The organism is Pseudomonas sp. P867 (assembly GCF_019891455.1).
Classification (GTDB): Bacteria; Pseudomonadota; Gammaproteobacteria; order Pseudomonadales; family Pseudomonadaceae; genus Aquipseudomonas; species Aquipseudomonas synxantha_A.
The window spans coordinates 115,344-173,014 of the sequence record NZ_JAFLXB010000011.1 but is presented as its reverse complement, the minus strand read 5'-3'; the positions used below and the strand labels follow the sequence as shown (position 1 = coordinate 173,014).

Genomic DNA, 57,671 nt, shown 5'->3' with positions numbered 1-57,671 from the left:
GCGCTCTTCCGGCAACGACATCTCCCGCTGGGTCTCTGATCACTGCGGGAGGAGCGTTGGATGACCATTTTCTAAAAAGAAATTCTTCGTGTCCTGATCAGATTTTCCCGCAAGTAGTAAGCCCTCGCGGAACCGGTTTCTACCAAGCCGGTAAGCAGTCCTAGAAAAGCGTTGTACATGCTGCGCGTCAACGCTGCTCTGTTCTCAATCTGTAAGTAACGAGCCATGGACATTTCGAGATAGAAAGCCGTATTTAGCTGTCGGGAAATAATCGCATTATCGGCTGAAAACTTCTCCGCCAAGATGAAAATACCATCCTCAAAAAACAGTTCATGGAAGTTGTACATCAATGAACTGAGCGCCTCGAAAACGTGACTGTTATGCCCCGAGGTCCGTACAAAGTCTAAAAGATCGCAGGCGCCAACCTGAAGGCACGCAGTCTCGCTGGGGTGGCGTTGCCAATGGCTGTCGGAATAAAGCATGCCCCGAAGCAAAGTATTCAAATCATGCTGGTGGCCAGCGTAGGGATCATTGACCTCTGTCGCCGCAATGGCGTGTATCCCAGGTGCAAGTACCCTCCACAACGTCCAAATCGCATCGAAATCGCTCTTCTTCTCCATGGCAATATCAAAGGCTAATTTGACCAGGTAAGTAAAGGTGGGAGCTTTCGAGCACCCGGCACGCAAAACCTCGCGCACCGGCTCGAAATTTCTATGTTTTGAATGCACCACATGCTCTGCCAAGCAGTCCTGAATTTGTTTCTTTATCTCGTAGTGTATTTTTTCCTGGCTACCTTGCCGCGACTCCCGGTATTGATCCTCGTAAACAAAACCGACGATTTTCTTAAGTAGCCGAATGTGGTCTTCTTCCTGATTGTTGTAAGGAATGAGCAACATGGGCAGATGAATTAGCCACGGAGCATGGCTTTCGAGCGAGCAGTCTTCGACACTCAACGGGAAATGCCCTGCCAATATTTCATCCCTGAATCGAGCAATCGTCTCGCTCCAATCCTCACGCGACTGAGCGGGAACATCGCCGCCGTAATGATTATGCCTGCTAGTTTTCGCCGTTTCCATCCTGAAGCGAGCATGCTCCACTGCCCCAGCCAGACAGCGGGAGGCAAAGTCATAGTTGCTTGGCCAAAGGTAGGTCCTTACCCCTTTCGCGGCGGACGCACATACATGCAAATTGGCATGAGTCAATGCGGTGACGATTACATATTCCAAAACTTCCACGTCTTCAGCATGCAAATCAAACTCGAATATTTTGGCCAGCACGAATGCGCACGCCGCCGCACCATACTGATCCGTCGCATCAACAGCAGAGTGATCTTCTAGATTGTCTGCATGCATGCAGACTGTGTCGAGGATGATCTCAAAGCACCATTCTTTGTCTTCGGCTGACAGTTCGGCCCCAGCGTCTCGAATGCAAACAGCTGCCGTGGTCGTGATAGCGCCGACGGCCATACTTTGAAAACCTAGAACCTTCCCTGTCTCAAGCGCAGTAAAGAGCCCTCGCGCCTCCGCTACAGCATCCTGGTAGGTGGCATAACGCGCGGTGTCGGGGCTGAGGTCGTCGAACGCCTTTCTGGACCATACGTACAATCGCTGAACCACCGAATCGTACGAATGCTTGTCATTGAACTCACGTTGAACCTGCAGAAGGTCCTCAGGCAATGCAGCACTTGATTGTAGAATTAGTCGATTGTTCTTCCGGTCTTCTACCGCTTCCCAAGTGCGAGTATCCACACGGTGGATCATGAACCGTAAATTAGTGTCCTTGCTAACTTCCGCCTCGGCGATGAAAGCGTCGACTATCAGCACAGCCTCGCCCCGTAAGCTCTCATGGAATTGAAACTTGACCAGTAACTCTTCCAGCGTCTCTGCGCGCCATGGCCGAAGAGCAGCCTCTCTGCGCTCCTCCGCGTAAAATTTCGCCATCACGTCGCGATGCATCATGGTTCCAAACCAATTCATCTCGGCGCCGCCCATCTCCTGGACCTTACGCTGCAAATCCAGGCTATAAAGCCGGAAATTTCTTAAGAGGGGTAGCGCCGAGGCCCCCACCTTACTAGAACAGGCAACCGCAACAGAGGCTAGAACGGAAGTCGGCATTACCGAATTGCTCGACCGTAGTAGGTAGTCATACAGCCAAACAATTTCACGCTCTTCCGTGCAGGCGTTAACCCACGCAAATAGCCAGTTCTCCAAAGCCATCATCGCGCATTGCAGTACGCCCGGTAACGTGGAATGCCCCCTGTAGCCTTTCCAGAGATGCGGGGAAGCATACTGAAGCACGCGATGCCCATCAGCCAGTTGCAGTTCAACTTGCTCGACCTCCATCTCTTGGGTAAAGCCGAAGTCCGGTTTCAGTTCAGATCGGGGCCCAAACTCTGACTCAGCATGCTTTTGTGCAGTGACGTTGGACAAGTTGATGATGAAATCCAAGCCCTTTCTAGGGTGATGCATCAACAGATATTTGAATGGGCCCTTGCCACCGCTGGCAGGTGAGAAACCCCGCTCGACATCTAGGCCATAGGACTCCTCGACATCCAGTCGATGACGCGACATGGGCCATGCGGGGTCACACTCAGGCTCTTCCCTCATCCATTCATGCAGTGCCAAGCGGATGATGAGATCTGGGCTACGCATGCATAGCATCGGCGTAGCATCCCCCAGCAGCGCCAACTGAATCAGCTCGTCCACGTAGCTCGGTCGCTCTGAGCGCTTCTTGGACCGGAATACGTCGCGCTCGACCATGGCAATAAAGTCTTGCTCGACCGCTGCCGAGACTTTCAATAAAACTTTAAGAATTTTCTTCCTGAGTGAGTCACGCCGATAGTCATCCTTGATGCGTTCAAGCAGAAACAGCGCTAGCAGCCCGACGCATTGGGAGCCTTCGGGAAGCTCTTCCCAGATATTTATTTGTTCGCACCAAGTGCTCAGCACTTCAGCGGCCTGGATACACGTCGGCTCGGCCAGCTGTTGCCTGGCGGCGTAGGTAAAATCAACCAAGGCATTCCACCCATCCCCATAGGGCCTTAAGAGCAATGCTTTGGCCAGTCCAGTCTTTTCATCGATGCCAAGCGGGACATTGTCTCCTTCAGCGGGGCAGTGACAGGTGATCCGTAATATGAAGAAGAAGCGGATCAGCATGTCTTCTTTGTTTTGTAGTAGCAGAGGCTTGAGTGAGACTAAAAAGTCTTGGGGGTTCGGACATTGCAGGGCGGCCGCAATCGCCTCATCTTTCCAATAATTTTCGATGCCCTTATCTGTGAGTATCGTTTCGAGAAAGCCGTTCAGCCCTCCGCGAGACTTCAATTTGTGGTGCAGCCACAGCCTAAACCCGCGGTTGATTGCGGGTTCATTGCCGATGGCGGCCAGAAAATTTGCTGGTTGCCCTCCGCTGTCAATGTATTCGCCCTCAATGAACTCCTCCAGCGCCCAGTCCTCCAAAACGTCGTGGCTGGGGCTGATCAGCGAAGTACGCGGGTCTCGGTAAATCAGATGGTCTTCTTCCAGCTTGGCAATAACTTCTGCATCGAAATCAACGTCCCTCACCCCGAAGACCATCCGTTTGGCGCGCAGCTTAGCCACGGCAATGAACGTGGCTTTGCGTCTGCCTGGCATGCCTGCCTTGCGTTCTGTGTTTTTCGCAATCACCGAGTCCCAGACAATGGTCCGAAACTCTGCTTCTGTATCTTGCAGATTAAAATGCGCGCCGTTACCAATCGCTCTCACCGCCAAGTCGATGAAAAACGGAATTTTCAGAATGTCGAAGAGCAATTCATTTGAAATCAGGGCGTTTAGCTCTGGGGTTTGTTCACTGAGCTGGCCTATCTGATCTTTCGAAAAGCCTTCAATGTTGATACTGCTGAAAGCAATGCCGCTTGGCTGCAGATAGTTGAAAGTCAGTTGCTGATACGCATAATCGCGGCCGGTGGCAATAATGGTCCAGCCCTGTTGCCCCTTGATGAAGTTGAGTAAATCAATAAATGCGGATTGATGATGGAGTTCGAGGATTTTCTCCACCGACTCGATCACCAAAACCTTGCTACTCAACAACGCTAACTGCCCGGAAATCTGACTCAGGGTTGAACGCATACCGAACGCAGTGAAAACGTCATTTAGGTGGGACTTATCGAGATCTTCTGCGCGAAGATAAAATACGGCCGTGTCTTGAAGTCTGTCGGACACGAAATCTTTGACGACACCTGATTTGCCGGCGCCCCTCCCCCCTGTCACGAAAAGGAAGCCACCTGGATGATAAGCACCGGCGATAGCAGCCAACTGCTCATCCCGATGAATATGCGTCCCGTTGATCGAGTTTGATATTCCGGAAACGATACGTTCGCCTCGATCGCGCAACCTTTCAATGTCGATATCAAGTTCAAGTGCAACAGGTCTGACGAATAACGCCGCTAGCTCTGGCTGTGCATTATCAAGGGTAAGCGTACCCCCGTTCTGGTTAAATTCCTGCACCGTCGTGATGACTTTCGCCAGGACCAGATGGGGAGACTGGCTCGAATGACACTGGATCAACGCCCCCAGCAAGCTCGCCACCACAGACGCTTTGGCGTCAACGTCATAGGAGAGCAAGTAAAAGATCTTTAGAAAGCTCCACAGCTGATGATCACTGAGTTCCTGACCGCCGTTGGCTGATTGCAATTGGCTTTTGAAGATGCGTAACCGTTCGAGCTTGGCCTTGCTGGTGAAGCCTTTGGCCTGAGATTTACGGATGAATTCATCCGCGTTAGAGGAGTACCGAGCCCACTCAAGTACGGGCAATGTATGGTTTACATCGAGTTTGGGGAGTGGCCCTGTGATCAACGCAATCGCATCGTATTGCGGATCGAAGGTATCACTGGTGAAATCCGCCCAAGCCCCCTTTACCACTTGCGCAAACATTGAATCTTCAGCGTCACTGATCGTAATTTCGTGCTTAACCTGCGCGTAAAGCCTGCTCACACGGCTGTGCGCGTCTCCGGCGACGACGACAAAGTCATCGGTCTGGACTCCTTCGTATTTGTTCTGGAACTTGATTTGCTGCGCTTTTGCACTGGGCGGTAGGCAAGGCAAAGGCGAGCCTGCCAGCAACACCACTGCAAATGCAGCTTGCACACGAGTTTCGAAGTTAACCCCACCACCACCAGTTGAAAAGGGGTTGCTTTGAGCTTTTAGATCATCATTCATGTCGCATTTTCCTAGTGCAACTGGTGGTTTCGGTGGCCAGCCTACACTCTCGGTTTTTCATTTCCACCCGTTCAATGACTTACCACCGGTGGTTCGTAATCGCATTTTTCTCGGGTGAAGTCGGTGGGCACGCTCACTGATGCCTCAAAGAAGGTCCCAAAGTCAAAATCCTCCAGGCCATAAGGCGCTACAAGCACAGATTCCTGCGTACTGCCCAGAAACACCACCGGGCGCGCCGGGTCGACGTTTGCGCACTCATGCGAATGATTAAAATCCAGCGCATGCGCCATCAGATACACCTTCTCCGGTAATCGGCTGTCGTTCAATTGCCCTCCAGACCAACTCAGCCCAAAGAACAGGATCACCCCGGAAACCCCGATGAACAACAATGAGTACAGCGGTACTGCCGAAAAAGGATTGCTACCGACATGTTTGTCTTTAAGCCAGGCCAGCACGGACAAAAAATGCGCAGCGGCGGCCATCCCGGCCACCACCAAGGCAAAAGGTACCAAAAGCTTGAACAACACCAGTCCGGTGGTCATGACCAAGGTAATTGGGAATGCCGTCGCATCGACGTGAAAGACCCCATTGACGAAGCCTGCCGCCTTTCCCCGAGCATAAAAGATGGTCCCTGATAAGATCAGCGAAAGCAGAAATTTGGTGACCGAGAATCGCCACAACGACCTGACCAAGGTCGAGCGCTCCAGCGAGACACCGACGAAAATCATACTCAACGCCACCGCCCACAACCGCAACGCCAATGTATGCTGACTGAACCACTCAATGTCACTGCTTGCAGATCGCATGATCGCAAGGATGATGCCGGCACAGCCGATGACCCCCAAGGACCACCTGACATCGAAGGCCTCGTCCTCTTGGCGCCTCTCCTGAGTGTTCAGGTACTCGGTCAAACGAGTGCTGATGCTGCGCACGAGGTACTTCAGCGACTTGTCATCATCTTTCCTGTAAAAATCCAGCTCACTCCCTTTCAGCTCTTGGTGTATGCCTTCAACGCTTCGCTCAATTTCCTTGGTCATTCGCTGATCCATTCACATACCTAAATACAAACATCGCGATTCGGAAGTCTTCAACTCCCTGCCGCCTCCCCCACGCTCTCGGGCTAAATCACAGGTCCAACGACTGCTCCGATTAATCGTAATCGGATTTTTCTCCCCGCTCATGCCTTCCCAGCGCCTCTGCAACCAAATCGATGGCCTGTAGTGGTTTGCCGCTGAGCGAAGCTCGATCGACCTTATCCATCCACCCTTTACATGCCTCGATACCGAATAGATCTTCAAGGCTACCGGTTCGAACAAAATAGTGTTCAGACACTGAGTTCTCAGAGTACCCCGTGCTTTTGCTCACAACCGCCTCGGCGAATTGAATGAATCGCGCGACGGACGTTACGTGTTTCTGGGTCCACTCGCGCCCAGCGCCTTCAGCAAAACGATTCAATCGGTAAATGTAAGAAACGAAGTTCCAATGCGCGATAAAGGCGTCCGGGTCCTGCGACGCATAGGCGAGCAAATTCACCACGAACATTTGTCTTAGGTTTTCATAGCCGGCCTCATCCAGATCAGTAGCCTCTGAATCGCTACGCGCCGACGCTTCTGACATTAGCAGGCGCTCGACAACGACAAAACCTTTGGCCCGTTCGAACGCGCTCAGCAACAATTCACTTCGGACCCGCAGTTCCTCATGGCGCTGCAGAAAGAACAACAGCAGGCGGAAGACCCGCACGGCCCCAGGGAAGGAGAACATTGACAGCTCCTCGCCATCGACGACTTCCCCGGCATTCAGCAGAGTTACGATCACGGCGTCGGAATTCTCGAGGGGAAACTCGTCTACACGAGATTCGAGCCTATCTATAATGGCGTTTTGCTGATCCTTAGTGTGCCGCCGCAACTCGTCACAGAACCCGGCATTGTCAGGCAACAGAAGCATCAGGGCATGAATCAGCGAATTCGGTATGTCGTCGAGGGGCAGCGCCAACTCGAAGTAGCGATTGAATATTTCAGCGCGGCATACGCGAGACTCACGCAACCAGCGTGCGTGTGTACCGCCAGCGTATGCCCTGTTCCTGTAAACCCAATCCAGCGTTGGAAACAGCTGCTGGATGATCTGATCGACCGCAATCCGGTGATCCTGCGGCGCCAATGCCACGATACCGTCAATCAGCGCTCTTATTTGGGACTTGGCGGCTTGATCGTCACCTCGGCGTGAGCCGCCACTGGTGAGCACTTCCTTGTTACGCGGCAGCGCTTCATAGCTAGCCGGGGCGAAAGTTCGCAAACACTCGAGCGCGAACAGGTCTACTGCGTTGACTTCCGCGACATCCGCACCACGCATCAGTCTGCAGTGAAAAGCCAAGGTCGAGGTATAGCGGTAGACATCACGCAAGCTGCGAAAAAACGGTCGCATGCCTTTGCGATACATTCCGCGCCAGTAATCGCTATCAAAGTGCTCGCTCAGTTGTGGTTCGCTGGCCAGAATTGCATCCAGTCTTTTGAACAACACTGACTCCAAGCGTTCATTGGACATCGCGGGAACACTGAAGGGGACCTGGATAATCTTTTCCAGATATTCGCCCCCCTTGAAGCCCGCACGTTCCAGGCCCTGCTCGACGATGTCCCGCTGAAACAGCAGCAAAAACACCACGTTCGGGAAGTCCATATTACCCTTAACCAGCTGGAACAATGCCTTTATTTGTTCCGACGAAAGCCGATCTATGTCATCCATCACGATTAACAGCGGATGCTCGCGCTTGGCCAGCAGCGCCCTGATTTCACGTCGGATTTCGCTCAACGTAAGCTCAGCCTCCTTGGCCGACTTATCCAGGCTTTCAGCCCGGTCGACCAAGAACTTGCCAGCCTTTTTTAGCACAGCAGGAAGTGCCGCCAGGGCGGAGACACCGCTGAGCGAGGTCATCAGTATTTGCACGGTGGGATTCGTCGTCCAAGTGCCAAGGTAGGACGTTACCAGTGCCGAACCGAGAAATAGCGGTAGGTAGCGGGTCATTCCGTCAACCAATTCCGCGCTGGCATTGATCCTGCGCCCATACTGGCGCAGGACCTTGGCCAGTTTCTTGCCGTCCTTGCTTTTGTCCTTTCGCCGAATGGCGCGCGAGACCTCATCGAAAAACGACGCGCTCAGTTTCTCCTGGCCAGTCCACTCCCAAGGGTTGTACTCGATGACTTCAAGCTGTGGCGTGGCGATTAACTCCTGAATGGCCAGATTCTTGATCGAACTCTTGCCGCTGCCCCAAAGCCCCGTCAGGGCAATCACCAGGCTCTCTTGGTTTTTCCAACCGACAATCGCCGCCGCGAGGTTTTTAGCAAAAGCTGATCGCCCCAGCAGATCCTGCTCGGCAGCCTTGATCGGTCGGTCATTAGCGAAACCCAATTCATCCATCTTACATTCCTTGCGTTGTGTCATTCCCAACCGTTTAAGCTAGAGCGCCGTATGCTGAATATGTAGCCTTGCGTGCTTATTTCGCTGGCTTGGGCACGGGCTGTTTCCTCGCGCGTGTCTTGCGCTCGCTGACCGGTGATGAGCGCAGTTGCACTAACTGCTGCTCCAGCGTATCGCCACGCGCCTGCTGTGCTGCGGCGTTCTGCAGGGCTTGACCCAGCGCGGCCTGCGCACCTTCAATCCTTTGCTGCAACTGCTCCAGTTGGTTGCCTGCTTCCTTCACTTGGGCGGTCATGCGCTTGCTCTCTTCCCGGGCACGATCGACTTCACGATGCGCACGATCCTCGACCCCGCGCAGGTAGTTCTCCTGCGCGACGCGTTCCTGCTCGACCTTGAGTCGCAACTCCAGCAGCTCCTGCTGCAAGGTCTGGCTGTGCTGCCGCGCGTCACCGCAGTCCCGCAGCAGGCTGTCGCGCTGCTGTTGCAGGTCTTGAATCTGCGTCGAACGCTGTTCCAGAAGCAGCTCCAGGTCCGTCAAACGAATCTCGCTGACTTGCTGTGCTGCCTGGGCGGCCATCGCATGTTGCCGGACGAGCGCGGCGTCCTGACGAGCCTGGTCCTCGACGGAGGCGACTCGTTCGCGTTCGGCGGCCAAAACCTGACGTTGTTCGGACAACGACTGCTCAGCCACGCCCTGTGCCAAATGGATCGCCTGTTGCCACACGGCAACAAAGGCTTGTGACACTTCACCGGGCAATGTCGGCAGTCGCGTTTCGCCATTCAGACGTTCGGCCAAACGCGCCCACCAGATATCCAGTAGCCCGCCGACTCGCGCCGGGCTACCTCGACCCAGTTCCAGGCGTACACGTTCGACCGTCGGCCGCTCACCGCGGGCCAACACTGCGTCCGCGGCGGCAAAAACGTCGTTTTCCGGTACCCCTACTGCCATGGTTCACCTCGGGCTATATTAGGTCTGATAATAGAATGTTATCCGACCTTATTTTTTAAAATATGGATTAATAATACGTTGAGCGTATTAAATATTACAGATCAGTTATCGCTGGTCGACGAAACGCCGCTGAACCCGAACTTTCTGGCACTAAACGCCCAGGAGGCGGCAGCTGCCTTTATTGCCGCCGGCACCGCAGCCAATACCGTGCGCAGCTACCGAAGCGCTCTCACCTATTGGTCGGCGTGGTTGCAACTGCGCTACGGACACGTGCTTGGCGATGCGCCCTTGCCTGTCGCCGTGGCGGTCCAATTTGTGGTTGATCACCTTGCGCGCCCGACAGCCAACGGCGAATGGGCGCATCTATTGCCGGCGTCCATCGACGCTGCACTCATCACTGCAAAGGTCAAAGCCAAGCCCGGCGCGCTGGCCTACAACACCGTCAGCCATCGTCTGGCGGTGCTCGGTAAATGGCATCGACTGAATAGTTGGGATAGCCCCACCGAAGCTCCAGCGCTTAAGAGCTTGCTACGTGAGGCACGCAAGGCACAGTCACGTCAGGGGCTATCGGTGCGCAAGAAGACCGCCATCGTGCTCGAGCCTCTACAAGCGCTGCTGGCCACCTGCACCGACGGTCTTCGCGGTCAGCGTGACCGCGCCCTCCTCCTGCTAGCCTGGAGCGGCGGTGGCCGACGGCGTTCCGAAGTGGTGAATTTAAAAATTAGCGATGTACGCCAGCTGGATACCGACACCTGGCTGTATACGCTGGGGACAACCAAAACCGATACCGGCGGGATTCGGCGAGAAAAACCACTCCGCGGACCTGCGGCCGAAGCGCTAACAGCTTGGCTAGAGGCTGCGCCCGCGGCGTCAGGTCCGTTGTTTCGGCGGATGTACAAAGGTGACAAGGTCGGGCCAAGCGGCTTATCGGCCGACCAGGTAGCGCGGATTGTTAAGCGTCGTGCAAAGCTGGCGGGCTTGGAAGGGGATTGGGCAGCGCACAGTTTGCGCTCAGGGTTCGTGACCGAGGCCGGCCGTCAGGGAGTGCCGCTGGGTGAAGTGATGGCGATGACTGAACACCGTAGTGTGAGTACGGTAATGGGCTACTTTCAAGCAGGCGCTCTACTGAACAGCCGCGCCTCCTCACTAATACCTCCATCCAAAGCTTCAAAAGAGAGCGAATTAGCCAATCCTCAAGAATGTTGAAGTGGCGACCACGATATCAGCACACAAACGTAAGCGGGGCATGTACTCATTAAATAATATCAAGGGCCGATATTAGGCTCCGCAAAGGGAAATATTAACAGCCTCAGCCATTTGAATTCAGATAACTCACCTCAAGACATCATAGCCCTAAGGGTACCGTACACAATGATCAACATTGCTGACCGTGCAAAATGCTGAACATATAACTTTATATTAGCACGATTGCTAAAACACCTAATCTTGATCAGATGAGCCAAACCAGACCTCTTCAGATGATAGACAAGAAGAATAATGCTGGTAATGAAGTACTCTATAAGAAATGTATGATTGTGGTTCTATAAGCGCAACAAGCCACAGTGATTTTCGTGGATGCTGTATTTGCTCCAGCACGCAGGCATCCGGTATAGATGATGGGCGATCAATCATACGTGCGATCGTCTCTATAGATTCCACAACCCAGTCGCAGAATTGGTGCGTGCAAAACCATGCCGTGACACTTAATGGTACTGCATACGCATCAGCTCTATTAACGCAGTCGCGAAGCCATCGATTGATTACTGAGATCAAGTGTTCCCTTTCCCTTCTGCCCACCCGCCCGTACGACTGACTGTAGATTCCATACCAGTGTCGTAATAGCATGCGATAGGCCTGTTCACGGTGCCATTGGATGCCGCCCAGAACACTCACAGACCTCCCTAAATGCCAGCGCTTACGCAGGTTGCGTAAAATTGATTTGAGGCATTGAACCATGGTGGTGGCGATTTCACAGTGCGAGCTCACGGCATCAACCGCGCATTGATTGCGGAGTGACCTAACTCGCGCGCCCCTAACCTGAACGTAGCCAGCGCAGACGCTCCAATTCCTATCACTCCAATCGCGCCCATACAAAGGTAAGGTCGCCATAGCACGCCATTGATTGAAATCCCCTCCGCTGGAGCCACAGACGACATAGCCAGGGCACTCCTCATTCGCACCGATGCTTAATGGCCGCACGGCAGTTTTATCTCCGCTCGCCCACGCAATGCGATTAGAACGCGCTAGCGAATGCAGATCGAAGAAAACAACGTTTCCATGTCGGATACCTAGCGGTTCACCGCAGTGAGCGCATCGAAATGGATGACTCAATAGTTTACTATGCCAGTTGTATTCAACAGTCGCCCCACAACAAGTACAGTTAGTTCGAAGCTGAATAAAATGAAATGGACACCTGCCAATCAGTTCATTCTGAAATACAGTGTAATGCCTGTGTGCGCTGACGCAGATGGAGCAGTATCGAAAATACATACAGGAAACAGGCACCCTCAAACCAGGACGCCATGTTAAAAACATTTCATTCAGTTGCAAATTACTTACACGAGTTAAACACTTAACCTGCTCTTTATCGAAAAACCCGACGTTACTTAACCCTCCAGGCAAACCCCATCCAGCCAGCGTTTTGGCTTTAAATAAATCCATCAACTTTTGCTTCGACAACGTGTTCACTATGGCAAATCGTGCCAGGACTGCATAGATAGACTCATATCGGTCGACGACGCCACCTGACGAATAATTTAACTCCGCCAAACGATTTGAAAATTCGATATTCGTCGACCGCTGATGACCACTAGCGCACATAATCCCGCCTCGACGGACTGGAAAGAGTTTCCAGGTACACTGAAAAACCTACTTCTCCGATCAAAAAATCAACAAACTCTTTATCGATTTTGAAATCGGGTGCATCTTTAAAGCAATACTCTTCGCACATAACCTCAACCAAGAGAGTCAGATGCTTCATTGGAATCCAGTGCTCTAACAGCTTGCCATTGGAGTCAATCGCGCTGACAAATGAATTCCATATCACTTCGGTCGCCTCAACAAGGCGAAAGCCAGCAAAGTAAGCCTGCGGAAAGAAAAAGCGAGTAAATGGCCACGCGGGGTCAGACTCTATGATGCCGTCATACCCACCGAGCACCACCTTGAGTTCATCAGGATCTCGAATACCATGAAATTCGATGGCTTCTCTCATCAGGCGATCAATAATTACGCCATTTCCCCGGTCAATGTAATTTTTTCTGAATGCAACGAGTGTACTCTGACCGACCATCACTGAGATCAAGCGAACATTGTGCCGTTCTAATTTATCATATATTTCACAAACCCAATTCAGCTGTAGATCAGTCCATTTTTGGGGCTCATCTATAAACAAAAGAAAAATGCGCTTTGTGTTGCACTCCCCCATCGAGATCATTATGTCCACCGCGCGCCTTTTACACTCGCCTGAAGACCCACCTGTACTAACCCCTAGCTCCTTGCATAGATCTGAATAAAAATCCCGCTCCGAAATATATAATTTCGTTTCTCCATCTAGCGTCGCAGAAAATAGACCTTTATATTTAGTTTGAGCAACATTCCGCAAATACTGAATTGCTGAAGATTTACCTATACGCCAGTTTCCCCACATGACAAAACCTCCGGAACGCCTACGCAGGGTCTTGTCTAAATACTCCCAAACGATGGAAATCGAATCTGTCGGAACGAGATAGTTACGCGAGCACAACGGGTGATCCTCGATCGATTTCGGCCTTACAATAGAGGACTGTAAAGAACTCATCTTTTATCACCCTTTAATATGTACCCCACCGTTAGTCTCTCAACTGGTTTAACTATAGGTCTAACCGGCTGATTGGAATTCTTTGGTGATAGCTCCCCTCCTAGATGTTTGATATTATAAGTTACCACTTCGCGATCCTTCCAACCTTCCGAAGCTTGCAATGAATGCAATAAATCGGGTATTGAGTCACCTTCTCGATAAGCAATCTGACCGGTTTTAAGGCTACGCTGAAGTCTAAGCCGTAACTTTTCACTATGAGGACCACTCCAAAGACTCGGAGGAAAAACCTCACCCAAATATCCTCCCTTCAAGTCATAAACCCGAAGGTAGGATATATTCATAGGATCCCATTCAATCATCACTTCACCATCGACTGAGAAGCTTAGTACGGGTAAGTTTCTATACCTGGCGCCTTTAAAGTTTATAAACGCACTTTGCGGTCCATCTTGATGAACAGTAACTATCGCAGTCCTGCAGGTGAATTTACGAATATCACGATTTTCAGGTAGTAACTTAGGAAAGATCAGATCGCGCTCTGCAACCGAGCGTAAAAAAAGCTCAAGGGGGCTGTGAGGAGTAATTCCCGTGTGTGGCCTACCATTATAATCAGATATCACCACATCTAAAGCGTGATGCAATTCCCCCATAGTTAAAAGTAGAGACAAATCTCCACCTTTCGGCGCTAAGCGCTTGATAATTTCATCATTTGGACGCGCACCGGTTGTGCCTACTAAGCGATGCGAAAAATTATCCACCAGATAGCGAAAAAAAGTTTCTACAACTGCCCGCTCGTTTGGCTGATGGGGCGGGCCAAAGTCATCTATAGAGCAAACAATTTCACGGAGCTTAGCCTCTACGTCTTTAGCCTTATGCGACATCGCATTATCTAGCTTATAAATTAACCCACAGGACCAAGCCAACTCAGGATTTTTATCACTTGGAAATCCCCCTTGCACTTTATAAGTAAGCCCTGGCACCACAGCGGGAGGTTTTTTATGAGGTGCTAAAGAATTATATACAGCCGTTAGCAAATCTGTCTGATCGTAATTCTTGCCTAGCGCCAAGCTGTAACCGAGTACACATCGACTAAATACATCTATTACCAAAATAACCCACAACGTTAGAATTTCCGACAAACACGTCAGACCGAAAGTATCAACTTCTTTTACAGTCAAGCGCAGGTCAATATTATGGCCATCCAATTCTATTTGCTGGAGCGGTTCGATAGGAGGAAGGATGGCAAGATCTTCCACATGCCTATCTCGGGCGCGTTTTTTTTGCGCTATCTCTTTTGCTTTACCGTGTAAGTGCCTACTAAAACTTCGTAGAGCCCTGTCGTCGCTTGTGAAAGGATACTGAGGTGCATGGATTCCAAGCTCTTCACACTGTTTCAAAAAACCGCCATGAAAATCTACCAACCTTTTGGCTCCCCCCTCTTTACGAGACTTGTAAAGACTTGCGTAACGGCAAATTAAACTGTCAAGCTCGGGATAACTGCGCAACAAATTCGAAAAAATCCCAGCTTCGCCGTTTGTCCTCTCTTGATCTTGTTCATTGGTAAATCCAATGCGATACTCATTTGACTTTACTCGAAGCTGCAAAATAGCGGCTCGATAACCGATATATTCCCCATCCTGATCGGGCTGACACGCCCGATCTATCATAAGATATAAAGAAGATTTCGCCACGCCGTACCTATTTTGTATTTCTTCACAGCTTGCACCCTTTAGTAGGAATGCCTTCAAAGCGGACACTCGACATCCAATTTTTTGCTTGAGCTCTTCGGAAAATATACGCAAGTCAGGTTCTTGCCAATCATCAAACTTTATACCTTGCTGTAGCAATCTCGACTTAGAGAACCGCTCTTTAGGATCTGCCATTATTCTTTTCCTTTCGGAGAGCATACAACTACAGCTTTCCTATTGATCAATCGATCGTGCATTGAAGGAATATTAAACCGCCCTATTCGAACCATTTCCAATGCGAACGCAAACCCCCTGCCATCGCTGAACCCCTCAATACTTTCAAAACTGCTAAGAGCGCATGAGGAGCAATTCCGCAGAGCAAGTATAAATTCTTTGACGTTTTTAGCCGTAATATCATCCCTCCATCGAGAAATAAATGCTAAAATCTTAAAACGATTCCACACTTCAAATCTTTTGTCACCGGACACTCCTGTTCCAATATGCCTGCTCGACATTCCAATTGCAGCACAACATTGTTCGAATGCCTGTTCAACTTTTTCCACGCCTAGCTCAGCGACATATACCAAAACTTCGGAATTCAGATATACCAACTTGAATGCAACAAATAGAGCCCCATCAGTCGTTTTGAAAACTTTATTTACGGGAATAAAACTTAAAAGCGACGAGTCAAACTCTAGCCACCCCCACTCTATTAGTTGAGTCCTATAAAAAAACTCCATCGGGCATCTATTCATAATGCTATAAACGCGAAACAGATGCCCACCCTTTGGCCGCGATACATTTTTGAATGGATCGCTCTCAAGAAATCCTAAAAATTCACCCTGCATAGCAACACCCTCCTAACATGGAGAGATACTCATTGTATATCCGCCTTCTATATAAAAAATATTTACATGCCTTTATACGGCGGAAATAAGCGCAAAGCAGAACTAAGCAATTCGAGATTGATCGTCGCGACCTGACCAATTCAAATACTTCAGAATTGATTTTGCGCCCAAGCAACCTAAGGAAAATTGGCGGATGGGTGTTTAATGTAAAAAGCAAGGCTGGGGCAAAAAATAGACGAACTAACAAGCAGCATCGGCCTGATCTATTATCTACTTCGATTCCAAAGAAACAGTCTGGCGAAAAAAAAGGCATACCTTACCCCTAAGAATCTAATTCTTCGGAAGCAAGGGCTGCCTTTATCCTCTTATACGGGGGCATCCTTACGCACATCTCTAACAAACTTATCAGACCGCTCGCTTTCTAGGCAATGAGCTTTACCTTTCAAGCCAACACATCCAAAAGAATAAATCTATTACCCTGATTACATTTACACTCCTAACCGCTACTACAATCAAACAAATCAATAGCTTACACACTAAGACTCATCGACGATAAAAAGTTCACACTTTATGTCGCAGCGACTAGCATTACATTTTTTCTGTCGCAAGACTTTCTCTGCACTGTACTTTCCGCATCAAGAAACGGACCAGAAAATCTTTTTTTATAACTCACCGCTATTTATTCTCCACTTCTTATATCCAAGCATCCAAACTGCACCTACAAAGTTCAACACTGATAGTCCAGCAATTTCGTCGGTGCGGGGTGCTAAATGATATGAGCCAAATGAATATCGCCCAGGTTGACCTGAACCTGCTGAAAACCTTCGAAGCCCTGCACGACGAGTCCAGCGCCAGCCGTGCTGCCTTGCGCCTGGGCGTTACGCAATCGGCAATCAGCGCCGGTTTGCGGCGTTTACGCGAACTATATGGCGACCCACTTTTCGTACGCACCGGTCGCGGCCTGGCGCCCACCCTGCGGGCCAATCAGTTGAAACCGGTGATCAGCGAGGCATTGGACCGCTGCCGACAAAGCCTGGCGATGATCCACCCGGATAACCCGCATTATCAGGGGCGATCGGTGGTGTTAGGTCTGTCAGACGATTTCGAAATCGCCTACGGCCGGCAGCTGATGGACGCCATTGCAGAGCGCCTGCCGAAACTGCGGGTGATCTTTCGCCAGACCCACAGCCAGATCGTTGCGGCTGCCCTGCTCGACCGCAACCTGGACCTGGCCATTACCGCCGGCGGGTTTGCCGAGCGCAGGCTGAGTCGGCAAGTGCTGGGCGAAGGTGACTACCGTTGCCTGGTTGACCCAGGTAGCCTGGCGCCCGATCAGCAAGGTATCGAGCTTGCAGAATTCATCGCACGCGACCATGTGCTGGTGTCGTCAGGCGGGTTTATCGGTATTACCGATGAAGGGTTGGCGGCGCAGGGCTTGAGCCGCCAGGTATGTGCGTCCACCAGCCACTTTGCGGCGCTGCCGTACCTGCTCAAAGGCAGCGCGGCGGTGGCGACGATCCCCGGTCATGCGGCCCAAGCGATTGCGCAGATGACCGGCTTGCGTGTGCTGCCCTGCCCGCTGGCGCTGCCGCACTACCCGGTGGAGTTGGGCTGGCGTACCCAGGCCCAGCTTGATCCGCTGTTGCTCAAGGTTCGCGAGGCGATCGTGGCGTGCTTTATTTCGCCGCTGCCATCAGCTTATTGACTTCACTGCGCACCATGTTGGAAAACTCCGGCGGCGACATGCCGTCAAGTTCGGCGCGCACCCACTCGGCCCATTTCCCCTTGCGCTTGGCGCGCTCGCCGAACAAACGGGCCGCTTCGCCCTTGGCTTTGCCCAGGTTGGTTTGCCAAAGGTCGTAGAGGCGCGACTTTTCGTCTTCCAGCTCGGCGCGTTCGGCGAGGGTCTTGTTGGCGAGATTGAAGCTCATGTTGAATTACCTGCTGCACAAATGACTGACATCTTACACTGTAGGCCCAAAGGGCCTGATCACCATTGTGCCGCAAATGGACGGCTCGCAAAATAACTGCAACTTTTGCCGCTGCCCGATACTCCATTGTTCACTGTCACATTCACTTGCAAGGAGTCACACATGGCCCGCAAAACCGCCGCCCAAGCCGTCGAAGAACAAATCAAGGATCAAGCCTTCAGCGAACTGACCGCGCTGATCGAAGAATCGGACAAACTGCTCAAAAGCAGCGCATCCCTGGTAGGCGAGGAAGGTGAAACCCTGCGCGAGCAGGTTGCCATCAAACTCAAGCAAGCCCTGGATTCGGTGTCCAGCGTCCGTGAGCGCAGCAAGCCAGTCGTGGACGCCACCGAGACCTACATCGGCGGTCATCCATGGCAGACCGTGGCCATTTCCGCAGGCTTTGGCCTGGTGGTGGGTCTGCTGCTGGGTCGCCGTAACTGATCAGCACGGGCTGCGCCCATGGCGCAGCCTGTTTCACCCCGCCGCCAGTTCTCGCAGTTGCCGAAGGTCCTGCGCGTCAAGCTCTATGCCTGCTTCCTGCGACTCCGCCCGTGTGCGATGGCGCCGATCCCCCGGTAATCGCCGTAACCCCGCCGCATGCATCTGCCGCACCAGTTCCTGGCTGCGCTCGGCAAAGCTTTGCCCGGCGGTTTTGCGCGGATCGATCACTATCAGTAATTGGCCGGTCCAGGGCGTACGCGCTCCCGGATGATCGGCCCAATTGAATTCGAACGAAAAATTGCCGCCTGTCAGTGCCGCCGCCAGCAACTCGACCATCATCGACAACGCCGACCCCTTATGCCCACCAAATGGCAACAGCGCGCCCCCCTCCAGAATGGCTTTCGGGTCCTGGGTCGGCTGGCCCAGGCTATCGACGCCCATGCCTGGTGGGAGCCGTTCGCCTTTGCGCGCGGCGATCTGCACGTCGCCATGGGCGATGGCGCTGGTGGCCAGGTCGAACACAATCGGCGCGCCATCGGCCCGCGGCGCAGCAAACGCGATGGGGTTGGTGCCGAACAACGGGCGATCAGCGCCATGGGGCACCACGCAGGTCATGCTGTTGACCACACTGAGTGCAACCAGTCCTTCTTCGGCGAAAGGTTCGACGTCCGGCCATAAGGCCGCAAAGTGATGGGAATTGTGGATAGCCAGTAACGCAATGCCGGCGCTGCGGGCCTTGCTCACCAGCAACGCACGCGCGGCCGCCAGAGCGGGTTGGGCGAACCCATTGGCGGCGTCGACCCGTACGAAGCCTGACGCAACGTCGGTCACGATCGGCACGGCGGCGCCATTGACCCAACCGCTGGCCAGGGTCGAGAGGTAACCCGGGATACGAAAAATACCGTGGCTATGAGCGCCATCACGTTCAGCGCTGGCGCAATTGTGCGCAAGGATCGCCGCCACTTCTGGCGAGGTGCCGTGCCTGACGAAAATCTGTTGGAGCACCCCCACCAACTCAGTGAAGCTGATGAAGGCCGTGACAACTGTCGGAGACTGCGCAGACATTTGAAGCTCCATTTTTATGATTGGAAGGGGCAACGAATGGACATCCAGGCCGTCGATTAAACACCACCTGCAGCGCTCACTGTCAACTTACGACGAGACTCAATAGTTACCCCCGCCAGTCATCGGTGCCTGCCTACCCTGTGTCTTCCTATTCACGCTGGAGACAGGCGATGACCCGTGTCACCCCGCCCTATTTTTTCGACGAGTTCCTGCTACCCGTCAATCGCTCGACATTGAGCGAGCGCGAACGCGCCCTGGGGTTCACCGTCAAGGATCTGGAATGGCTGCACGGCGTGTATTACGCCAGCGACGCCAGCCGTCAGGATACCCGCCTGCAAAGCCCGCCCATGCGTGTAGAAAAGCTAATGATCAATGTGTCGGGGCAGGTTGCGATCCCACTGGCCGGCGCGTTTGTGATGAGTTCCACGCCCGACGGTGCCAAGGCTCTGCTGTACACGCCTTATGGCGGTATCCAGGTGTTTGACAGCCATGCCTCGCTGCTTGCCGAGGTCAGTCAGGCGTTGGCTGATTCGGTACAGCGCGTGGAGTTGCTGAGTTTTCTGTCGATTGCACAGCGCAACAGTCTGCCAGCGGATAGCGCTCTGACACTGACCACTTCGCCGGTCCTGGGTGCGGTCATGCAAGACCAGGAACAAACCCTGCAGGCCTGCCAACAGGCCAACGTGCAAGCAATGCTTGAGCACTTGCAGAGGACCCCGACCTTGTCCGCCATGCTCGACACATTGCTCGGCATCATGGCGCACCCTCATTTCCCCGGCCTGGATCAGCGGCAAACGCAAGTGAACTGCTTTCTCCAAAGCCCGACGGATGCCGATCGACGCTGGATCGACTCCCTGTCGTTACGTGATGCGTTATTGCAGTTCTATGTCAAACATGCCTGGCCCTTGGGGCAAACTCGCGAATTCATCAACCCCAAGCACGTCACCAGCCACTTCACCCAGCCCCAGTTGCAACAAGATCGCGAGTATTGGGACACGCTCATCGAACAAACCTCCGGTACGCTGTCCAAATTGCTCGAGAGCCTGCTACAGACCTACTGGAACGAAGACATCGACAGCGGCACCTCACGCCTTGACCTGTTCGCGCAAATCCTGGCTGACAAGTTCCGCCTCGATGTGCTGCTCAAGCGCCAGAACGGCATCCTCAGTGCTGACGAAAGCCATATGCTCCAGGCCCTGCTCCTCAGCGACCAGGGCGCTCGCAGCACCTACGCCGCCAAACTGAGCGTAGAAAAAGTGCGCATCTACGCGCCGTACCAGCACTACGTGGAACTGGCCAGTACCCTGATGCTGCATGACAGCCATGCCTACCTTTACACCCAATCCCGCGGCTTGCAGGTACTTAAAGATCTGGACGATCTCAAAGACACGCTATTGACCATGCTCACCGCCGCCGGGCACGAAGATGAACTGCTCAATTTCCTGTCTCTGGACGAGCGCAACACCTTTATCGGCCTGGACCAGATCAACGTTGCCGCACACCCCGTCACCGGGCACGTGTTCACCGACATGATCGAAGACATCGCCGCCAAGCAGACCAGTAATATGAATCATGCCCTGAGCCTCTATCGCAGCAGCGCCGGCCAGGTGGACCTGGAAGCATTGCTCGATTACGCCCTGGACATCCGCACCATGCTCGACAGTCGCCTGGCCGACCTGGACACCGATGGGCGCTGGACGATACATCCCGTCAGCAGCGGCAATGGCCGCCCCTCCACGGTGCAAGCCGAGCGCGCCAAGCTGCACCTGCAACGCCTGCGCGCTGCCCAAGAAGGATTGCAGATCGAGCGCCTTAAGCACCCGACACTGCGCAGCATGGCCACCCTGGCCCTGAACACAGAACTGCAAACCCAACGACTGGACCTCAAGGCCGACGAGATTTATGTCAACACTTACGCGTCCCGCGCCGAGCAGCGTGAGGAGCGCGCGCCTGTGTCTTCGCTGAGCATGGTTGAACATTTCATCGAGCGCCTCGGCCAGAAGAGCAAGCCGCTCCCAGTGTCTTCCAGAACTGGGTTTTACGCAGAACGCAACCAGGGTGTCGCCCTGAAGCTCAATAACATGCCCCTCAAAACCTTCAACAACATGATCGAACGGGTCTTGAAGGTGTTTGCCGGCCACGAGATGCGTGAACTCCCGCGCCTGTTCCTGAACAATATCCGCGATAAACACGCGCACTCGATGCTGTTGGGCTTGCGCAGCGAGGCTGAACTGCGACTGCTGGGTAAAACGCTGACGCACCGCAGCAACGCCATTCTTGATGCGGTCCTGCGAACTGACAGCCTGGCGCGCCTGACCCGACATGGGATCAACGGGTTTCTGCCGGATGCTTATGCGCTGGCATTGCACAAGGGTACGTCCGACGCGCTGCTGCCGCTGGCCAATCTGTTTGTACTGACCGAACGTGGCGGCCTTGACCCCAAGAATTCGGGCCAGGCGATCCTATGGACGCCTCGGCGTGGTCATGAGGTTTTTGCGTCGGTCTCGGCCCTGCGCGAGGCGCTCACCCAGCGCCTGGCGCATCCGATCAAACGACTTTCGCTACTGGAGAATCTGTCATTGTCCCAGCGCGTGCCTCATCAGGCGTATCGCCTGGCTGCGCTGCAACGTATTGACGATAACCTGCTGGACAATCGCCTGAAAACCTACGGCGATTACGTCATGGACTCGGTAGACCGACTGCTGGCCATGGACTTGCCGGCGCGCGCCGTGCAGGACCGCCTGGATGAGATCCTGCAGATCCCGGCGCCCACCAACCTTGCACGAGCCAAGGCGCTGGCCGATGCCATGGTCACCCAGCAGGCCCTGCCCGTGTGGCTGGCAATGGCGCCCGCCAACGAGCAGATCTACCATGCAGAACTGCTTGAGCAATACCACAACAGCGCCCCGGAAGAGGAAGACTACCTGCAGGGCATCCTGTCCCTGCGCGAGCACACCTTTGGCGCCCTGAGCAAGCTGCTCCAGGCACGCTTCCCCGAACACACGCTCAGCCCCGATGACGTGCTGATTCCCGTGCACCAGGCCCTCGACATCCATGACTACAGCCTGACCGATTTTGCCTTGCGTCACTGGCCGGACCTGAACAACCAGACTATCGGCCCGCGATCGCGCACCGCCACACCGCTGCCGGACACCCTGGATGCCAATGCGCTGGTTCAACTGGTGCGGCAACTGGACTTGAAATCGGTGTACCAAAAGCGATTGCAAACCGAGATGGACACCCGCACGGAAGCTGCACGCAAACGGCGGCGCCTGTTCTGTCGGCAACTGCCATGGCAGGTGTTGCAATACGCCCACGAGCAACATCTGCAAGAACGCCTGTCAAACAAGGCCTTGGGCTTGGTCCAGCAGGTGTTCGACATGCCTGACGGCCTGGCACGTGCGGCGTTGAAGGACGTATCGACGCTGATCCGGCCCGTTGAGCTGGTGGCGACTGCAGGCGCTACTGCCGCCAAGGTATTGGGCATGTACCTGATCAGCCCTGGAGGTAAAGAGGCCGGTCCGGTAGTGCTCTATGCGCCCTACAGTGAAAACCACGTGCTCAAGCAATATGACAACGAGCAAGCGCTGCTGGATGAGGTGGAGCGACCAGGGGAACTGCAGGACTGGGTCATTCAGCACCTGGAAGATCCGCACCAGGCCGTTTACCGCAGCTTGCTGCAAAACAACCTTCATCGCTCTTCGGATATGAGCCTGGCCTCATCTGCCGTGACCGGCAACCTGCTGCACTATTTATTCAGTGAGAACACGCTGATCCTGCTAAAAATGCTCGCCTGCCAGTTCGAAAAAGGCTCCAAGCTGCTTTGGGATAAAGTGGTGGGCGTGTTCGGCAAGGGCATACCCACGGCAGTGCACTTCATGGCGGGCAAACTCGCCTATCCACTTGTGGTCTGGCGCAGCTACCAGTTAGTCAAGCGCTCGGCTGAAGCGCTGCAACTGCACCAGTGGAAAGCCGCGATGAAGGACTTCAGCCTGGCCGTGGTGCAAATGGCCGCCCTGTACAGCGAGCTTGATGGCAGCGAAACCCCACCGCCTGATGACGCTGACCTGGTCGACCTGCCGGAAGGCGGCCTGCCCACCGCCACTGCCCCGGGCCTGCGGGACGTCACCGCCACTTCGCGAACGCGGTTGCAGCGCTTGGAGGGCTACGACATCGCCCTGGAGGACCTTGAGCTGGACACCTCCACCCATGTCTACAAGGATAAGGCGAGCGCCAAGAGTTACGTGCCGCTGGCAGGCAAGGTGTATCCGGTGAAGAAAACCAAGGAGCACTGGCGCCTGGACAACGACGATCAGCAGGGCCCCTACGTCGGTCGCAATGCTGATGGCAAATGGGTAATGGACCTGAGCATACACAAGCCCCGCTTCGGCCAGGCCTGGACGCGGCAAAAAGTGCGACGAGCCGAAAGGCGCGACATCAATATTGAAGCGCAGGGCATAAGGGCGATCGCTGCAGTGTCAAGCTGGAAAGCCCAAGTCATCGACGAAGCCTTGAACGTATCGACTTACTACGCCGTCAACTGCAAGCGCAACATCCATCACTTTGCAGAGCTGCTCAAGCCTGATAGCCGGGTAGGCCTGTTCTTGTGCGACCTGTTCGGCACTCTCAATCTGAACCCGGCCCAAGTAAAGAAAATCGAGGACATCATCGATGGAATACTGGATGAGCTAAGCGACCCCACTTTGATCGGGCCTGACTCAATGCGCTTTGTCAGCGGTGAAAGCGTGAAAGCCCCCACCACTGATTACGCGATGGTGCTTCTCGGTGACAGCGAGCGCAAAGTGTACTTGTTCGAAAGGTTCTTCCATCCAAACCTGGCTGAATACGCCACCATACTGAGTGAACCTTTCGACATGTTCGCCCATGCCAGAGCCTCTACCCTGATCCATGAGCTGACGCATCTGCGGTTCAAGACAGAGGACATTGCCTACCTGCGGAGCCTGGAGCCATTCCGAGACCTGATCGATACGGCAAAGCCGGGTGCTCAGGCGGTGAAGACGCGCCAAGATGATTTGCAAACGAGCGGGCTGTCGACGTTGACGCCGGCAACTATGCTATTCAAGGCATGGGATGACATATCCAATACCTGGGAGGATTACGGCTTTTTCACCGCCACCAGCTTCCTCAAACGCAGAGTCCTGAATATCACGGGTGCCAAGACCCTGAATGAGGCCCGAGAAGTTTTCATGAGCAATGTCGACAAGCGTATTGACGTCATTCTATCCAACGCCGACTCAGTCAGTTACCTGATTACACATCTGGGGCGAATGCTGGATGAGGGGGCCTGAGCAGGCCCCCAACACGTGAATCAATCTTTCTGGTCGCGCAGGACATTGCCCGAGGCGCCGTCGATTCGTGCTTCATACACCACGCCGTCGGATTTACGGCCTTTGACTTCCCAGTAGCCGTCGTTATCGGCTTCGGCGGCGTAGACCTCGACATACCCAGCCTTGGTCTTCGCCACTTCAATAGCTTTTTCAATCGGAATCCAGCCCGCACCCGGCTTGTCTGCCAGCGCAGCGCCGGCGCTCAACAGCGCGGTGGTTGCACACAGGGCGGCTAAGGTTTTCTTCAACATTTTCGTACTCCTTGGTGGATGACAGTGTGTTTCCTGATTTTTTAGGCGCGTTTAAACAAGAATAAGTTCCAATTGATATGCAATCGCCATGATGCTGTTCTCGCCGTAAGGCTCGGGGGGTAGAATGTGGGGAAATCAGGATGGATAAATGAGCGAAAAGTCCCTTTCAGAAGCCGAATACGACGCCATCACCGACGCCGCTGCGCATTGGTGTATGCGTGTGCATGCCAGCGACTGCACGGCGGCTGAACGTCAGGCCTTCGAACATTGGCACGATGCCCACCCGCTGCACGCCTTCGAGTATGCCGCGATGTTGGAAATCTGGGACGTGGCCGATCATTTGCCCCGCAATGCGCCTGCACCGCTTGTGGTGCCGCTCAAGCCTCGCAAACGCTGGCGCTCTTATGCAGTGGCAGCCGCCATCTGCCTTGCTGCCCTGCCGCTGGCCGCCTTCACGGGCTGGGAAGCCGGTTGGTTGCCAAGCTCATACGAGCGGTTTGACGCCACCAACGGGCTACGCAAAGTTACCCTCGGTGACGGCAGTGAGGTGGAGTTGAACCTGGGCACCGAGCTGGTCTACAGCCACTACAAGGATCGTCGCCAGGTGAAGTTGGCCAAGGGCGAAGCGTTTTTCAACGTCACCCACGACAGCGAGCACCCGTTTATCGTGCAGGCTGGCGAAGGCCAGGTTCGGGTGACGGGCACCCAGTTCAATGTGTGGAAGTATGAAGACCAGGTGCGGGTAATGTTGCTGGAAGGCTCGGTGCAGATCACCAGCGACGCGGTGCATGGCAGCGTGCCGTTGACTCCGGGGATGCAGGCCAGCTACCACCGCGGCGACGCCACGCCGCAAGTCGCCGCGATCAAACCCAATGACCCTGCGCTTGCCTGGCGTACGGGCAAGCTGGTGCTTGATAACCTTGCATTGGCCGATGCGTTGCCGCTGATCAACCGATACCTGAACAAGCCAGTGATGCTGGCGGATGCTGGCACCGGGAGCATTCGCATTGGTGGCATCTATAACCTCAGCGAGGTCAACAACCTCATCCCTTCCCTGCCCAAGGTCCTGCCGGTCTACCTGACCCGCAACCAGGATGGCAATCCCGTACTCAACTCCATCCCGGGTAAAACGCCCAAGGGTTGAGGCGCGTTTTTTTTACTTCAGTGTCCACTTTTGAAACACCTCGGTACGCTGAATCGCCCAGCGGCGGCGGATTCATGCATCTGTCATCGAGACTGTTTCATCGCTGACACAGTTGAAGAGTGTGGCCGGGCATATCGCGCCGCCCAGCGACTGTTTCATGCTTGAAACACTGCTATCGGCGATGCGCGCAGAAAAATCGCAACCTATTGAGTTTCAAACGTAAACGAAAAGCGGCACGGGTTCTGCTCTTTCCCTGATAACGCTGTTTAGGGTCAGCGTTCAGAAAAAGGACTGCCGCCGTGATCACACTCACACACGCCTCGATAACCGTACTGCTGATCAGCTGCGTGCTCAGCGCCGGCATCAGCCATGCGGGCGATGGCGTTATCGTGACAGGGCGAACCGTGCAGGGTCACATGTACGGACGCACCTCCCTCCCCGATCCATACCCCACCACTGCCAACGCCAACCCCAGCAAAGAAATCATCAGTGCCACCTCCGGCGAACTCAGTGATCGGGACATTGGCGGCATCCGCAGCGGTTCTGGCCTTGCGCGATCCATCCAGCCCAACGGCAACCTGTCTGGCCTGGGCGCCACGCAAAACAGCCTGTCGACCCAGGGCGCCGGTGCAGCCGCCGGCCATGGCGCGGGCAGCAGCATGGCTGGGCAGATCAATGGTTCGATCCAGCGCGGCATGGCGCCCTTGAACAATCTGGGCAACATGCTGGGGGGCAAATGATGAAGCGCATCCTGTTGACCATCGCCCTGCTGGGCAGCGTCTCGGCAATGGCCGACAACACCGCCGTTATCAATAACAGCGGCCAACAGTACGAAGGTGTGCTGTCGATCAACCAGGCCGCCGGCAACCAGCAACAGATGTCCAACAGCCGCGCAATCGCGCTCGATGGCCAGGCCACCAATGTGAATATCCAGCGGCTCGACGGCAACGTCGACCCGTCCTTGAGTGCCAAGGTGGCGATTCAGGGCGCTTCATTTATCAATGGCAACGGCGTGCTGGGCGTTAACCAGTCGGCCGGGGCCAATAACCAATCAATCAACGCGGTGCGGATCAGCCTCAACCCTGGCCCGCAAAGCATCGATGACAGCGTCCTGTTGCAACAGAACACGACGCAGTTGACCGACTCAGGGCTCACCCCCACCACTGGCAGCCGCCAGGTCGCGACCAGCGACCAGGCCTTCACCGGCAGCCGAGGAGTGATTCAGGTGAACCAGAGTGCCGGGGTGGGGAACCGAGTGGCTAACACCCTGGGCATCACTATCAAGTAACCGCTTGGTAGACGTTAGTTAGACCGTACCAACACTTAACCCAACTAATTAGAAGCAAGGAGAAACACCATGAAACCTCAAATGGCTCTGAAACCTCTGGTTTTCGCTCTCGCCGCACTCATGGCAGCAGCTGCTCAAGCGGGTGGCTGGCACCCAGCGCCTCAGCCAACGGGCGTAATTGCTGCTGTCGTCACGGATGTACAAAACAGCGCAGGCAATAAATTCAACGACACCAAAACCGAAAACAACGCGTCTGCCGATGACTCCGTCAATGGCAACAGCGGTAACGTCGGCGTCAACGTGCAGTCTGGCAGTGGCAACCAGGCCGACAACTCTGCCGCCATCTCCAGCGCCAAAGGCGATGCAGCGACCGTGTTCGGCGTGGTCGACGTGAATCAAAACAGCGGGCTGAACAGCTTCATCAACAAAGGCACGCAAAACAACTCCTCCCTGGATAATGCTGTTAACGGTAACTCCGGCAACGTCGGTTACAACGGCCAGTCCGGTCAAGGCAACCAAGGTAAAAACAACCTGGCTATCGTGACCGCTGACGGGAAAAATATCGCGGCGGCAGCCAATACCGAACAAAACTCGCTTGCCAACAACTTCCTCAGCACCGCCGCCAGCAGCCACGGCTATGGTGGCAAAGCTCAATACGTGTCGAACAATTCCAGCCTCGACAACTCGGTCAACCGCAACTCCGGCAACGTAGGCGTCAACCTGCAATCCGGTGCGGGCAACCAGGGCAGCAACAGCCTGTCGATCGGCCAGGGTTGCACTGTGTGCAGCAGCGGCGTGCGCTTCTGATCCAACGGGGCCTTGGCAACAAGGCCCTTTTTATTTCAGTGCCCAACAGGTCATTCGATCATGCGTATCGCGACCCTCACCCTCTTGATGTTGCTCACCGGCACAACCTGGGCAGGCACCATGGCGATTTCCGCCATGCCCGGCGGTGCGGTGATCTTCAAGAAGGTCGAGAGCATCCGTGAGCGCCGGTTCGCCAACCTGGTGGAACAGAAAACCGATTTCAGCTGCGGTGCCGCGGCACTCGCGACCATCCTGCGCCAGGCCTATTGGCTGGACGTCGACGAAGACCACATCATCAAAGGGATGCTGGTAACCGCCGACCAGGACCTGGTGCGCACCCAAGGCTTTTCCATGCTGGATATGAAGCGCTACCTCGAAAGCATCGGTATGCGTGCCCGCGGCTACAAGATCGCACCCGATACCCTGGTGACGGTGAAGATTCCCGTGGTGGTGCTGCTGGAGATCCGTGGCTACAAGCACTTCGTGGTGATGCAGCGGGCCGACAAGGACTGGGTGTATATCGGCGATCCCGTGCTGGGGCACAAGCGCTATTCCCGTGACGACTTCGTCAAAGGCTGGAATGGCATTGTGTTTGCCGTGCTGGGTGAAGGTTACGACAAGGCCAACGTCTTGCTTGACCCGCCCACTCCGCTGACGGCCAAGAACCAGTTGAACGAGTTCCGGCCCGTGGGCGATGCCGAGTTGATGGATTTCGGTTTTATCCAGAGCGACTTCTTCTAGAAGCGCAATAAGGGGCAGGACGCCCCAGGAGCAGCAGATGAACACTTTCCGTTGGCTGACGGTCTTGTGTCTGGCAGCCTCTATGCCCGCCTATGCTTCATCGGCTTTCAAACCGATCGAACTCAATGATGCGCAGATGGCCGACTTGCGTGGCCGTTACGTAATGCCGGGGCGCATCATCAGCTTCGGTATTGTCATGAGCAGCACCTGGACCAACGCCGTCGGTGACCGCATTACCGGCACGGCCAACATGCAGATCGACAAGACCACCGTTACTCCGCAATTCTATGTGCAAACCACCGGCTCCACGGGTAACGGCAGCCTGCCAAACACCGGCACCGGTAATGTGGTCGGTGGCGCCGGCCTCGGCAGCGGCCAGGGCGTAACCCAAAGCGTGCGCACCGCAGGCGATGGCAACACCGCCTACAACGATGTGGGCATCAGCATCGAGAATGGTGTCGCCCCCGCCAGTAACCTGCAAACGGGGCAAGTGCTGATGGCCGGCGGCACCGTGACCGGCGACAGCGCGGCGGGCCGCGTCAGCGTTTCGGCCAACAATGGCGGCGTGCAGATGGCGATCCAGGCCAACCACAACCAGGGCAACAGCCTGCAGCAGATCGGCGGCGGCAATGTGCTGCAGGGAACGGTGCTGACCGGCAACAGCAACCTTGTCAGAAACATCACCCAACTCAACGTCGTGATGAACAATAACGGCTTGAACAACGGCGCGTTGAACTGCAATTTGGATCAACTCAAAGGCCTACGCACGCTCGGTTATTGAACTACGCTGACCCTCGACACTTTCGCATTAGAACAGGACGGCTTATTTCATGCATCGATCGTTATCGCTACGCGCGGTGATTTGTTTAAGTACGCTCTTGCCCGCATCCTTGCTGTATGCCGCGCCAGACGCCGATATCGAAACCCTGAAAAAGGAACTGCTGGAACTCAAGCAACGCTATGACGTGCAGCAAAAAGCCTTGGCCGTGCTGGAGCAACGCGTGCGTCAGGTAGAGGATCAACCCGCAGCGCCCGCCCCCAAGCGCTTGGCCAAATCACCTGCCGACTTCAAGCAAGGCGCTAACGCTGTCGCCGCCACGGGTACCGGTGCAGCCGCAGCGTCAGGTGGTGCAGGCGGTGGCGGCAGCTCCTACGGCCAATCCCTCAAGGACGACTCGGCCCCTGCGCAAAGTGTGAGCAACCTGTACAACGAGGCCAGCGGCTTTTTCGGCAATGGCAAGTTCAGCGTGGAAACCGGCATCACCTATGCCCGTTACGACGCACGCCAATTGACCCTCAATGGCTTCCTGGCGCTGGACTCGATCTTTCTGGGCAATATCAACCTGGACCGGATCAAGTCCGACAGTTGGACCCTGGACCTTACCGGGCGCTACAACGTCGACAACCGCTGGCAGTTCGATCTGAACGTCCCCGTGGTGTACCGCGATTCGACCTACCAGTCCGGCGGCGCCGGCAACGATGCCACCGCTACCTCGGAAGCCTCGGTGACCCGCGACCCTACCATCGGTGACGTCAACTTTGGCGTGGCCTACAAGTTCCTCGACGAAACGCCGACCTTGCCGGATGCGGTAGTGTCTGTGCGCGTCAAGGCGCCCACGGGTAAAGAGCCGTTCGGCATCAAGCTGGTCAGGCAACCCAATAACGACAACCTCTACTTGCCGGAAAGCCTGCCTACGGGCAACGGGGTCTGGTCGGTTACACCGGGCATTTCCCTGGTCAAGACCTTCGACCCGGCGGTGCTGTTCGGTTCGCTGTCGTATACCCACAACTTCGAAGACTCGTTCGATGACATCAGCAGTGAAGTCAACCAGAAGGTGGGGGGCAAAGTACGCCTGGGCGACAGCTTCCAGTTCGGTGTCGGTGTGGCGTTCGCCTTGAACGAGAAGATGAGCATGTCGTTCTCGGTTTCCGATCTGGTGCAGCGCAAGAGCAAGCTCAAGCCGGACGGCGGCGACTGGCAATCGGTGGTGTCCAGCGATGCCAACGCGGGTTATTTCAACGTAGGCATGACGATTGCCGCCTCGGATAACCTGACCATTGTGCCGAACCTGGCGATCGGGATGACCGATGATGCGCCGGACTTTACGTTCAGCCTGAAATTCCCGTACTACTTCTGACCGCGAAAAAGTGGGAGGGGCAAGCCCGCGAAGACGTCGGCCCAGCAAACATTGATGTTGGTTGATCCACCGCTATCGGGGCATAGGTATCTACACAACTTTGCAGTCGCCAATGGCAACCACGATGCGAAGCGAGCCGTTCTTGATCTTGATCTGCTTTTGATCTTAGGCGCCCCGTCAAACCACGCTGGCCGGAATTCGACAGGGATTTGGGGGGTAAACCGGCAGGGATGCCGGTTTAGCCGCCCCGCGCCATGGATGGCGCGTGGCGGCGGCCCCCCAAATCCCTGGCGGATTACGGGCACACCGAGCCCAGGCGAGGTGCCGAGTGGTGGGGCAAGAGCCTTTTGGTTACTTTTGGGCTCTTCTTTTCAAAAGTGACCCGCTGTAAGAGCGGAACCAGTAGCAGCCGTTACCCAAATAACGGATATGTACTCGGTCTAATCCAACATCCCGGCCGGTCCTGAGGCCGCCATCGGGAGCAAGCCCCCTCCCACAGGGGATCTGCGCTTAACTGACCGGCATTACCCTCCACAACCCGCCTTAGCGGATCTGGTGCTTGTGCAGCAGCCGGTAGAACGTCGGCCGGGAAATCCCCAGCACACGGGCTGCAACACTGAAATTATCGCTGTGCCGATTGAGCACATCGCACAACGCCTGGCGTTCGGCGCGGTGCTTGTAGTCTTCCAGTGTCGCCATCGGCGGCGAAAGTACCTGCTGGCCTTGCAGCCCCAGGTCCACGGCTTCGATCTGGCGCCCTTCGGCCAGCACCAGACCGCGGCGCACACGGTTGGCCAACTCACGCACATTGCCCGGCCACGGGTGTTGCCCCATCGCCACCAGTGCCTCTTCGCTGAAGCTGCGCGGGCGTCGGCCGGTTTCCTGGCTGTAGAAACGCGAAAAATGATTGGCCAGCATCGCCACGTCACCATGGCGCTCGCGCAATGGGGCCGTGACTACTTGCAAGACATTGAGGCGGTAATACAGGTCTTCGCGAAAGGCGCCCTTCTCCACCGCGGCTTCAAGATCCACATGGGTGGCTGCCAGCACCCGCACATCCACCGAAATGGGTTGGCTGCCGCCGACGCGCTCGATATGTTTTTCCTGAAGAAAGCGCAACAGGTTGGCTTGCAGCTCCATCGGCAAATCGCCGATTTCATCCAGAAACAACGTGCCACCGTGGGCCGCCTCAATCCGTCCGACCTTGCGCTGATGTGCGCCGGTAAAGGCGCCCTTTTCATGGCCGAACAGTTCCGACTGGATCAGATGTTCAGGGATCGCCCCACAGTTAATCGCCACAAACGGCTTGGCGTGGCGCTGGGATTGCCGATGAAGGGTCTTGGCGACCAGCTCTTTGCCGGTGCCGCTGTCGCCACGAATCAGTACCGGCGATTCGGTGGGCGCCAACTTCGACAACAATTTGCGCAGTTCACGAATCGGGCGGCTGTCGCCTAACAACTCGTGGGGTTCATCTACCGGCACGACACCTTTGCCCCGCAATCGCGCCATGCCAAACGCACGCCCAATGGTCACCTGGACCCGAGCCACATCGAACGGCAAGGTATGAAAATCGAAGAACCATTCGCAGACAAAATCTGCGACATTCTGCAAACGCAGGACTTCAGGACTGAGCACGGCGATCCACTCGGTACCGCTGCGGCCAATCAACTCCTTGACCGCCTCGGGGCGTTCCAGATGGCAGGACTGCAAGCGGAGCAGGCCCACATCGCAAGAACGATCCCCCACCGCCTGCAATGCACAGCTGTCAACTTCCCAGCCGGCAGTGCGCAAGCCGGGTAGTAGCCTGTGACAGTCATCACAGGGCTCGACTACCAGCAAGCGGCGTTGAACAGGTGTCACAATCATGACGATTCCTTGGCGCCAAGATTATTAAAGTTATTTAGAAACAAGGATTTGGGGCGCCTGGCGCTAACCCTAGCAAGATCTTGACGCTCACCTTGTACTATTTCGCTATAAGTGCGGGCAAAAAGCCATGTGTGTTTAATCGGGGGCAAAAAGTTTGCTGCTGCCGAAACTTTCAATCAGCTTTCAAAACAGCCGCTTACATGACGTTAGTCAGGGAAAGTTAAAATTTCTTGCTCTAGCATGTGACCCGCACCCCACCATCGTGCATCAGTACAAGTAACCCACCGCACGGTCAGCCCAACCGCCGGTACTCACTTGAATGGGCATACAGAGAGAAGACCCAAATGAACGCTCCGCTGCGCATCAACGAAGCTCTTTTGATTGCAGACCGTGCCTTCCAACCCTTTCAGTGCGTGGCCTGGCACGATGGCAATGGCGCCCTCAGCCTGAGCGTCATCGACCGTACCAACACCCGTATCGGCAGAAAACAGCTGTCGTCGACTGCCTATACCGACCCGGCTCAACTTGAAGACCTATTGTTGCAGGCTCGCGCCGAGCTCGACAAAGATGGCTACCAGTTACAGTCCTGGGCAATGCCGAAGTAATTCAATGCGACAACTTCCAGCCAACGTCAAACATCGGCTGGAAGTTGTGCAATAACACTTCAAGTACTTAGCGTGCCGCGAGAATAAACCGCTCGAATGCCTCGGCAGCCCCGTCCTCGACGTTGCTGCCGGTCACCACATTGGCCTGACGCTTGACGGTTTCTTCGGCCTGGCCCATGGCAATCGACAACCCAGCCACGTGAAACATCGCCGGATCGTTGCCGCCGTCGCCGATGGCGGCGGTCCGGTTCAGCGGCACGCCAAGGTGCTCAGCCAGGGTTTTCAAGGCTTCGCCTTTGTTAGCCAGCATTGCGGTCACGTCCAGATACACCGGCTGCGAACGCGATACCTGAGCCAAACCTTGTACCTTGGGCTGCAACTGCGCTTCCAACTCCACCAGCAACTGCGTGTTGTTACTGGCCGCGACAATCTTGTCGACCCGGTCCAGGTAGGGCTCGAAACTCTCCACGACCACCGGGCCATAGCCCAGGCCATCAGCTTCGCGCTGCATCATTGGCCCTGGCGGGTCGCGGCGCAGCCAATCGCCGTCGGCAAACACCCACACTTCTACATCCGGCTCGGCAGAAAACAGCGCCAGCGTGACCAGTGCCGCTTCTGCCGGCAAATGGTGAGCCACCAGGATGCTGCCATCCGGGTTGACCAGCGTGCCGCCGTTGAAACCGGCCACCGGCACATCGATGCCAAACGTCTCGATCAAATGCAGCATGGCCTTGGGCGGACGCCCGCTGGCGAGGCTGAACAGCACCCCGGCTTCACGCATCGCACCAATTGCATCGGCGGTACGCTGGCTGAGGCTGTGGTCGGGGTGCAACAGCGTCCCGTCTACATCACTGAGGACAAAGCGGATGGGATGAATCGTTACGTCACTCATCCGAGGCTGTGCCAGGTGCGGCCGTCACGAGCGAGTAACGCACCCGCTGCCACCGGGCCATCTTCGCCAGCCTTGTAGGCCTGGATACCGTCGTCTTCCTTCCATGCATCCAGGAACGGCTGCACGGCGCGCCAACCGTTCTCGATGTTGTCGGCACGCTGGAACAACGTCTGATCGCCGGTCAAACAGTCGTAGATCAGGGTTTCGTAACCTGTCGAGGGCTGCATCTCGAAGAAGTCCTTGTAGTCAAAACCCAACTCGATATTGGCCATCTCCAGAGTCGGCCCAGGCTTCTTGGCCAGCAGGTCGAACCACATGCCTTCGTTCGGCTGGATCTGGATTTTCAAGTAAGTGGGCTTGAGCTCATCGACTTCGGTATCGCGAAATTGCGCATAAGGCGCCTGCTTGAAGCAGATCACGATCTCGGTGTCGCGGATGCTCATGCGCTTGCCGGTTCGCAAGTAAAACGGCACACCGACCCAACGCCAGTTATCAATCATCACTTTGAGCGCAACGAAGGTCTCGGTGCTGCTGTCGGGTGCGACGTTGGCTTCTTCGCGATAACCGGGCAATGGCTTGCCAGCGATTTCGCCAGCGGTGTACTGACCACGCACGGAGTTGGCCCGCGCATCTTCCAGCGACCAGGGACGGATCGCACCCACCACCTTGGCTTTCTCACCGCGCACCGCATCGGCACCAAAGGCTGCCGGCGGTTCCATGGCGACCATCGCCAGTAGCTGGAACAGATGGTTGGGCACCATGTCGCGCAGTGTGCCGGTTTTTTCGAAAAAGTTACCTCGGGTTTCAACGCCGACGGTTTCAGCCGCGGTGATTTGCACGTGATCGATGTAATGGTTGTTCCAGAACGCTTCGAACAGCACGTTGGAGAAGCGGCTGACCAGAATATTCTGCACCGTCTCCTTGCCCAGGTAATGGTCGATGCGGTAGATCTGCTTCTCGCTCATCACCTTGAGCAGGCACGCGTTCAGCGCCTCGGCGGTGGCCAGGTCGGAGCCGAACGGCTTCTCGATAACCACACGCCGAAAGCCATCGTCCGTTTCATTCAACAAACCGGCACTGCCCAGGCGCTGCACCACTTCACTGAAGAAGCGCGGCGCAGTGGCGAGGTAGAACACGGCGTTGCCGGTGCCGCTGTCGGCGATCTTCTGCGCAATATCCGCGTAGGTGCCGTCGTCTAGGAAGTCGCCCTCGACATAGCTGATGCCCTTGGCCAGTTGCGCCCACAGCGCAGGGTCCAGGGCATGTTCAGCATTGCCCCTGACCTTGCTGGCGGCTTCGGTGCGAATGAAATCCTCAAGCTTCTTGGCGAAGTCTGCGTCGCTGATGGCGTTGTGATCAACGCCGACAATACGCAGGCCATCGCCCAGCAACCCGTCGCGGCTCAGGTTGTACAGCGCCGGCATGAGCAGGCGCTTGACCAGGTCGCCATGGGCGCCAAACAGAAACAACGTGGTAGGTGGAGCAGGTTCGGCCTTGGGTTTCTTGCCGTTGGCGGTCATTTTTTGGAGGTCTCCACATGGCCGCCAAAGCCGAAGCGCATGGCAGACAGCATTTTGTCGCCGTAGGTGCTCTGCTGGCGGGAGCGGAAACGCGCAAACAGCGACGTCGACAGCACCGGTACCGGCACCGCTTGTTCCATGGCCGCTTCGATGGTCCAACGGCCTTCGCCGCTGTCCGCTACGGAACCGGAGTAACCATCGAGTTTCGGGTCGGTGGCCAGGGCGTCGGCGGTCAAGTCCAGCAGCCACGACGACACCACGCTGCCACGGCGCCAGACTTCGGCGATATCGGCAACGTTGAGGTCAAAGCGCTGATCCTCCGGCAGGTTTTCCGAGTTCTTGGTCTTGAGGATGTCAAAACCTTCGGCGAACGCCTGCATCATTCCGTATTCAATGCCGTTGTGGATCATCTTGACGAAGTGACCGGAACCCGCCGGGCCTGCATGGATATAACCGTGCTCGGCGCGTGGGTCGGCTGCGGCCGAACGGTCCTTGGTGCGCGGGATATTGCCAAGGCCAGGGGCCAGGCTCTTGAAGATCGGGTCCAGGCGCTGCACGGTCTCGACGTCGCCGCCGATCATCATGCAATAGCCACGCTCCAGGCCCCAGACGCCGCCGGAAGTGCCGACGTCAACGTAGTGCAGGCCCTTTTCAGCCAGGGCCTTGCCGCGACGTACATCATCCTTGTAGTTGGTATTGCCGCCGTCGATGATCACATCGCCGTCTTCGAGCAGCTCGCTCAAGGCATTGATGGTGTCTTCGGTGGGCGCGCCCGCCGGCAACATTACCCAGACCGCACGGGGCTTTTGCAGGCCAGCCACCAGGGCATTCAAGTCGGCGACGCCAGTGGCGCCCTCCTCGCTCAAGGCTTTGACGAAGGCTTCGTTACGGTCGTATACAACGGTGGTATGCCCATTGAGCATCAGGCGCCGCGCAATGTTACCGCCCATGCGGCCTAGTCCGATAATCCCCAGTTGCATGTGCTGATGCTCCTAACTTCTAAAAAATGTGTGACATAGTTTATAGCGCAATGAGGCTAATGAGGGTTAGTCCAGAGCAGATCCGTGTAGTTTCATGACAAAAAAGTTGCCATCGTTTCACCATCACCGCCTGAAAAGTCACACGACCGCCAAAAATAAAAAAGTTCCCTTGCTGCAAAAAAGAATTCAAACTTGCTTCCGACTGTTGCCCAAACCCTGTTTGAGCAGCGCGATCTACCGGCTATTTGCGAGGTAAGCAATGAGCACAGCACAGATGACCCGCCCGCCACAGACCCTCTACGTCAGCATCCGTCGCGATGAATTGCGCCAGTTGAAGGACGAGCGCGATCAGTTGCAACAGGAAGTCCTGCGTCTGCGTTCACACCTTCAAGCCCAGCTCGAACTGCAATCCCAGGCCAAGCCGGCGCTCTGCTGAACGCACCTGGTCAGTTTGTAAGGCAATACCTACGGAAAACTCACAAAGTTTTCACACACTTATCCTGATACTCCCGCCCGCGATGCCGCTCACGTTCTGAGCGGCCCGATGTCGCGCGACTCTGCGCGACGATCATTGACTGATGGGGCGCTGGATGGCGATGTTCAAACGCAGCACGACGACTGCGAAAGGCTTTGATTGGGCCGGCCTTGGTTGGCTATTCCTGTTTTTCTGGTATTTCTCGGGTATTACCCAGCTTCTTATCCAACTGACCGGCACGTCCGGCTTCAGTGGTTTCCGCCAGGCATTCTTCATGAGTGCACTATGGCTGGCGCCGATGTTGCTGTTCCCGCGCAAGACACGCCTGCTTGCCGCCTTGATCGGTGTGGTGTTGTGGGCCTGCTCCATGGCCAGCCTGGGTTACTTCTTCATTTACCAGCAGGAGTTCTCCCAGAGCGTCATCTTCATCATGTTCGAGTCGAACATCTCCGAAGCGGGCGAATACGCGACCCAATATTTTGCCTGGTGGATTGTGTTGGCGTTCATAGCCCACACCGCCTTCGCTATCTTCCTCTGGACGCGCCTGCGCCCGGTGTACCTGCCTCGCGGCCAGTCGATCGTGGCGGCCATCGCCATTGTCCTGGCGGTTGTGGGCTACCCGCTGGTCAAGCAAATCGCCACCAGCGAAACCATGGAATTGGCCATTGATCGTTTCGAAACCCGTATCGAGCCTGCCGTGCCTTGGCAGATGATCGTCGCCTACCGTCGCTACACCGAACAGCTGGACAATATGCAGGGCATGCTCAACAGCGCCAGCCAGATCCCGCCATTGAAGAACCTCAAGGACAGCATGGCCGGCCAGCCGTCCACGCTGGTACTGGTAATCGGCGAGTCCACCAACCGCCAGCGCATGAGCCTGTACGGTTATCCGCGCAACACCACGCCGGAACTGGACAAGCTGCGCGACCAACTGGCCGTGTTCGATAACGTCATCACCCCTCGCCCCTATACCATTGAAGCGCTGCAACAGGTGCTGACCTTTGCCGATGAAGAAAACCCGGACCTGTACCTCAAGACGCCGTCGATTGTCAGCGTGATGAAACAGGCCGGCTACAAGACCTTCTGGATCACCAACCAGCAGACCATGACCAAGCGCAACACCATGCTCACGACCTTTTCCGAACAGGCCGACGAGCAGGTGTACCTGAACAACAACCGCAACCAGAACGCCCGCCAGTACGACGGCGATGTGCTGGCGCCTTTTTCCAAGGCCCTGGCCGATACCGCCGAGCGCAAGTTCATCGTGGTGCACCTGCTGGGTACTCACATGAGCTACCAGTACCGTTACCCGCCGACGTTCGACAAGTTCACCGACCGCCAGGGCGTGCCGGCCGGTGTCAGCGACGCGCAGTTGCCGACTTACAACAGCTATGACAACGCAGTGCTGTACAACGACTTCGTGGTCTCCAGCCTGATCAAGGACTACGCCAAGACCGACCCCAACGGCTTTTTGCTGTACCTCTCGGACCACGGCGAAGACGTGTTCGACTCCGCCGGCCACGACACCCTGGGCCGCAACGAAGGCAAGCCGACTGCACCGATGTACACTATCCCGTTCATGGCCTACGCCTCACCGAAGTGGCGCGAAAGCCACGACTGGAGTTTCGCCGGCGACCTGCAACGGCCTTACAGCAGTTCGCAGTTGATCCATACCTGGGCCGACATGGCAGGCTTGAGTTTTGACGAACTGGACCACAGCAAGAGCCTGGTCAGCGACAGCTTCAAGCCTCGGCCCTTGTTGATCGGCAACCCTTACGAAACCAAGCAGAAGGCCCTGATCGACTTCAGCCTGATCAAGCCGAAGAAGGCCAATGGCGCCGAAGTGGTGGCGAAGTAATCAGGGGCGCTGCAACACAAAGATAACAATCGTTCTCGTTTAAGCCTAAAGTTCCACACCTCCTTTCGTCTTTGAACCATGCCCTCCCACCCAGGGAGGGTTAAAAGACGACAAGGAGTCTGCCGCAATGTTCGCGCCTTTTACCCGTTCCATGACCATTACCTTCGGTCTGTTCAGTCTTGCGCTGAGCCCGGATCTGCTGGCTGAAATCGACCCCGGACAAGCCTCCAGCAAAGCCCTGGAGCTGGACGCGACCACTATCAGCGCCGACGGCCTTGGGTCCACCACCGAGCACACCGGTGCCTACACCACCGGTTCGATGAATACCGCCACCCGCCTGAACCTTTCCATCAAGGAAACCCCGCAATCGATCTCGGTGATCACACGCCAGCAGATGGATGACTTCAACCTCAACACCTTGACCGAAGTGCTGCGCCAGACCACCGGCATCAACGTTCAACATAACGATTCGGACCGTGTCTACTACTCCTCCCGCGGTTACGGCATCAACAACTTCCAGGTTGATGGGATGCTCAACACATTCGGCTACATGAAGTCCGACGCCGACACCATCATCTACGACCGTATCGAAGTGGTACGCGGCGCCACGGGCCTGACCACAGGCGCGGGCGACCCATCGGCCACCGTCAACATGGTGCGCAAGCGCCCTACTGCCCAATGGCAGGCACAGACCGGTGTGAGTGGCGCCAGCCATGACAACTACTACAGCTACATCGACGTAGGTGGGCCTTTGGCGTTCGACGGTAAGCTGCGCGGGCGTAGCGTCCTGGCCTACCGTGACAGCAAATCCTTTCGCGATAACTATGGGCTGCAGCGCGCAGTTGGCTACGGCATTCTCGAAGGTGACCTTTCAGACGATACGGTGCTGGCTGTAGGTTTTGATTACCAGGACAAACAGGTACAAGGCACCTCCTGGGGCACTGTGCCCTACTGGAACAGCCAGGGCGGCAAGGCAAGGTTGCCTCGCTCCACCAATATGGCGGCGCACTGGAGCTCCTGGCCGCTGACTGACAAGACCACCTTCGCCACCCTCGACCATCGGCTCGGCGGCGACTGGCATTTGAAGGCTGCCTATACCCATCGCCAAAGTGACACCGACGGCAAGGTCTACTACGGCGGCACCGGTTTTCCCAATGCGGACCGCAGCGGCATGACGGCCTGGGCCAGTCATATGCGCGGTACGTCGCGGATGGAAGCCATCGACTTCAACCTGGCCGGCAGCTACACCCTGCTGGGCCGCGAACACGGGTTGATGATGGGCTATGGCGAGGCCGCCCAACGGGACGTCTCGCCCTTTATGCGTAACGACCTGCCTGCCAGCTACTACCCCATCGAGGATTGGAAGCACATGGGCGATATCGGCAAGTTCGCCGACACGGTCACCGACCTCAAGGGCGAACACAGCAAAAAACAGCAGAAAGCCGGCTACCTCGCCACTCGACTGAGCCTTACAGACCGCTTGCACGCCGTGCTGGGTAGCCGCTACGGCAGCTGGGAGCTGGAAAGCGCCACGCCTGAATACAACGACAATGATCAACTGACGGCTGCCGGCAAAACACGCCAGACCCACAACGACATGTGGACGCCCTACGCCGGGCTGCTCTATGACATCACCCCGCAGTACACCGTTTACGCAAGCTACACCGATATCTTCAAGCCGCAAGACAGGCGTGACGTCAACAAGAAGTACCTGGAACCGGTGGTGGGCAGCAATTATGAGGTGGGGCTCAAGGGCAGCCTGCTCAATGAACGTCTGAACCTGGCGGCCGCCTATTTCTGGAGCACCCAGGACAACGTTGCAGAGCGCGATGACTCGGTCCCTCCCAACCCCGTCACTGGCGAGGAGTACTACAAGTCTGGCGGCAAGGGTAACAAGGTCAACGGCTTCGAATTGGAAGCCGCAGGCGAAATCCGGCCGGACTGGAACCTGACCGCCGGCTACACCTACACCCACTCGCTTAATGGCTCAGACAAACGTACCAATACGGGCCAGCCCTTGAACCTGTTGAAGGTTTCCAGCGCCTATCGCCTGCCGGGCGCATGGCGCAACCTCACCGTCGGTGGCGCGGTGAACTGGCAAAGCGAAATCTACGATTTCGGTAACCGGCCCACAGGGGCACGCAATAGCGAAGGTCGGCCGATAACCACGCGGGCGAAGATCACGCAACAGGGTTACACCGTGGTCAACCTGATGTCACGCTACCAGTTCGACGAACAGGTTTCCGCCTCGGTTAACGTTAACAATCTATTTGATAAAAAATATTACGAACGTGTCGGCTTTTATAATGGTGTGTATTGGGGTGACCCGCGATCTATCACGCTTGCATTGGACTGGAAGCTGTAGTCGCTCCCTGCGAAGTTAACAAAATCGTTAACTTCGCAGTGTCTGTCAGTTAATTCCCACTTAATAAGATAGCGCCATAGTCGCTCCATGATTCTGATCAAGGAACGGCCAGACACCTATCACTCTTAATGGGAATACCGCGATGAAAATCTCGACGTTGATGCTTGCCAGCCTGATGACCCTGACCTCCGCCGCTGCCTTCGCAGAGGGCGGTTCAGAGCGTTCGAAGGAGTTCTACGACAACTTCAGCTTCATTCAACAGCAAACTCACGGCACAGCAGAGCAACGAATGGCCTCTGCCGACGGGAAGACGTTGAAAGTCGATACCGTCAGCCAGGAACAACCGAACAGTTGATTTAATGCTTAGTTAATCCGTAATACCCTGCGCCATCCCGCTCCGTTGGCAAAGGTTTATTGGGCGCCATCTAATGGCGCCTTTTTTTCGCCAGTCATTTATGACAGCGACTTGCTCCAAAACAACATATGGCCATACTTCGGATCAAATACTGAATCATCGAACCCGAACTTGCGATACGCCGATTGCGCCAGTTCATTGCCCTCAAGCACTTCCAGAGTAATCTTGCAGCAGCCCCTCTGGCGGGCGATTTCTTCGACCTTCTGCAGCATTTTCTGGCTCAAGCCCAAGCCACGAAACTGTTCCCTCACCATCACATCGTGAACGTTGACCAGCGGGCGGCAAGCAAACGTCGAGAAGCCCTCAAAACAATTGACCAACCCTGCCGGTTCGCCACCGACAAATGCCAGCACGCTGAACGCATGAGGACGCTTGGCCAGTTCAGCCGGCAGTTGCTGCAACAGATCGGCTGACAAGGCGTGGCCGCCGCCCATCGGGTCTTGCGCATAGTGGTTGAGCAGCAAGCCGATGGCGTTGGCGTGCACCTCGTTGGTATAGCTGGCTTGCAGCACCAGGATGTCTGGGGTGTCCATTTCCTTCCTCGATAACGACAACCAGGGATTCGTTCCCCTTTGAGAGCCTCGATTGTAAGCGTGGAGTCGGCAGTAGATGAAGGAGATTAACTACAAATATCTGACGGAAATTGCGAAGGTTGCTCGCATCAAATCGCGCAAAAGCCCCTGGAGTGGGGATTTTTCCTAGACAGCAAAGCGCTGCAGTTGCATCTCTTGCAAGCGGCTCAGGGTGCGACGAAATGGAAACTCCAGGTAGCCTTCGGTGTACAGGCACTCCAAGGGCACCCGGGCCTCGATAAAGAGTGGCACCTTGCGGTCGTAGCATTCGTCCACCAAGGCGATAAAGCGCCGCACGCTGTCATCATGAACCGACAGTTGCGGCAATTGGCGGTCCCCGGCCATCACACGCTCGGCGCCGTCCTCGGTGCCACGGGCAATCCGCCCCGGGCGCTGTTGGGCGCTGAGGTTCGGGACCTCACCCAGGAGGATGGCCTCGAAGCGATCGCACAGCAGCATGAAGTCCATCGCGGCCAGGGGTTGCTCGCACAGTTCGGCGTAACGACACCAGAGCACTGTATCACTGGCCTGCACCGCCACAATGGAGCGGTACCCCACGCTCACCGCCCCGCTGCTTACGGCCTGGCCTTGGCTCAATTGCTTGAACACCGCAGCCAGTGCATTCGGTTGATTCACCCAATAGCGTTGCTGCCCCACCCCCGGATGCAGGCGATGATCTTCGCCACCGTCCACCGCCACCACTTGCATATGCTGCTGGAGCGCGTCGATGCCCGGCAGAAAACGCTCGCGATTGAAGCCATCGGCATACAACTGATCAGGCGGCTGGTTGGAGGTGCACACCATTACCACGCCTTGCTCGAACATCACCTGGAACAGCCGCCCGAGGATGATCGCGTCGCCGATATCATTGACAAACAGTTCATCGAAGCACAGCACGCGCACTTCCTGGCTCAGCTCCTGAGCCAGCGCCCGCAAAGGATCCTGGGTTCCGGTGAGCTGGAACAAGCGCTGATGCACCCACCCCATGAAGTGATGAAAATGCTGACGCCGCGCGGGCACACGCAGGCTTTGGTGGAACTGGTCCATCAGCCAGGTCTTGCCACGCCCCACCGGCCCCCACAGATAGACCCCGGCAACTGGCGAATGGCCTTGATGCAACCCCTCGTGACAGGTTTGCAAAGCCTGCACCGCCCGACGCTGGGCGTCGTCGGAGACGAAGCCTTGCTGGGCGATAGCGTGCTGGTAGGCAATGAGGGGCGAGTCGAACGTCATGTCAGATGCTGCTCTGCGGACTAAATATGAGAGGGGGCACGCCCCGTTGAGCCTGGTTTGTAGTCACCAACCGTAACCACGATGCGAAGCGAGCCGCTCTTGATCTTGATCTGCTTTTGATCTCAGGCGCCCCGTTAAACCACGCTGGCCGAAATTCGACAGGGATTTGGGGGGTAAACCGGCAGGGATGCCGGTTTAGCCGCCCCGCGCCATGGATGGCGCGTGGCGGCGGCCCCCCAAATCACTGGCGGATTACGGGCACACCGAGCCTAAGCGAGGTGCCGAGTGGTGGGGCAAGAGCCCTTTTGGTTACTTTTGGCTGGGCCGGCATTCCGGGCTCTTTTCCAAAAGTGACCCGCTGTAAAAGCGGAACCAATATCAGCCGTTACCGCAGCAATGGATATGTACTCGGTATAACTGTGTCGGCTGCCTGGCCGCCTTCGCGAGCAAGCCCGCTCCCACATTTTGCCCCCGGAACATCAGGCAGAAAACGTTACGCCAGGCTCTTGCTGACCACCTCATACACATCGCTGGACAGCTCGCCACACGCGAGAATGCGCTCCAGCTGCGCCTTCATCAGCGCCTGGCGTGCGCTGTCATACTTGCGCCAGCGCGTCAGCGGCGCCAGTTGGCGCGAGGCGATCTGCGGGTTCAAGGTGTTGAGCTCGATCACCAGATCCGCCAGGAAGCGATAACCCGAGCCATCCGCCGCATGGAAGTTGACCAGATTCTGGCCGGCGAATGCGCCGATCAAGGCGCGCACCTTGTTCGGGTTCTTGATGGTGAACGCCGGGTGTTCCATCAACGCCTTGACCCGCGCCAGCCCGCCCGGCAACGTGCTGCCGGCCTGAACACTGAACCACTGGTCCATGACCAACGGGTTGTCCTTGAAGTTCTCGGCAAACACCGCCAGCGCCTGGGCCTTTTCCGCTTCGAACGGCGAGTTCACCAGCACCGCAAGGGCCGTCAGGCGTTCGGTCATGTTATCGCTGGTGTCGAACTGATCCAGGGTGGCCGCCAATACTTCTGGCTTGCCGCTGAGCATCAGGTACGACAACGCGATGTTCTGCAAGGCACGGCGGGCAAAGTGCTCGGCCTCTGCCACGTACGGCGTTTGCTTGGACAGCTCACGATTGGCCTGGTAGCGCAGCCACAAGCCTTCGAACAGGTTCTCGGCCAGTTGCTTGCGGGCATATTCACGGGCCGCGTGGATCGCATCCACATCCGCCACTTCGCTGATTTCCGTCAGGTAGGCTTCACTTGGCAGCGAGAGCATTTCCGCGACCATGGCCTGGTCGAGACTTTCGTCGCTCAATACCGTGCGCAGCGCATCGATCAGGCGCTGGTCCAGCTTCAGCGGCTGGCCTGCCTGATGCTGGGCGATCAGTTCCTGCAACACCTGCACCGACAGCTGCTGGCCGGCATCCCAGCGGTTGAAGCCGTCGCTGTCGTGCTGCATCAGGAACATCAACTGATCGCGGTTATACGGGAAGCTCAATTTCACCGGCGCCGAAAACCCACGCAACAGCGAAGGCAACGGCTTTTCAGCGACATCGACGAAGGTGAACGTCTGCTCGGCTTCAGTCACCGAGATCACTCGTGAGGTGCCTGCAGCTGTAGCCTCACCGGCCAGGCGCAAGTTGATTGCGGCGCCCTGCCCGTCCAGCAGGCCCAATTCCACCGGGATCACGAACGGCAGTTTTTCGACCTTGTCCGGCGTTGGCGGGCAGCTCTGGCGGAAGGTCAGGCTGTAGGTCCTGGCCGCCGCGTCGTAGGACTCGCTCACCGCCAAGCGTGGCGTACCCGCCTGGCTGTACCAGCGTTTGAACTGGCTGAGGTCGGCGCCATTGGCGTCTTCCATGGCCTTGATAAAGTCGTCGCAGGTCACGGCCTGACCGTCATGGCGTTCGAAGTACAGGTCACTGCCTTTGCGGAAGCCTTCGGCGCCGAGCAAGGTGTGGATCATGCCGACTACTTCCGAGCCCTTTTCGTAAACGGTCAGGGTGTAGAAGTTGGAGATCTCGATAAAGCTGTCCGGGCGCACCGCGTGGGCCATAGGGCCAGCGTCTTCGGCGAACTGGTGCGTACGCAGATAGGCCACATCCTGAATGCGCTTGACCGTGGCCGAGTTCATGTCGGCGGAGAAGCCCGAATCACGGAACACGGTGAAGCCTTCCTTGAGCGACAACTGGAACCAGTCGCGGCAGGTCACGCGGTTGCCCGACCAGTTGTGGAAGTATTCGTGGGCGACGATGGCTTCGACGCGCTGGTGGGCGGCGTCGGTAGCGGTTTCGGCGCGGGCCAGCACGGCGCTGGAGTTGAAGATATTGAGGCCCTTGTTCTCCATGGCGCCCATGTTGAAATCGTTGACCGCCACGATCATGAAGATATCCAGGTCGTACTCGCGGCCGTAGGTTTCTTCGTCCCAGCGCATGGATTTCTTCAGGCTGGTCATGGCGTGCTGGCACTTGTCGATGTTTTCCGGCTCGACGTAGATGCGCAACGCGACTTCGCGATTGGTCATGGTGGTGAAGCTGTCTTCGACGCACCACAGGTCACCGGCCACCAGCGCAAACAGGTACGCCGGCTTCTTGAACGGATCTTCCCAGGTCGCCCAGTGCCGGCCGTCTTCGCCAGGGCCACTGGCAATCGGATTGCCGTTGGACAACAGCACCGGGTAGCTATGCTGCTCGGCGATCACCGTGGTGGTGAACACGCTCATTACGTCCGGGCGGTCGAGGTAGTAAGTGATCTTGCGAAAGCCCTCGGCCTCGCACTGGGTGCAGAACATACCGCTGGATTTGTACAAACCTTCCAGGGCAGTGTTGGTTTCCGGATGGATCTTGACGGTGGTGTCGAGGGTGAAGGTCTCACTCTTTGGCTGCACGGTCAGGTGGCTGTCGGTCAACTGGTAGTCAGCGTCCGTCAGCGGCCGGTCGGCCAGGTTGACGCTCAACAGTTCAAGTTGCTGGCCGTCGAGTACCAAGGGCGGCAAACCGGCGCCGCGCTCGGGGTTGCGGCGCATCACCAGCTGCGCGTGGACCAGGCTGTGGTCCTCGAACAACTCGAAGGTCAGGTGCGTCTCGTCGATCAGGTAGTCCGGCGCCTGATAGTCCTTAAGGTAAATCATCTTCGGTTGTTCGGTGCGCATGCTCGGGATCCTTCTACTGATGCACGGCGAGCTGGTAGGCCGTGTATTTACGAATATTGATGACGCCGGTATCGAAGATCAGGTATTGGCCCTTGATCCCCAGCAGCGTGCCTTCGGCAATCGGGTTCTTGTCCAGGTTGAAGCTGACGATCTTGGTCGGATACTGCTCGACCGGGTAGCGGATTTCAATCGGCTCGATGTCGGCAATGGTTTGGATGGCTTGCAGGCCAAAGCGTTCCTGCAAACCCAGCAAGCCTTCGGCGCAGGAGGCGAACAGCTCATCGCGCACCTGCTTGAGGTCCACCGATTGCGCGTCGCCCTTGAGCAAGGCGCGCCAGTTGGTCTTGTCGGCCACCTGGCTGCGGAACAGGTCTTCGACGAAGCCGGACTGCTGGCGAGTCGACACGCGCATGATCGGCAATGCCTGGCTGGCACCCTGGTCCAGCCAGCGGGTGGGCAGCTGGGTGGCACGCGTGATGCCGACCTTGACCCCCGACGAATTGGCCAGGTACACCACATGGTCGGTCATGCAGAATTTTTCGCCCCAGCCTGGATCACGGCAGGTGCCGGCGTCGTAATGGCAACGCTCGGGGCTCATGATGCACAGGTCACACTGGGCCAGCTTGGTCATGCACGGGTAGCAATACCCTTGACTGAAGCTGGTCTTGGTCTTGCGCCCGCAATGGCTGCAATGAATGGCACCCAGGTACTCCAGGCGCACATGGGTGCCGATCATCGGATTGACCGGCACCTCGACATCGCCCAGGCGAAACGCATATTGAACGGTCGGTTCACCAAGTTGCGCCGACATTTTGCTGACTGCACCGCGACCAATTTCAATCAATGGATCGCATCCGACTTGAACAGGATGTTCGCCACCGGCTCCGACTTGGACGCGCATTCCTGCGGGCCCATATAGCCGGTACGCTGCTCTTCGGGCAGGTTCTGGATCTCCCAGGCGATCATCGCTTGCAGGGACAATTCGCGCTGTTCGGCGGTGAGCTTGCGGCCATCGGACCATTTGCCGATTTCCACGGCCAGCTTGAGGCTTTCGTAGATATCGGGGGTGATGTTTTCGATCATTTCAGCAAAAGAGGACATTCGGCTCTTCCTTATCAAATAGACGATTTGCGACGGTTGTACAGCCCGCCGAGCAAACCGGTGAGGCAACCGATAACCAGGCCGCCGACATGGGCCGCGTTGGCGATTTGGCCGAAGCCGATCATCGAGACCAGCCCCGACAGGCAGAGCAGCAGCCACACCAGCATCATCACCAGCACCCCACGGGGCAGGCGATAGGCTGGGTTGGGTGACAATAGTTGAAAGATCCAGCAATGCCCGAGCAGGCCATACAACACACCGGACAAGCCACCGAACAGGCCAGGGCCGCCATAAGCGTATTGCGCGTAGTTGGAGACCAGGCTGAACAACAGGGTCAGCCCCAGCAAGTTGATACTGCCCTGGCGCGCTTCGATGCGCCGGCCCAACTCCCAGTACCACATGCCGTTCATGGCCAGGTGCAGGATGCCGAAGTGGATCAGCATCGGCGTGACCAATCGCCACCACTGCCCTGAAGCGAGCGTGTCGGCCAGCGGTGTGAACTGGATGTACTCGCCCAGCACCCGGAAAGGCAGGAACGTCAGCCAGGCCATGGCTTGCAGGTTTTCGCCGAGCAACGTCACGGCACCGACGATGAGGCTGGCCAGCAACACCAGCGCGGTGACCGGGCTATGGCGTACTTGCTGGACAAAGCCTGGCCGAGCAACCGGTGCCTGTTCGGGAATATCCAACTGCTGGTCCGGGTCGCCGGCAGGAAAGCGTTGATACAACACGCGCACGTCATCGCTGATGGTTTCAGGCACCCACAACACTTGCTCACCCGCCTCTTCACTGACGCGATGGGGCACTTGCATGCGTTGCAGCAACTTGACGAAACCACCCAGGTCGACACTCAGGGGCAAGCGCAATACGGCTACGGTACTCATGGAATGGCCTCGGGTCGCTCAACGTCGACCCATACAAATTTACGCGGATCCAGTTGGGTTTCCTGGTCGAGTCGATACGCCACCAGCTTGCCGTACAGCACCGCGCTGTAGTCCAGGCAAGCCAGGTTCGGGCGGATCGGCGCCGGTTTGCCACTGCGCCAGTAATGGCCGACGAACAACAACGGCTCGTCGACGCCGTAGCGCAGCAGGGAATTCTTTTCGGTGGACGACAACGGCGTGCGCGCCACCGGCTCTGGCAAAGCGTCGGGCTGGAACACGATGTCACCGTAGGTCTTGGGGTCATCTTCCCAGAACTTGGTGCGGAAGAACGACCGCGTCAAGCCATCGCCGCCGGTCAGGGTCAGGCCGTCGGGCAGGCGCATATCGGTGCCGCGCAACAGCCGATCGAAGGCGTTGCAGGCGAAGCTGCCCGGTACGGCGGCGGCTTGCAGGAAGTGCTGGTCGATGCAGCCATCCGGGAAGGTGGCGCGCAATGGCTGGATGAAGCCTTCATCCCAGCACGCGTGCACCACGCGAAAACGCCCGGCATCGACAAACAGCGGCATGTCGTAGAACCAGCCGAGGAAGTCGTGCCAGTCGGCCGGGTGGTGCTCGAACTGGGTCAGGGTCTCTTGGATCAACCGCGCATGACGTGGGTTGTGCTCGCGCACGAACTGCCTGCCGCTGCCGGGTGGTGCCGGGGTGGTCCAGCCCAGCGCATTGAACTCATGGTTGCCCATGATGCACAGCGCCTGCCCGGCCACGGTCATATCGTGGACGATATGCAGCGCCTCGCGGATACGTGGGCCACGGTCGATGATATCGCCCAGGAACACCGCCATGCGCGACGGATGGCGCCAGGTGCCGCCCTGCTTGTGGTAACCCAATTGGTCGAGCAAGTGCTCAAGGGTATGAGCGCAACCGTGCACGTCACCAATCAGGTCGTAGCTACGCGCGGGATCGAGCATCAGTCGCCCCCACCCCCCAAGCGGCTGCCCCAGCCCAACTTGGTACGGCACACTTCGTAGTAGTTGTGATCCAGCGGGTGGATCAAGCGCAACTTCTGTGCCTTCTTGCTCACGGTGATGGTGTCACCGGGGGCGCAGGTGAAATGGTTCTGCCCGTCGCAGGAGACTTGCGGGTAGATCTGCATGTCTTTGGACACCACGATTTTCAGCTCGCTGTTGCCATCGACCACAATCGGTCTGCTGGACAACATATGGGGGTACATCGGCACGATCACAATGGCATCGAGCTTGGGATGCATGATCGGGCCACCGGCCGATAGTGCATACGCGGTGGAGCCAGTAGGCGTGGCGACAATCAGGCCGTCGGCCTTCTGGCTGCACACGAACTGGCCGTCGATATACAGCTCGAACTCGATCATCCGCGTGGATTTGCCCGGGTGCAGCACCACATCGTTGAGGGCATCGCCCTGGCCGATCGCCTCGCCATGGCGGCGCACTTCGGCTTGCAGCAGGAAGCGGTTTTCCACCAGGTAATGGCCGTCGAGCACCTTGGCCACTTCGACTTCCAGCTCATCGGGGCGGATGTCGGTCAGAAACCCCAGGCTGCCGCGGTTGATCCCCAGCACCGGCACGTTATGCCGCGCCAGCGCCCGGGCGGCGCCGAGCAGGCTGCCATCGCCGCCGACCACGATGACCATGTCGCAGACCTCGCCGAGCATCTTGCGCGACGAGGTCTGCAGGCCGTGGCCCGGGAGGATTTCGGCGATGGTGTCTTCGAGGATCACATGCAGGTGGCGCTCGAGCAGAAACTTCTTCAGCCGGCGGACGGTGTCCAACACCTGGGTACTGCCCAGGCGACCGATAATGCCGATATTGCGAAATTGCTCCATGGGGCTCCTGCGGGATTTGGGGTGCGGCAAAAAAGAACGATTATGGGCGAAAGGCCGCCTCAGGCAAAATCCTTTGTCGCCGCCACGCCTTGATGACAATGGTTCTCAGACACCTTCACCCGGCTGAAAAGGCTATGCTCGGACCATGACCGTGTTCCCTGACTTGCACAACTTGCCCCGCCAATTGCGCCACCCCGAGGTGCGCGACCTGGCGTGGGTGATCCTCGCCCCGCCCATGCTGGCGCAAACGCCGTGGCCGCAGCGCCACCCGCTGGCCGGCAGTGACTGGGTGCAGGCGCCACACCGGCTTGAGCATTGGCTGCGTGCGCTTGATCAGGACAGCAGCGCCCTGCAGCAGTGGCTCAGCCTGTCGCGCACACGGCGCCTGGGCCTCTATTACGAGCGCCTGTGGCAGTTTGCCGTGCAGCACGCGCCGGGTGTGGAATTGCTGGCCGCCAACCTGCCGATCCGCCGCGCCGGGCATACCCTGGGCGAACTGGACATGCTGTTGCGCGACCGCGATGGCGTGCACCATCTGGAACTGGCGATCAAACTCTATCTTGGCCCACAGGACGGCAATGGCCAGGACACCGCGCTATGGCTCGGGCCGGGCTGCCATGACCGGCTGGACCGCAAGCTGGCGCACCTGGCCGAACATCAACTGCCGATTTCTGCGCGGGCCGAGAGCCGCGACGTCTTGGCGGCGCTGGATATCCAGGTGTTCAATGCGCATTTGTGGCTGGGCGGTTATCTGCTCTATCCCTGGCCTGGCACGGCGCAACCCCCAATCGGCGCCCACCCGCAGCATCTGCGTGGTTGCTGGTTGCATCAGCGTGACTGGTCGGATTTTGTCAGCACCCGCCCACCCGGCCACTGGCAACCCCTGCCCCGCCACGCCTGGTTGGCACCTGCGCATTACACGGCGGATCAAGTGTGGAATGAAGCGCAGATGCAAAGCTGGCTGAAGGACCTGGATCCGATGGCACCGGCGCAGTTACTGGTTCGGATGGTGCAGAACGGTGAGGACTGGGAGGAAGCGGAGCGGTTGTTTCTGGTGGCGGATCTTTGGCCGAATGTGCCGGGGGCAGGCTGATAAATCCTCGGTGTATTCAAGGCAGCCATCGGGGGCAAGCCCCCTCCCACAAGGTAGTGCGGCGCACTGAAAAATGTGGGAGGGGGCTTGCTCCCGATGTCGATTGCCCAGGCACTACACATCATCGATATGCTGATAATCCAACTGCAACCCCATCGCCAACTCCTGAGCCCGTCCCAACCTGATCGGCCCGCGCTCAATGTCTACCAGTAACCCCGGACACTCCAACGGCGGCAACCCATCAATGGCTTTGAGCCGACCATCAGTGATCACCAGCAATCGCTGTTGCTGCGCCGGGTAACGCTTGCGCCGCGCTTTGAGCCACTGCCCGGCCTCGCTCAAGGCGGCGAGCAATGGCGTACCGCCACCGGCGCCTAACTGCTCCAGCCAACCCGTCAATCCCTTTGCCGCCTTCAAGCCCTGCACCTGCCACTTCGGCGCTGATCCGCTGGCCGTCAACAGCGCCATGCGCGCCCGTTGCCGATAAGCGTCGTCGAACAGCTGAGCCAACAAACCCTTGGCATCGGTCAACGCCCGATGGCGCCGGGTGGACGCCGAGGCATCGACGATTACCAACCACAGTTCCGGCGCCGAACGGCTACGCAGGTGGAACAGCAGATCATCACGGCATTGTGGCCGTCCACCGAGCAACGTACCCGGCCAATTGATCCTGCCTTTCTGTGCGCTGCGCGCCTTGCCCTGCCTGCCGTTGTCCAGTCGCCCCGCCTGGGGCCGGGCATCCGCCCCCGCGTCAGGTCGGGGGCGAATGCCTAGGGCTTTTTTGGCCAGGCCGGCACATCGCGGCGGGCGCCCGTGGGCAAGGCCGGCGCAGGCATATCGCCCCATTGGCCTTGGCCGGGCGAGCTTTCAGACGGTTTCGACGACTGCCCTTGATTCGGCGGTGCGGCCGCGGGCGTTTGCTGCTGACGGCGATGGCGCAAGGCAAACTCGGCCACCGCTTCGATGTCTTGCTCGGCAATGGCTGACGCGCCTCGCCACGCCGCATGGGCCCGGGCACCACGCAGCCAGACCAGGTCGGCGCGCATACCGTCCACGCCTGCGGCAAAGCAGCGTGCGGTAATCTGCGCCAACGCGTGATCGTCCAGGTCGATGCTGTCGAGTCGCGCCCGCGCCTGCGTGCAGCGTTCGCGCAACTCGGCTTGCGGCGCGGCCCACTGCGCGCAGAAGGCCGCCGGATCACTGTCGAAATCCAGACGACGACGAATGATCTGCCCACGTTCGGCGGGCAAGGTCTGCCCGCTCAGCGCCACATTGAAACCAAAGCGGTCGAGCAACTGCGGGCGCAACTCCCCCTCCTCCGGGTTCATGGTGCCGATCAGCACAAAGCGCGCCGAATGCCGATGGGAAATACCGTCGCGCTCGATCAGGTTGGTGCCGCTGGCGGCCACGTCCAACAGCAGGTCCACCAAATGGTCGGCCAGCAGGTTGACTTCATCCACATACAGCACGCCGCCGTCAGCCTTGGCCAACACGCCGGAGGAAAATTGTGCACGGCCTTCGCCCAGTGCGGCTTCCAGGTCCAACGTGCCGACCAGGCGTTCCTCGGTCGCGCCCAGGGGCAAAGTCACGAACTGGCCACTGGCGAGGAGGTCCGCCAGCCCACGGGCCAGGGTCGACTTGGCCATGCCTCGCGGGCCTTCGATCAGCACGCCGCCGATGCGGGGGTCGATGGCGGTCAGGCACAGCGCCAGTTTCAGGTCGTCAGCACCGACCACGGCGGACAGCGGAAAATGGGGAATCTCGGTCATCAGCTGTCTTCTTCTATATCCAGCAAGAGGTTTTCCAGTGCTTCGCGATAAGCCCCCGGCGCCTGCCACATGCCCCGCTGCTGGGCTTCGAGCATACGCTCGGTCATGTCGCGCAGGGCATCGGGGTTGTGCTGCTGCACAAACGCCCGGGTGTCAGGGTCCAGCAGGTAGGCATCGGCGAGCAGTGCATATTGATGGTCGTCGATCAACGCGGTGGTGGCGTCGAAAGCGAACAGGTTGTCCACGGTCGCGGCCATTTCAAACGCGCCTTTATAGCCATGGCGTTTCACGCCTTCGATCCACTTGGGGTTGGCGGCGCGGGCGCGGATCACCCGGTTCAGCTCTTCCTTCAAGGTGCGGATTCTGGGCAAGTCCGGCTGACTGTGGTCGCCATGATAACTGGCGGCCTTGTCACCGCTCAGGGTTTCCACGGCGGCGAGCATACCGCCCTGGAATTGGTAGTAATCATTGGAATCGAGCAAGTCGTGCTCGCGGTTGTCCTGGTTCTGCAACACCGCCTGCACTTGGCTCAGGCGCTGGGCAAACTGCTCGCGGGCGGCGGTGCCTTCATCGGAGCCCCCGTAGGCATAGCCGCCCCAGTTGAGGTAGACCTCGGCCAAGTCCTCGCGGCTCTGCCACAGGCGCCCGTCAACCGCGCCCTGCACGCCCGCGCCATAGGCGCCCGGTTTGGCGCCGAAGATGCGCCAGCCGGCCTGCTTGGCCGCAGCCTCTGCATTCAGGCCCGACTCAACCAGCGCCTGGCGCTCGCTGCGCACCTTGGCGGCCAAAGGGTTCATGTCGTCCGGTTCATCCAGGGCCGCCACCGCCTGCACCGCTGCGTCGAACAGGCGGATCAGGTTGGCGAAGGCATCGCGGAAGAAGCCGGACACGCGCAGGGTCACGTCGACACGCGGGCGATCCAGCAGGCTGATCGGCAGGATTTCAAAATCGTCGACCCGCTGGCTGCCGGTGGCCCATACCGGGCGCACGCCCATCAGCGCCATGGCCTGGGCGATATCATCACCGCCGGTGCGCATGGTGGCCGTGCCCCATACCGACAGGCCGAGTTGGCGCAAATGATCGCCATGATCCTGTAGATGGCGTTCCAGAATCAGGTTGGCCGATTGGAAACCGATGCGCCAGGCTGTGGTGGTTGGCAGGTTGCGTACGTCCACGGTAAAGAAGTTACGCCCGGTCGGCAGCACATCCAGGCGTCCGCGACTGGGCGCACCGCTGGGCCCTGCCGGGACGAAGCGCCCGCTCAAGGCATCGAGCAGGCCGCGCATTTCCGCCGGGCCGCAGGCGTCCAGGCGTGGCGCCACCACGATGCGCAGGCTTTCGACGACCGACTTGACGTCCTCCCAGCCAGGCTCTTCCAACTGCTCGACAGGGCCTTCCAGCGCCTGCTCGATCAAGCGCGTTGCGTAAAGCTCCAGGCGTTCGCGGGTATCGCCGGCGGTGCGCCACAACTGCCCGTCGATCTTTTGCAGTACCAACGGGCGCCGCCCCGTCCATGGTTCGGCCAAGGCGCAATCGAGCGGATCGAAGCCCAGTTCGAAGGCCTTGGCCAGCACCCGCAACAGGCTCGATTGCGGGCCACGGCCATCGCCACGCGGAATGCGCAGCAACGCCAGCAAGGTGTCGATGCGCAAGCGGCCCTCGGGCGACTCGCCAAAGACATGCAGGCCGTCGCGGATCTGCGACTCCTTCAAATCGCACAGGTAGGTGTCCAGGCGCGGCAACCAGATGTCGGCGTCAGTCTCGCTGTCCAACTCCAGCTCCTGGTCGATGCGGGTTTCGCGCACCAGCTTGAGAATGTCTTTTTGCAACTCAAGGGCGCGGCGCGGGTCGAGCAATTGCGCCTCGTAATACTCGTCGGCCAACAACTCAAGGTTACGCAACGGGCCGTAGGTTTCGGCACGGGTCAACGGTGGCATCAGATGGTCGATGATCACGGCCTGGGTACGCCGCTTGGCCTGGGCACCCTCGCCCGGGTCGTTGACGATAAACGGGTAGATATTGGGCAGCGGCCCCAGCAATGCATCCGGCCAGCAGTTTTCCGACAGGCCCACGCCCTTGCCCGGCAACCACTCCAGGTTGCCGTGCTTGCCCACATGAATCACGCCGTGTGCGCCGTAGGTGTGACGCAGCCAGAAATAGAACGCCAGGTACCCATGGGGCGGCACCAGGTCCGGGTCGTGGTACACGGCGCTGGCGTCAACCTGGTAACCCCGGGCCGGCTGGATGCCGACGAAGGTCAGGCCCAGGCGCAGGCCGGCGATCATCATGCGGCCGTCGCGGAACATTGGATCGTTTTGTGGAGCACCCCAACGTTCCAGCACGGCCTGGCGATTGGACTCGGGCAGTCGATCGAACAACGCCTGGTACTCGGCCAGGCCCAGGCTTTGATGGCACGGGCGCTGGTCGAGGCTGTCGAGGTCGTTGGTGACACCGCCGAGCAGCTCGTGGATCAGTGCGGTGCCGCTGTCCGCAAGCGCCGGCGCCACCGGATAGCCTTCAACCTGCAAGGCCCGCAGGATATTCAGCGCCGCTGCTGGCGTGTCCAGGCCCACACCGTTACCGATGCGACCGTCACGGGTCGGGTAGTTGGCGAGGATCAGGGCGATGCGTTTGTCGGCATTCGGCACCCGGGCCAAGTCAACCCAACGCCGCGCCAGTTCAGCGACAAAATCCATGCGCTCGGGCGCTGCGCGGTAGCACACCACGTCAGACTGGCTGCGCTCGCTGCGCCAGGCCAGGTCCTTGAAGCTGATCGGCCGGCTGATGATGCGCCCATCCAGCTCGGGCAAGGCAATATGCATGGCCAGGTCGCGGGGGCCGAGCCCCTGTTCGCTGGCTTCCCAGCCGGGCTGGTTATCCTGGGCGCAGATCGCCTGGATCACCGGGACGTTGCGCCGAAACGGTCGCAGATGCGGCGCTTCGGGGCTGGATTGGGCAAAGCCTGTGGTGTTGAGGATCACCGCAACTTGCACGTCGTCCAACAGGTCCTCGACCACTGTGAGGCAACCGGGCTCTTTCAAACTGGCCACTGCGATGGGCAATGGGTTCAGGCCCGCTGCCTGCAAGCGCTGGCAGAACACATCGATAAACCCGGTATTGGCCGCCTGCAAGTGGGAGCGGTAGAACAGCACCGCGGCCACGGGGAAGTCGGCGCGCCAATCCGCCTGCCAGTCATTGAGGCGGGCATTGGCTTTGTGCGGGTGATAGATCGCCGTACGCGGCAAGGTTTGTGGCTCGGCCCAGGCATAGTCGCGGCCCAGATGGGCGCTGGCCAGGCAGTGATAAAAGTCCAACGCATTGCCAAGGCCGCCCTGGCGCAAAAAGTGCCACAGACGCTCGCGCTGTTCAGCAGCAACAGTGCTCAGGCCGCTGAGTTCCGGATCTGGACGATCATCCCCCGGCACCAGGATCAACGTGGCGCCACGCTCGGCCAACTCCACCAGGCGCTCGATGCCGTAGCGCCAATAACCAATGCCGCCATGCAAGGAAACCAGGATGACCTTGGCGTGACGCAACACCTCATCGACGTACAGGTCGACCGAGGCGTGGTTCTGCACCTGCATCGGGTTGGCCAGGCGCAGGCTGGGGTAATCCTCGGGCAACTGCTGGGCGGCTTCGGCCAGCAGCGCCAGGCTGGAGTCACCGCTGCACAGGATCACCAGCTCGGCGGGGGTTTGGCCAAGGTCGGCAATATTGTCGTCCGCGACGAAACCACCGGGTTGGGTCCTGAGCAGGTGCATGGTTAAACGCTGAGGGCAGCGCGCAATTGCGCTTCAAGGCCAGCGGCGTCCAGCTCCTGACCGATCAGCACCAGGCGCGTGATACGCGCTTCATCGGCACCCCAGGCACGGTCGAAGTGCTTGTCAAAGCGTGTGCCCACGCCCTGGATCAGCAGGCGCATCGGCTTGTTCGGGATAGCAGCAAAGCCTTTGACGC

43 protein-coding genes and 1 pseudogene (2 of these 44 cut by a window edge) are annotated in these 57,671 nt (G+C 57.5%); 17 read left to right on the top strand and 27 right to left on the bottom strand.

What is annotated here, in order from left to right:
* The 5 genes and pseudogenes from J1G33_RS20275 to J1G33_RS20255 form a co-directional block, all read right to left on the bottom strand.
* Positions 1 to 21: pseudogene (locus J1G33_RS20275) on the bottom strand (hypothetical protein); its annotated part reaches 444 nt to the left of the window's first position; the annotation flags it as partial.
* Positions 22 to 71: 50 nt separating this feature from the next.
* The gene (locus tag J1G33_RS20270) at positions 72 to 5,192 is read right to left on the bottom strand and encodes a hypothetical protein (RefSeq protein WP_223018611.1); all 5,121 of its coding nucleotides are present in this window, start codon (positions 5,190 to 5,192) and stop codon (positions 72 to 74) included.
* A gap of 71 nt (positions 5,193 to 5,263) precedes the next feature.
* A complete protein-coding gene (locus J1G33_RS20265) occupies positions 5,264 to 6,229 on the bottom strand; it encodes a hypothetical protein (RefSeq protein ID WP_223018610.1) in 966 nt (321 codons plus the stop codon).
* Between the two features lie 112 nt (positions 6,230 to 6,341).
* Entirely contained in the window at positions 6,342 to 8,603 is a 2,262-nt protein-coding gene (locus J1G33_RS20260) for a P-loop NTPase fold protein (protein WP_223018609.1), read from the bottom strand.
* A gap of 76 nt (positions 8,604 to 8,679) precedes the next feature.
* Positions 8,680 to 9,552: a DNA-binding protein gene (locus J1G33_RS20255; protein WP_223018608.1), complete on the bottom strand. Its 873-nt coding sequence runs from the start codon at positions 9,550 to 9,552 to the stop codon at positions 8,680 to 8,682.
* 78 nt (positions 9,553 to 9,630) lie between these two features.
* Between J1G33_RS20255 and J1G33_RS20250 the strand changes: the two genes are divergently transcribed.
* The gene (locus J1G33_RS20250) at positions 9,631 to 10,758 is read left to right on the top strand and encodes a site-specific integrase (RefSeq protein ID WP_223018607.1); all 1,128 of its coding nucleotides are present in this window, start codon (positions 9,631 to 9,633) and stop codon (positions 10,756 to 10,758) included.
* 1,603 nt (positions 10,759 to 12,361) lie between these two features.
* Here the strand turns inward: J1G33_RS20250 and J1G33_RS20245 are convergent.
* From J1G33_RS20245 to J1G33_RS20235, 3 genes are read right to left on the bottom strand one after another with little or no spacing between them, the layout of a single operon-like run.
* Positions 12,362 to 13,348, bottom strand: coding sequence for a hypothetical protein (locus tag J1G33_RS20245; protein ID WP_223018606.1), 987 nt, complete (start codon positions 13,346 to 13,348; stop codon positions 12,362 to 12,364).
* Positions 13,345 to 15,228, bottom strand: coding sequence for a Mu transposase C-terminal domain-containing protein (locus J1G33_RS20240; RefSeq protein ID WP_223018605.1), 1,884 nt, complete (start codon positions 15,226 to 15,228; stop codon positions 13,345 to 13,347). The genes J1G33_RS20245 and J1G33_RS20240 overlap by 4 nt, the downstream gene beginning before the upstream one ends.
* Positions 15,228 to 15,881: a hypothetical protein gene (locus J1G33_RS20235; RefSeq protein WP_223018604.1), complete on the bottom strand. Its 654-nt coding sequence runs from the start codon at positions 15,879 to 15,881 to the stop codon at positions 15,228 to 15,230. Before J1G33_RS20235 ends, J1G33_RS20240 begins: the two co-directional genes overlap by 1 nt.
* 784 nt (positions 15,882 to 16,665) lie before the next feature.
* Here J1G33_RS20235 and J1G33_RS20230 point away from each other — a divergent pair.
* Entirely contained in the window at positions 16,666 to 17,586 is a 921-nt protein-coding gene (locus J1G33_RS20230; protein ID WP_223018644.1) for a LysR family transcriptional regulator, read from the top strand.
* Here the strand turns inward: J1G33_RS20230 and J1G33_RS20225 are convergent.
* Positions 17,558 to 17,812, bottom strand: coding sequence for a hypothetical protein (locus J1G33_RS20225; RefSeq protein ID WP_003190904.1), 255 nt, complete (start codon positions 17,810 to 17,812; stop codon positions 17,558 to 17,560). The genes J1G33_RS20230 and J1G33_RS20225 overlap by 29 nt on opposite strands.
* A 162-nt stretch (positions 17,813 to 17,974) precedes the next feature.
* On the opposite strand from J1G33_RS20225, the gene J1G33_RS20220 reads away from it, so the two are divergent.
* Positions 17,975 to 18,295, top strand: a complete 321-nt coding sequence (locus J1G33_RS20220) for a DUF883 family protein (RefSeq protein WP_032875861.1) — start codon at positions 17,975 to 17,977, stop codon at positions 18,293 to 18,295.
* A 33-nt stretch (positions 18,296 to 18,328) separates the two neighbouring features.
* Here the strand turns inward: J1G33_RS20220 and J1G33_RS20215 are convergent, their stop codons facing one another.
* A complete protein-coding gene (locus J1G33_RS20215; protein WP_078821494.1) occupies positions 18,329 to 19,360 on the bottom strand; it encodes an Ldh family oxidoreductase in 1,032 nt (343 codons plus the stop codon).
* A gap of 170 nt (positions 19,361 to 19,530) precedes the next feature.
* Here J1G33_RS20215 and J1G33_RS20210 point away from each other — a divergent pair, with 170 nt between their 5' ends.
* Positions 19,531 to 24,669, top strand: a complete 5,139-nt coding sequence (locus J1G33_RS20210) for a DUF6543 domain-containing protein (protein ID WP_223018603.1) — start codon at positions 19,531 to 19,533, stop codon at positions 24,667 to 24,669.
* A gap of 20 nt (positions 24,670 to 24,689) precedes the next feature.
* Here J1G33_RS20210 and J1G33_RS20205 read toward each other — a convergent pair whose 3' ends face one another.
* On the bottom strand, positions 24,690 to 24,959 hold the full coding sequence (locus tag J1G33_RS20205; RefSeq protein ID WP_032875869.1) for a PepSY domain-containing protein: 270 nt from the start codon (positions 24,957 to 24,959) through the stop codon (positions 24,690 to 24,692).
* Positions 24,960 to 25,107: 148 nt separating this feature from the next.
* On the opposite strand from J1G33_RS20205, the gene J1G33_RS20200 reads away from it, so the two are divergent.
* The 7 genes from J1G33_RS20200 (at position 25,108) to J1G33_RS20170 (ending at position 31,077) form a co-directional block, all read left to right on the top strand.
* Positions 25,108 to 26,103 (top strand): FecR family protein, encoded by a 996-nt coding sequence (locus tag J1G33_RS20200; RefSeq protein WP_032875872.1) that lies wholly within the window; start codon positions 25,108 to 25,110, stop codon positions 26,101 to 26,103.
* 299 nt (positions 26,104 to 26,402) lie between these two features.
* Positions 26,403 to 26,843: a hypothetical protein gene (locus tag J1G33_RS20195; protein ID WP_032875874.1), complete on the top strand. Its 441-nt coding sequence runs from the start codon at positions 26,403 to 26,405 to the stop codon at positions 26,841 to 26,843.
* A complete protein-coding gene (locus tag J1G33_RS20190; RefSeq protein WP_032875877.1) occupies positions 26,843 to 27,391 on the top strand; it encodes a hypothetical protein in 549 nt (182 codons plus the stop codon). The genes J1G33_RS20195 and J1G33_RS20190 overlap by 1 nt, the downstream gene beginning before the upstream one ends.
* Positions 27,392 to 27,460: 69 nt before the next feature.
* Complete coding sequence (locus J1G33_RS20185; protein ID WP_032875880.1) at positions 27,461 to 28,198, top strand: hypothetical protein; 738 nt, start codon at positions 27,461 to 27,463, stop codon at positions 28,196 to 28,198.
* A 60-nt stretch (positions 28,199 to 28,258) separates the two neighbouring features.
* On the top strand, positions 28,259 to 28,939 hold the full coding sequence (locus J1G33_RS20180) for a C39 family peptidase (RefSeq protein WP_032875883.1): 681 nt from the start codon (positions 28,259 to 28,261) through the stop codon (positions 28,937 to 28,939).
* A gap of 37 nt (positions 28,940 to 28,976) precedes the next feature.
* Positions 28,977 to 29,720 carry a hypothetical protein gene (locus tag J1G33_RS20175; protein ID WP_032875886.1) on the top strand — a complete coding sequence of 248 codons (744 nt, stop codon included), beginning with the start codon at positions 28,977 to 28,979 and terminating at the stop codon, positions 29,718 to 29,720.
* Between the two features lie 49 nt (positions 29,721 to 29,769).
* Entirely contained in the window at positions 29,770 to 31,077 is a 1,308-nt protein-coding gene (locus tag J1G33_RS20170) for an autotransporter outer membrane beta-barrel domain-containing protein (protein WP_032875889.1), read from the top strand.
* Positions 31,078 to 31,620: 543 nt separating this feature from the next.
* On the opposite strand, the gene J1G33_RS20165 is transcribed toward J1G33_RS20170, so the two are convergent.
* Positions 31,621 to 32,943 (bottom strand): sigma-54 dependent transcriptional regulator, encoded by a 1,323-nt coding sequence (locus J1G33_RS20165; RefSeq protein WP_223018602.1) that lies wholly within the window; start codon positions 32,941 to 32,943, stop codon positions 31,621 to 31,623.
* Positions 32,944 to 33,287: 344 nt separating this feature from the next.
* On the opposite strand from J1G33_RS20165, the gene J1G33_RS20160 reads away from it, so the two are divergent.
* The gene (locus J1G33_RS20160; RefSeq protein WP_032875895.1) at positions 33,288 to 33,548 is read left to right on the top strand and encodes a hypothetical protein; all 261 of its coding nucleotides are present in this window, start codon (positions 33,288 to 33,290) and stop codon (positions 33,546 to 33,548) included.
* 67 nt (positions 33,549 to 33,615) lie between these two features.
* Here J1G33_RS20160 and J1G33_RS20155 read toward each other — a convergent pair whose 3' ends face one another.
* Genes J1G33_RS20155 through gnd form a run of 3 tightly spaced genes read right to left on the bottom strand, consistent with a single transcriptional unit; the run spans position 33,616 to position 36,940 of the window.
* The gene (locus J1G33_RS20155; protein ID WP_148853719.1) at positions 33,616 to 34,440 is read right to left on the bottom strand and encodes an HAD family hydrolase; all 825 of its coding nucleotides are present in this window, start codon (positions 34,438 to 34,440) and stop codon (positions 33,616 to 33,618) included.
* Positions 34,437 to 35,960: a glucose-6-phosphate dehydrogenase gene (gene zwf, locus J1G33_RS20150; protein WP_223018601.1), complete on the bottom strand. Its 1,524-nt coding sequence runs from the start codon at positions 35,958 to 35,960 to the stop codon at positions 34,437 to 34,439. The genes J1G33_RS20155 and zwf overlap by 4 nt, the downstream gene beginning before the upstream one ends.
* Positions 35,957 to 36,940 carry a phosphogluconate dehydrogenase (NAD(+)-dependent, decarboxylating) gene (gene gnd, locus J1G33_RS20145; protein WP_032875901.1) on the bottom strand — a complete coding sequence of 328 codons (984 nt, stop codon included), beginning with the start codon at positions 36,938 to 36,940 and terminating at the stop codon, positions 35,957 to 35,959. Before gnd ends, zwf begins: the two co-directional genes overlap by 4 nt.
* Positions 36,941 to 37,199: 259 nt before the next feature.
* Between gnd and J1G33_RS20140 the strand changes: the two genes are divergently transcribed.
* From J1G33_RS20140 to J1G33_RS20125, 4 genes are all read left to right on the top strand, one after another.
* Positions 37,200 to 37,376: a DUF6026 family protein gene (locus J1G33_RS20140; protein ID WP_179119831.1), complete on the top strand. Its 177-nt coding sequence runs from the start codon at positions 37,200 to 37,202 to the stop codon at positions 37,374 to 37,376.
* Between the two features lie 154 nt (positions 37,377 to 37,530).
* Positions 37,531 to 39,273 (top strand): phosphoethanolamine transferase CptA, encoded by a 1,743-nt coding sequence (locus J1G33_RS20135; RefSeq protein WP_103734322.1) that lies wholly within the window; start codon positions 37,531 to 37,533, stop codon positions 39,271 to 39,273.
* A gap of 127 nt (positions 39,274 to 39,400) precedes the next feature.
* On the top strand, positions 39,401 to 41,638 hold the full coding sequence (locus J1G33_RS20130) for a TonB-dependent siderophore receptor (protein ID WP_223018600.1): 2,238 nt from the start codon (positions 39,401 to 39,403) through the stop codon (positions 41,636 to 41,638).
* Positions 41,639 to 41,780: 142 nt separating this feature from the next.
* Entirely contained in the window at positions 41,781 to 41,993 is a 213-nt protein-coding gene (locus J1G33_RS20125) for a hypothetical protein (RefSeq protein WP_032875909.1), read from the top strand.
* Between the two features lie 98 nt (positions 41,994 to 42,091).
* Here J1G33_RS20125 and J1G33_RS20120 read toward each other — a convergent pair whose 3' ends face one another.
* The 8 genes from J1G33_RS20120 to J1G33_RS20085 all read right to left on the bottom strand — a co-directional run bounded on the left by J1G33_RS20120 (position 42,092) and on the right by J1G33_RS20085 (position 50,852).
* On the bottom strand, positions 42,092 to 42,586 hold the full coding sequence (locus J1G33_RS20120) for a GNAT family N-acetyltransferase (RefSeq protein ID WP_032875912.1): 495 nt from the start codon (positions 42,584 to 42,586) through the stop codon (positions 42,092 to 42,094).
* A 165-nt stretch (positions 42,587 to 42,751) separates the two neighbouring features.
* On the bottom strand, positions 42,752 to 43,858 hold the full coding sequence (gene zapE, locus J1G33_RS20115; protein ID WP_148853717.1) for a cell division protein ZapE: 1,107 nt from the start codon (positions 43,856 to 43,858) through the stop codon (positions 42,752 to 42,754).
* Between the two features lie 493 nt (positions 43,859 to 44,351).
* The gene (gene pepN, locus J1G33_RS20110) at positions 44,352 to 47,009 is read right to left on the bottom strand and encodes an aminopeptidase N (RefSeq protein WP_223018599.1); all 2,658 of its coding nucleotides are present in this window, start codon (positions 47,007 to 47,009) and stop codon (positions 44,352 to 44,354) included.
* 13 nt (positions 47,010 to 47,022) lie between these two features.
* The gene (locus J1G33_RS20105; RefSeq protein ID WP_005788687.1) at positions 47,023 to 47,853 is read right to left on the bottom strand and encodes a DUF2797 domain-containing protein; all 831 of its coding nucleotides are present in this window, start codon (positions 47,851 to 47,853) and stop codon (positions 47,023 to 47,025) included.
* Positions 47,850 to 48,110, bottom strand: coding sequence for a DUF1315 family protein (locus J1G33_RS20100; RefSeq protein ID WP_005788688.1), 261 nt, complete (start codon positions 48,108 to 48,110; stop codon positions 47,850 to 47,852). Before J1G33_RS20100 ends, J1G33_RS20105 begins: the two co-directional genes overlap by 4 nt.
* 14 nt (positions 48,111 to 48,124) lie before the next feature.
* Positions 48,125 to 48,994 (bottom strand): rhomboid family intramembrane serine protease, encoded by an 870-nt coding sequence (locus J1G33_RS20095; protein ID WP_122734680.1) that lies wholly within the window; start codon positions 48,992 to 48,994, stop codon positions 48,125 to 48,127.
* Entirely contained in the window at positions 48,991 to 49,965 is a 975-nt protein-coding gene (locus tag J1G33_RS20090) for a metallophosphoesterase (RefSeq protein ID WP_164365996.1), read from the bottom strand. The genes J1G33_RS20095 and J1G33_RS20090 overlap by 4 nt, the downstream gene beginning before the upstream one ends.
* Positions 49,962 to 50,852, bottom strand: coding sequence for an NAD(+) kinase (locus J1G33_RS20085; protein WP_003217892.1), 891 nt, complete (start codon positions 50,850 to 50,852; stop codon positions 49,962 to 49,964). The genes J1G33_RS20090 and J1G33_RS20085 overlap by 4 nt, the downstream gene beginning before the upstream one ends.
* Before the next feature lie 145 nt (positions 50,853 to 50,997).
* Here J1G33_RS20085 and J1G33_RS20080 point away from each other — a divergent pair, with 145 nt between their 5' ends.
* Complete coding sequence (locus J1G33_RS20080) at positions 50,998 to 51,945, top strand: DUF1853 family protein (protein WP_223018598.1); 948 nt, start codon at positions 50,998 to 51,000, stop codon at positions 51,943 to 51,945.
* 114 nt (positions 51,946 to 52,059) lie between these two features.
* Here the strand turns inward: J1G33_RS20080 and J1G33_RS20075 are convergent, their stop codons facing one another.
* The 4 genes in view from J1G33_RS20075 to cobW are tightly spaced (at most 53 nt apart) and all read right to left on the bottom strand, a layout consistent with a single transcriptional unit that may run on beyond the window.
* On the bottom strand, positions 52,060 to 52,662 hold the full coding sequence (locus tag J1G33_RS20075) for a VWA domain-containing protein (protein ID WP_032880973.1): 603 nt from the start codon (positions 52,660 to 52,662) through the stop codon (positions 52,060 to 52,062).
* Positions 52,663 to 52,715: 53 nt separating this feature from the next.
* The gene (locus J1G33_RS20070; RefSeq protein WP_223018597.1) at positions 52,716 to 53,714 is read right to left on the bottom strand and encodes an AAA family ATPase; all 999 of its coding nucleotides are present in this window, start codon (positions 53,712 to 53,714) and stop codon (positions 52,716 to 52,718) included.
* The gene (gene cobN, locus J1G33_RS20065) at positions 53,714 to 57,475 is read right to left on the bottom strand and encodes a cobaltochelatase subunit CobN (RefSeq protein ID WP_223018596.1); all 3,762 of its coding nucleotides are present in this window, start codon (positions 57,473 to 57,475) and stop codon (positions 53,714 to 53,716) included. Before cobN ends, J1G33_RS20070 begins: the two co-directional genes overlap by 1 nt.
* A 2-nt stretch (positions 57,476 to 57,477) precedes the next feature.
* On the bottom strand, positions 57,478 to 57,671 hold the 3' portion of the coding sequence (cobW, locus tag J1G33_RS20060) for a cobalamin biosynthesis protein CobW (RefSeq protein ID WP_032875935.1). The gene runs 868 nt beyond the window's last position; only the last 194 of its 1,062 coding nucleotides appear in the window; its start codon lies off the right edge, out of view; the stop codon is at positions 57,478 to 57,480.

Bases quoted from the DNA above. Each gene is read 5' to 3' on its own strand.
- J1G33_RS20270 (WP_223018611.1), bottom strand. From the start codon at position 5,192: ATGAATGATGATCTAAAAGCTCAAAGCAACCCCTTTTCAACTGGTGGT.
- J1G33_RS20265 (WP_223018610.1), bottom strand. From the start codon at position 6,229: ATGACCAAGGAAATTGAGCGAAGCGTTGAAGGCATACACCAAGAGCTG.
- J1G33_RS20260 (WP_223018609.1), bottom strand. From the start codon at position 8,603: ATGGATGAATTGGGTTTCGCTAATGACCGACCGATCAAGGCTGCCGAG.
- J1G33_RS20255 (WP_223018608.1), bottom strand. From the start codon at position 9,552: ATGGCAGTAGGGGTACCGGAAAACGACGTTTTTGCCGCCGCGGACGCA.
- J1G33_RS20245 (WP_223018606.1), bottom strand. From the start codon at position 13,348: ATGAGTTCTTTACAGTCCTCTATTGTAAGGCCGAAATCGATCGAGGAT.
- J1G33_RS20240 (WP_223018605.1), bottom strand. From the start codon at position 15,228: ATGGCAGATCCTAAAGAGCGGTTCTCTAAGTCGAGATTGCTACAGCAA.
- J1G33_RS20235 (WP_223018604.1), bottom strand. From the start codon at position 15,881: ATGCAGGGTGAATTTTTAGGATTTCTTGAGAGCGATCCATTCAAAAAT.
- J1G33_RS20230 (WP_223018644.1), top strand. From the start codon at position 16,666: ATGAATATCGCCCAGGTTGACCTGAACCTGCTGAAAACCTTCGAAGCC.
- J1G33_RS20225 (WP_003190904.1), bottom strand. From the start codon at position 17,812: ATGAGCTTCAATCTCGCCAACAAGACCCTCGCCGAACGCGCCGAGCTG.
- J1G33_RS20220 (WP_032875861.1), top strand. From the start codon at position 17,975: ATGGCCCGCAAAACCGCCGCCCAAGCCGTCGAAGAACAAATCAAGGAT.
- J1G33_RS20215 (WP_078821494.1), bottom strand. From the start codon at position 19,360: ATGTCTGCGCAGTCTCCGACAGTTGTCACGGCCTTCATCAGCTTCACT.
- J1G33_RS20210 (WP_223018603.1), top strand. From the start codon at position 19,531: ATGACCCGTGTCACCCCGCCCTATTTTTTCGACGAGTTCCTGCTACCC.
- J1G33_RS20205 (WP_032875869.1), bottom strand. From the start codon at position 24,959: ATGTTGAAGAAAACCTTAGCCGCCCTGTGTGCAACCACCGCGCTGTTG.
- J1G33_RS20200 (WP_032875872.1), top strand. From the start codon at position 25,108: ATGAGCGAAAAGTCCCTTTCAGAAGCCGAATACGACGCCATCACCGAC.
- J1G33_RS20190 (WP_032875877.1), top strand. From the start codon at position 26,843: ATGAAGCGCATCCTGTTGACCATCGCCCTGCTGGGCAGCGTCTCGGCA.
- J1G33_RS20185 (WP_032875880.1), top strand. From the start codon at position 27,461: ATGAAACCTCAAATGGCTCTGAAACCTCTGGTTTTCGCTCTCGCCGCA.
- J1G33_RS20180 (WP_032875883.1), top strand. From the start codon at position 28,259: ATGCGTATCGCGACCCTCACCCTCTTGATGTTGCTCACCGGCACAACC.
- J1G33_RS20175 (WP_032875886.1), top strand. From the start codon at position 28,977: ATGAACACTTTCCGTTGGCTGACGGTCTTGTGTCTGGCAGCCTCTATG.
- J1G33_RS20170 (WP_032875889.1), top strand. From the start codon at position 29,770: ATGCATCGATCGTTATCGCTACGCGCGGTGATTTGTTTAAGTACGCTC.
- J1G33_RS20165 (WP_223018602.1), bottom strand. From the start codon at position 32,943: ATGATTGTGACACCTGTTCAACGCCGCTTGCTGGTAGTCGAGCCCTGT.
- J1G33_RS20160 (WP_032875895.1), top strand. From the start codon at position 33,288: ATGAACGCTCCGCTGCGCATCAACGAAGCTCTTTTGATTGCAGACCGT.
- J1G33_RS20155 (WP_148853719.1), bottom strand. From the start codon at position 34,440: ATGAGTGACGTAACGATTCATCCCATCCGCTTTGTCCTCAGTGATGTA.
- zwf (WP_223018601.1), bottom strand. From the start codon at position 35,960: ATGACCGCCAACGGCAAGAAACCCAAGGCCGAACCTGCTCCACCTACC.
- gnd (WP_032875901.1), bottom strand. From the start codon at position 36,940: ATGCAACTGGGGATTATCGGACTAGGCCGCATGGGCGGTAACATTGCG.
- J1G33_RS20140 (WP_179119831.1), top strand. From the start codon at position 37,200: ATGAGCACAGCACAGATGACCCGCCCGCCACAGACCCTCTACGTCAGC.
- J1G33_RS20135 (WP_103734322.1), top strand. From the start codon at position 37,531: ATGGCGATGTTCAAACGCAGCACGACGACTGCGAAAGGCTTTGATTGG.
- J1G33_RS20130 (WP_223018600.1), top strand. From the start codon at position 39,401: ATGTTCGCGCCTTTTACCCGTTCCATGACCATTACCTTCGGTCTGTTC.
- J1G33_RS20125 (WP_032875909.1), top strand. From the start codon at position 41,781: ATGAAAATCTCGACGTTGATGCTTGCCAGCCTGATGACCCTGACCTCC.
- J1G33_RS20120 (WP_032875912.1), bottom strand. From the start codon at position 42,586: ATGGACACCCCAGACATCCTGGTGCTGCAAGCCAGCTATACCAACGAG.
- zapE (WP_148853717.1), bottom strand. From the start codon at position 43,858: ATGACGTTCGACTCGCCCCTCATTGCCTACCAGCACGCTATCGCCCAG.
- pepN (WP_223018599.1), bottom strand. From the start codon at position 47,009: ATGCGCACCGAACAACCGAAGATGATTTACCTTAAGGACTATCAGGCG.
- J1G33_RS20100 (WP_005788688.1), bottom strand. From the start codon at position 48,110: ATGTCCTCTTTTGCTGAAATGATCGAAAACATCACCCCCGATATCTAC.
- J1G33_RS20095 (WP_122734680.1), bottom strand. From the start codon at position 48,994: ATGAGTACCGTAGCCGTATTGCGCTTGCCCCTGAGTGTCGACCTGGGT.
- J1G33_RS20085 (WP_003217892.1), bottom strand. From the start codon at position 50,852: ATGGAGCAATTTCGCAATATCGGCATTATCGGTCGCCTGGGCAGTACC.
- J1G33_RS20080 (WP_223018598.1), top strand. From the start codon at position 50,998: ATGACCGTGTTCCCTGACTTGCACAACTTGCCCCGCCAATTGCGCCAC.
- J1G33_RS20070 (WP_223018597.1), bottom strand. From the start codon at position 53,714: ATGACCGAGATTCCCCATTTTCCGCTGTCCGCCGTGGTCGGTGCTGAC.
- cobN (WP_223018596.1), bottom strand. From the start codon at position 57,475: ATGCACCTGCTCAGGACCCAACCCGGTGGTTTCGTCGCGGACGACAAT.